General features: G+C 71.8%; 51 protein-coding genes, 1 tRNA gene and 4 pseudogenes (1 of these 56 running past the window's edge). 30 read left to right on the top strand and 26 right to left on the bottom strand.

The annotated features are described in order from the left end of the window. Window positions 1-298 carry the beginning of a DUF5131 family protein gene (locus tag ACGFIZ_RS25365; protein WP_393423128.1) on the bottom strand. 458 nt of this gene lie to the left of the window's left edge, so only the first 298 of its 756 coding nucleotides appear in the window; it begins with the start codon at window positions 296-298; the stop codon falls past the left edge of the window. Between the two features lie 58 nt (window positions 299-356). Here ACGFIZ_RS25365 and ACGFIZ_RS25360 point away from each other — a divergent pair, with 58 nt between their 5' ends. Then, window positions 357-497, top strand: a complete 141-nt coding sequence (locus tag ACGFIZ_RS25360; protein WP_393423126.1) for a hypothetical protein — start codon at window positions 357-359, stop codon at window positions 495-497. A 1,224-nt stretch (window positions 498-1,721) separates the two neighbouring features. On the opposite strand, the gene ACGFIZ_RS25355 is transcribed toward ACGFIZ_RS25360, so the two are convergent. Genes ACGFIZ_RS25355 through ACGFIZ_RS25345 form a run of 3 tightly spaced genes read right to left on the bottom strand, consistent with a single transcriptional unit; the run spans window position 1,722 to window position 3,087 of the window. Next, window positions 1,722-2,453 (bottom strand): GntR family transcriptional regulator, encoded by a 732-nt coding sequence (locus tag ACGFIZ_RS25355; RefSeq protein ID WP_393423124.1) that lies wholly within the window; start codon window positions 2,451-2,453, stop codon window positions 1,722-1,724. A 38-nt stretch (window positions 2,454-2,491) separates the two neighbouring features. Continuing rightward, window positions 2,492-2,788, bottom strand: coding sequence for a DivIVA domain-containing protein (locus tag ACGFIZ_RS25350; protein WP_393423122.1), 297 nt, complete (start codon window positions 2,786-2,788; stop codon window positions 2,492-2,494). A gap of 29 nt (window positions 2,789-2,817) precedes the next feature. Continuing rightward, on the bottom strand, window positions 2,818-3,087 hold the full coding sequence (locus ACGFIZ_RS25345) for a hypothetical protein (protein ID WP_393423121.1): 270 nt from the start codon (window positions 3,085-3,087) through the stop codon (window positions 2,818-2,820). Between the two features lie 672 nt (window positions 3,088-3,759). Here ACGFIZ_RS25345 and ACGFIZ_RS25340 point away from each other — a divergent pair. Both ACGFIZ_RS25340 and ACGFIZ_RS25335 read left to right on the top strand, forming a co-directional pair. After that, window positions 3,760-5,067 (top strand): hypothetical protein, encoded by a 1,308-nt coding sequence (locus ACGFIZ_RS25340; protein WP_393423119.1) that lies wholly within the window; start codon window positions 3,760-3,762, stop codon window positions 5,065-5,067. 15 nt (window positions 5,068-5,082) lie between these two features. Next, window positions 5,083-5,628: a GNAT family N-acetyltransferase gene (locus ACGFIZ_RS25335; RefSeq protein ID WP_393423117.1), complete on the top strand. Its 546-nt coding sequence runs from the start codon at window positions 5,083-5,085 to the stop codon at window positions 5,626-5,628. Window positions 5,629-6,232: 604 nt separating this feature from the next. Here the strand turns inward: ACGFIZ_RS25335 and ACGFIZ_RS25330 are convergent. The 3 genes from ACGFIZ_RS25330 to ACGFIZ_RS25320 all read right to left on the bottom strand — a co-directional run bounded on the left by ACGFIZ_RS25330 (window position 6,233) and on the right by ACGFIZ_RS25320 (window position 7,279). Next, window positions 6,233-6,379 (bottom strand): hypothetical protein, encoded by a 147-nt coding sequence (locus tag ACGFIZ_RS25330; RefSeq protein ID WP_393423115.1) that lies wholly within the window; start codon window positions 6,377-6,379, stop codon window positions 6,233-6,235. 299 nt (window positions 6,380-6,678) lie between these two features. Continuing rightward, entirely contained in the window at window positions 6,679-6,885 is a 207-nt protein-coding gene (locus ACGFIZ_RS25325; RefSeq protein ID WP_393423113.1) for a PIN domain-containing protein, read from the bottom strand. 193 nt (window positions 6,886-7,078) lie between these two features. Then, on the bottom strand, window positions 7,079-7,279 hold the full coding sequence (locus ACGFIZ_RS25320; RefSeq protein ID WP_282323625.1) for a hypothetical protein: 201 nt from the start codon (window positions 7,277-7,279) through the stop codon (window positions 7,079-7,081). A gap of 401 nt (window positions 7,280-7,680) precedes the next feature. Between ACGFIZ_RS25320 and ACGFIZ_RS25315 the strand changes: the two genes are divergently transcribed. The 3 genes from ACGFIZ_RS25315 to ACGFIZ_RS25305 all read left to right on the top strand — a co-directional run bounded on the left by ACGFIZ_RS25315 (window position 7,681) and on the right by ACGFIZ_RS25305 (window position 11,258). After that, window positions 7,681-8,610, top strand: coding sequence for a phosphotransferase family protein (locus tag ACGFIZ_RS25315; protein ID WP_393423111.1), 930 nt, complete (start codon window positions 7,681-7,683; stop codon window positions 8,608-8,610). A gap of 315 nt (window positions 8,611-8,925) precedes the next feature. Continuing rightward, complete coding sequence (gene ssd, locus ACGFIZ_RS25310) at window positions 8,926-9,981, top strand: septum site-determining protein Ssd (protein WP_393423184.1); 1,056 nt, start codon at window positions 8,926-8,928, stop codon at window positions 9,979-9,981. Next, window positions 9,978-11,258 carry a TadA family conjugal transfer-associated ATPase gene (locus ACGFIZ_RS25305; protein ID WP_393423109.1) on the top strand — a complete coding sequence of 427 codons (1,281 nt, stop codon included), beginning with the start codon at window positions 9,978-9,980 and terminating at the stop codon, window positions 11,256-11,258. The genes ssd and ACGFIZ_RS25305 overlap by 4 nt, the downstream gene beginning before the upstream one ends. Window position 11,259: 1 nt before the next feature. Here the strand turns inward: ACGFIZ_RS25305 and ACGFIZ_RS25300 are convergent, their stop codons facing one another. Next, window positions 11,260-11,457 carry a hypothetical protein gene (locus ACGFIZ_RS25300; RefSeq protein WP_393423107.1) on the bottom strand — a complete coding sequence of 66 codons (198 nt, stop codon included), beginning with the start codon at window positions 11,455-11,457 and terminating at the stop codon, window positions 11,260-11,262. Window positions 11,458-11,767: 310 nt separating this feature from the next. Between ACGFIZ_RS25300 and ACGFIZ_RS25295 the strand changes: the two genes are divergently transcribed. From ACGFIZ_RS25295 to ACGFIZ_RS25265, 7 genes are all read left to right on the top strand, one after another. Beyond that, entirely contained in the window at window positions 11,768-12,667 is a 900-nt protein-coding gene (locus ACGFIZ_RS25295; RefSeq protein ID WP_393423105.1) for a hypothetical protein, read from the top strand. Further along, window positions 12,667-13,404, top strand: a complete 738-nt coding sequence (locus ACGFIZ_RS25290; RefSeq protein ID WP_393423103.1) for a type II secretion system F family protein — start codon at window positions 12,667-12,669, stop codon at window positions 13,402-13,404. Before ACGFIZ_RS25295 ends, ACGFIZ_RS25290 begins: the two co-directional genes overlap by 1 nt. A 22-nt stretch (window positions 13,405-13,426) precedes the next feature. Then, window positions 13,427-13,594 carry a DUF4244 domain-containing protein gene (locus ACGFIZ_RS25285; RefSeq protein WP_013283643.1) on the top strand — a complete coding sequence of 56 codons (168 nt, stop codon included), beginning with the start codon at window positions 13,427-13,429 and terminating at the stop codon, window positions 13,592-13,594. Continuing rightward, the gene (locus ACGFIZ_RS25280; RefSeq protein WP_393423101.1) at window positions 13,591-13,959 is read left to right on the top strand and encodes a TadE family type IV pilus minor pilin; all 369 of its coding nucleotides are present in this window, start codon (window positions 13,591-13,593) and stop codon (window positions 13,957-13,959) included. The genes ACGFIZ_RS25285 and ACGFIZ_RS25280 overlap by 4 nt, the downstream gene beginning before the upstream one ends. Further along, window positions 13,956-14,456 carry an Rv3654c family TadE-like protein gene (locus tag ACGFIZ_RS25275; protein ID WP_393423099.1) on the top strand — a complete coding sequence of 167 codons (501 nt, stop codon included), beginning with the start codon at window positions 13,956-13,958 and terminating at the stop codon, window positions 14,454-14,456. The genes ACGFIZ_RS25280 and ACGFIZ_RS25275 overlap by 4 nt, the downstream gene beginning before the upstream one ends. Before the next feature lie 226 nt (window positions 14,457-14,682). Beyond that, window positions 14,683-14,994 (top strand): hypothetical protein, encoded by a 312-nt coding sequence (locus ACGFIZ_RS25270; RefSeq protein ID WP_347666700.1) that lies wholly within the window; start codon window positions 14,683-14,685, stop codon window positions 14,992-14,994. A 16-nt stretch (window positions 14,995-15,010) separates the two neighbouring features. Beyond that, entirely contained in the window at window positions 15,011-15,742 is a 732-nt protein-coding gene (locus ACGFIZ_RS25265) for a hypothetical protein (protein ID WP_393423097.1), read from the top strand. A 129-nt stretch (window positions 15,743-15,871) separates the two neighbouring features. On the opposite strand, the gene ACGFIZ_RS25260 is transcribed toward ACGFIZ_RS25265, so the two are convergent. Then, complete coding sequence (locus ACGFIZ_RS25260; protein ID WP_393423095.1) at window positions 15,872-16,297, bottom strand: YbaB/EbfC family nucleoid-associated protein; 426 nt, start codon at window positions 16,295-16,297, stop codon at window positions 15,872-15,874. 236 nt (window positions 16,298-16,533) lie between these two features. Here ACGFIZ_RS25260 and ACGFIZ_RS25255 point away from each other — a divergent pair, with 236 nt between their 5' ends. Then, the gene (locus ACGFIZ_RS25255) at window positions 16,534-17,142 is read left to right on the top strand and encodes a hypothetical protein (protein WP_393423093.1); all 609 of its coding nucleotides are present in this window, start codon (window positions 16,534-16,536) and stop codon (window positions 17,140-17,142) included. A 116-nt stretch (window positions 17,143-17,258) separates the two neighbouring features. Here ACGFIZ_RS25255 and ACGFIZ_RS25250 read toward each other — a convergent pair whose 3' ends face one another. Both ACGFIZ_RS25250 and ACGFIZ_RS25245 read right to left on the bottom strand, forming a co-directional pair. Beyond that, the gene (locus ACGFIZ_RS25250) at window positions 17,259-17,837 is read right to left on the bottom strand and encodes a hypothetical protein (protein ID WP_393423091.1); all 579 of its coding nucleotides are present in this window, start codon (window positions 17,835-17,837) and stop codon (window positions 17,259-17,261) included. A 47-nt stretch (window positions 17,838-17,884) separates the two neighbouring features. Further along, window positions 17,885-20,518 carry a DEAD/DEAH box helicase gene (locus tag ACGFIZ_RS25245; RefSeq protein WP_393423089.1) on the bottom strand — a complete coding sequence of 878 codons (2,634 nt, stop codon included), beginning with the start codon at window positions 20,516-20,518 and terminating at the stop codon, window positions 17,885-17,887. A 141-nt stretch (window positions 20,519-20,659) separates the two neighbouring features. Between ACGFIZ_RS25245 and ACGFIZ_RS25240 the strand changes: the two genes are divergently transcribed. From ACGFIZ_RS25240 to topA, 6 genes are all read left to right on the top strand, one after another. Further along, on the top strand, window positions 20,660-21,016 hold the full coding sequence (locus ACGFIZ_RS25240; RefSeq protein WP_347666706.1) for an STAS domain-containing protein: 357 nt from the start codon (window positions 20,660-20,662) through the stop codon (window positions 21,014-21,016). Then, the gene (locus ACGFIZ_RS25235) at window positions 21,016-21,450 is read left to right on the top strand and encodes an ATP-binding protein (protein WP_145774847.1); all 435 of its coding nucleotides are present in this window, start codon (window positions 21,016-21,018) and stop codon (window positions 21,448-21,450) included. Before ACGFIZ_RS25240 ends, ACGFIZ_RS25235 begins: the two co-directional genes overlap by 1 nt. 410 nt (window positions 21,451-21,860) lie before the next feature. Further along, window positions 21,861-24,209, top strand: coding sequence for a sodium-translocating pyrophosphatase (locus tag ACGFIZ_RS25230; protein WP_393423086.1), 2,349 nt, complete (start codon window positions 21,861-21,863; stop codon window positions 24,207-24,209). 187 nt (window positions 24,210-24,396) lie between these two features. Continuing rightward, on the top strand, window positions 24,397-24,939 hold the full coding sequence (locus tag ACGFIZ_RS25225; protein WP_347666708.1) for a hypothetical protein: 543 nt from the start codon (window positions 24,397-24,399) through the stop codon (window positions 24,937-24,939). Next, window positions 24,930-25,748: a hypothetical protein gene (locus ACGFIZ_RS25220; protein ID WP_393423084.1), complete on the top strand. Its 819-nt coding sequence runs from the start codon at window positions 24,930-24,932 to the stop codon at window positions 25,746-25,748. The genes ACGFIZ_RS25225 and ACGFIZ_RS25220 overlap by 10 nt, the downstream gene beginning before the upstream one ends. Window positions 25,749-26,191: 443 nt before the next feature. Then, window positions 26,192-29,005, top strand: coding sequence for a type I DNA topoisomerase (gene topA, locus ACGFIZ_RS25215; RefSeq protein WP_393423082.1), 2,814 nt, complete (start codon window positions 26,192-26,194; stop codon window positions 29,003-29,005). Between the two features lie 231 nt (window positions 29,006-29,236). Here topA and ACGFIZ_RS25210 read toward each other — a convergent pair. Together ACGFIZ_RS25210 and ACGFIZ_RS25205 are read right to left on the bottom strand one after the other, a co-directional pair. Beyond that, window positions 29,237-29,539: pseudogene (locus ACGFIZ_RS25210) on the bottom strand (hypothetical protein); the annotation flags it as partial. Between the two features lie 137 nt (window positions 29,540-29,676). Beyond that, window positions 29,677-30,990 (bottom strand): D-arabinono-1,4-lactone oxidase, encoded by a 1,314-nt coding sequence (locus tag ACGFIZ_RS25205; RefSeq protein ID WP_393423080.1) that lies wholly within the window; start codon window positions 30,988-30,990, stop codon window positions 29,677-29,679. A gap of 225 nt (window positions 30,991-31,215) precedes the next feature. On the opposite strand from ACGFIZ_RS25205, the gene ACGFIZ_RS25200 reads away from it, so the two are divergent. Then, window positions 31,216-31,785 carry a TetR family transcriptional regulator gene (locus ACGFIZ_RS25200; RefSeq protein ID WP_393423182.1) on the top strand — a complete coding sequence of 190 codons (570 nt, stop codon included), beginning with the start codon at window positions 31,216-31,218 and terminating at the stop codon, window positions 31,783-31,785. Between the two features lie 97 nt (window positions 31,786-31,882). Here ACGFIZ_RS25200 and ACGFIZ_RS25195 read toward each other — a convergent pair whose 3' ends face one another. Further along, entirely contained in the window at window positions 31,883-33,091 is a 1,209-nt protein-coding gene (locus tag ACGFIZ_RS25195) for an alanine racemase (protein ID WP_393423078.1), read from the bottom strand. Window positions 33,092-33,421: 330 nt separating this feature from the next. On the opposite strand from ACGFIZ_RS25195, the gene tmk reads away from it, so the two are divergent. From tmk to ACGFIZ_RS25165, 6 genes are all read left to right on the top strand, one after another. Then, complete coding sequence (gene tmk / locus ACGFIZ_RS25190) at window positions 33,422-35,485, top strand: dTMP kinase (RefSeq protein ID WP_393423180.1); 2,064 nt, start codon at window positions 33,422-33,424, stop codon at window positions 35,483-35,485. Then, window positions 35,485-36,774, top strand: a complete 1,290-nt coding sequence (locus ACGFIZ_RS25185; protein ID WP_393423076.1) for a DNA polymerase III subunit delta' — start codon at window positions 35,485-35,487, stop codon at window positions 36,772-36,774. The genes tmk and ACGFIZ_RS25185 overlap by 1 nt, the downstream gene beginning before the upstream one ends. Window positions 36,775-36,894: 120 nt before the next feature. Further along, window positions 36,895-37,221: a YbaB/EbfC family nucleoid-associated protein gene (locus tag ACGFIZ_RS25180; RefSeq protein ID WP_347666714.1), complete on the top strand. Its 327-nt coding sequence runs from the start codon at window positions 36,895-36,897 to the stop codon at window positions 37,219-37,221. Between the two features lies 1 nt (window position 37,222). Beyond that, window positions 37,223-37,564, top strand: a complete 342-nt coding sequence (locus tag ACGFIZ_RS25175; protein WP_393423074.1) for a hypothetical protein — start codon at window positions 37,223-37,225, stop codon at window positions 37,562-37,564. Further along, the gene (locus ACGFIZ_RS25170) at window positions 37,564-38,232 is read left to right on the top strand and encodes a hypothetical protein (RefSeq protein WP_393423072.1); all 669 of its coding nucleotides are present in this window, start codon (window positions 37,564-37,566) and stop codon (window positions 38,230-38,232) included. The genes ACGFIZ_RS25175 and ACGFIZ_RS25170 overlap by 1 nt, the downstream gene beginning before the upstream one ends. Window positions 38,233-38,556: 324 nt before the next feature. Continuing rightward, entirely contained in the window at window positions 38,557-39,396 is an 840-nt protein-coding gene (locus tag ACGFIZ_RS25165; protein WP_393423070.1) for a stage 0 sporulation family protein, read from the top strand. Between the two features lie 138 nt (window positions 39,397-39,534). On the opposite strand, the gene ACGFIZ_RS25160 is transcribed toward ACGFIZ_RS25165, so the two are convergent. Then, the gene (locus ACGFIZ_RS25160) at window positions 39,535-41,274 is read right to left on the bottom strand and encodes a metallophosphoesterase family protein (protein ID WP_393423068.1); all 1,740 of its coding nucleotides are present in this window, start codon (window positions 41,272-41,274) and stop codon (window positions 39,535-39,537) included. A gap of 138 nt (window positions 41,275-41,412) precedes the next feature. Between ACGFIZ_RS25160 and ACGFIZ_RS25155 the strand changes: the two genes are divergently transcribed. Further along, window positions 41,413-41,485: transfer RNA gene (locus ACGFIZ_RS25155), tRNA-Thr, on the top strand. A 138-nt stretch (window positions 41,486-41,623) separates the two neighbouring features. Here ACGFIZ_RS25155 and ACGFIZ_RS25150 read toward each other — a convergent pair. The 9 genes and pseudogenes from ACGFIZ_RS25150 to ACGFIZ_RS25110 all read right to left on the bottom strand — a co-directional run. After that, window positions 41,624-42,018, bottom strand: a pseudogene (locus ACGFIZ_RS25150) (tyrosine-type recombinase/integrase); the annotation flags it as partial. Between the two features lie 427 nt (window positions 42,019-42,445). Next, a complete protein-coding gene (locus tag ACGFIZ_RS25145; RefSeq protein ID WP_393423178.1) occupies window positions 42,446-43,165 on the bottom strand; it encodes a helix-turn-helix domain-containing protein in 720 nt (239 codons plus the stop codon). A gap of 5 nt (window positions 43,166-43,170) precedes the next feature. Next, window positions 43,171-43,590 (bottom strand): multiprotein-bridging factor 1 family protein, encoded by a 420-nt coding sequence (locus tag ACGFIZ_RS25140; protein ID WP_393423176.1) that lies wholly within the window; start codon window positions 43,588-43,590, stop codon window positions 43,171-43,173. Next, window positions 43,590-43,925 carry a hypothetical protein gene (locus ACGFIZ_RS25135; RefSeq protein WP_393423066.1) on the bottom strand — a complete coding sequence of 112 codons (336 nt, stop codon included), beginning with the start codon at window positions 43,923-43,925 and terminating at the stop codon, window positions 43,590-43,592. Before ACGFIZ_RS25135 ends, ACGFIZ_RS25140 begins: the two co-directional genes overlap by 1 nt. Window positions 43,926-44,385: 460 nt before the next feature. Further along, the gene (locus tag ACGFIZ_RS25130; RefSeq protein ID WP_393423065.1) at window positions 44,386-45,480 is read right to left on the bottom strand and encodes a hypothetical protein; all 1,095 of its coding nucleotides are present in this window, start codon (window positions 45,478-45,480) and stop codon (window positions 44,386-44,388) included. Window positions 45,481-45,615: 135 nt separating this feature from the next. Beyond that, window positions 45,616-47,700 carry a methyltransferase, FxLD system gene (fxlM, locus tag ACGFIZ_RS25125; protein WP_393423063.1) on the bottom strand — a complete coding sequence of 695 codons (2,085 nt, stop codon included), beginning with the start codon at window positions 47,698-47,700 and terminating at the stop codon, window positions 45,616-45,618. A gap of 15 nt (window positions 47,701-47,715) precedes the next feature. After that, window positions 47,716-48,978: a lanthionine synthetase C family protein gene (locus ACGFIZ_RS25120; protein WP_393423061.1), complete on the bottom strand. Its 1,263-nt coding sequence runs from the start codon at window positions 48,976-48,978 to the stop codon at window positions 47,716-47,718. Then, window positions 48,978-52,004 carry a lantibiotic dehydratase gene (locus ACGFIZ_RS25115; protein WP_393423059.1) on the bottom strand — a complete coding sequence of 1,009 codons (3,027 nt, stop codon included), beginning with the start codon at window positions 52,002-52,004 and terminating at the stop codon, window positions 48,978-48,980. The genes ACGFIZ_RS25120 and ACGFIZ_RS25115 overlap by 1 nt, the downstream gene beginning before the upstream one ends. Before the next feature lie 115 nt (window positions 52,005-52,119). Then, on the bottom strand, window positions 52,120-52,254 hold the full coding sequence (locus ACGFIZ_RS25110) for an FxLD family lanthipeptide (protein WP_016815038.1): 135 nt from the start codon (window positions 52,252-52,254) through the stop codon (window positions 52,120-52,122). 927 nt (window positions 52,255-53,181) lie between these two features. Between ACGFIZ_RS25110 and ACGFIZ_RS25105 the strand changes: the two are divergent. Beyond that, window positions 53,182-54,057 (top strand): annotated as a pseudogene (locus tag ACGFIZ_RS25105) (helix-turn-helix domain-containing protein). Next, on the top strand, window positions 54,054-54,263 hold the full coding sequence (locus tag ACGFIZ_RS25100) for a DUF397 domain-containing protein (RefSeq protein ID WP_393423057.1): 210 nt from the start codon (window positions 54,054-54,056) through the stop codon (window positions 54,261-54,263). The pseudogene ACGFIZ_RS25105 and the gene ACGFIZ_RS25100 overlap by 4 nt, the downstream one beginning before the upstream one ends. 201 nt (window positions 54,264-54,464) lie before the next feature. Here ACGFIZ_RS25100 and ACGFIZ_RS25095 read toward each other — a convergent pair whose 3' ends face one another. After that, window positions 54,465-54,839, bottom strand: coding sequence for a hypothetical protein (locus tag ACGFIZ_RS25095; protein ID WP_393423055.1), 375 nt, complete (start codon window positions 54,837-54,839; stop codon window positions 54,465-54,467). A gap of 22 nt (window positions 54,840-54,861) precedes the next feature. Further along, window positions 54,862-55,764, bottom strand: a pseudogene (locus tag ACGFIZ_RS25090) (transcriptional regulator); the annotation flags it as partial. Between the last annotated feature and the right edge of the window lie 95 nt (window positions 55,765-55,859).

Below are 55,859 nucleotides of genomic sequence, written 5' to 3'. Positions count from 1 at the left end.
GCACGTATTCGATCGGCACGCGAGCGTGAAACAGGTCGCTCATGGAGTTGACGAAGACTGTTCGCGGTTCGCGCCAGCGCGCAGGGATGCTCAGCGCGTCCTGGTGAAGCGTGACGCCGAAGCCAGGCCCGGAGGTGCGCGGGTCGCCGTCGTTCTGATACTTGGCAGACCCCATCGCCTTCAGGCGCTTCGCCAGGCTCAGGGCGTAGCAGTTGTCGCAACCCGCGGAGATCCGGTCACAGCCTGTCGTGGGATTCCAGGTCGCTTCGGTCCACTCGATGGCGCTCTTGTCTGCCATGACTACTCCCTGGGTTGGTTACGTCAATACTGTCGAACATGCGTACGGATTAAAAGACATGCAGACGATCTTTCTTGTCGATCAGCCGACGCATGCGGCAGGTACGCATACCCTGCTCGACCAACGGGCGGAGGGCGCGGTTCGACTCGGCCAGGCCGTCGCGGGCCGATCATTGTCGACCGACGACGACCATCGTTGACGACGTTTGCCCAGGTGGCGGAGCGTAGGCAGTCCGATCAACAGGCTGTAGGGAAGACTCTTACCTGTAGTTGGTGCACTGATGAGGCTCCCACGCGTCTCGTGCTGCTACTCATCCTGTCTGGTCCAGGCCAGGAACGCCGATCCTGTCGCGTTGCAGCCGATGGCGTAGACAGTGGCCAAGACGCCCGAGGCGATCTTGCGAGCTGCTTCACCCATGGTCACCCTCCTCTTCCTCGCCTGTTCCGCTGAACGAGTGCGGCTTCTGCGGCCACGTACCAGGTGCTTCAGCAGAGGAGCAACGAAGGTCAGGAAACCAACGACTACGAACGTGAGGCCCGATTCGAACAGGCCGCCGGACCCAGACCAGACAGGACGAGGGTCGACCAGCAGAGTATAAGCCGTCCCGTCACAGGCCCGGCTTCAGCAGACTGACTCGGGAGACAGGACTCGACCGGCACCGGCTGGCAGCTCCCCGGCAAGGTCTGTCCACCCCAGCGGTTGCCGGACGCCGGAGCGAGGCAGCAAAGAAGCAGCGCGAGCTTCGATGCGACTCGCCCCGGAACGTCAACCGACGACGCCGAGCACCTGCTCCTCGGCGCGGGTCACTACCAGTTGACAGCAGCTGACAGTCTGATGCCGGATCCCCCCGACGGGGGTCGTCCTTTTTCTGAGCGTCTTCCGGACCAGGTGAAGGCGCGTTGCCCGGCGCAGTTCGCATCGCAAGGACGGTCAGGCGGAACGGGCCCCGGGTTAGCCACCAGAACACCAGCAGCCAGCCCGGGGCCTGCCACGCGGAGCGCATAGGTTCATCCGCGCTACGGGGATCTTGTCCCCTGGGACGATTCAGAGGCGCAGGCCACTGCCCCGCTGCGGACGGGCCAGGGTGGCGGACGGGGCATCAGGGCCACCTCCCCAGCGAGCGGCGGTGGTATGAGGGGGTCGGGGCAGGGGCAGCTACGGTGGGCATCGCGCCCTCCTTTGCATGCGAGGGATGGGAGAGCGCGGGACGGGCCGGGACTCTTGGCGGGGAAACGACCCGCCCCGGGCGTACGGAACCGATCAGGCGGCCACCAAACGCGGCGTAAACGACGCCGATACCTGCAAGGTCATCGAAACCACGAGAGACCTCCAGATCTACAAGTCAACTCGACCAGTTGACCTGTTAAGTAGATCGAAGGTAATTTGCGTCAACTTGGCTTGTCAAGTGGCGAACCCGCTCTGCTCAGCCGAGCGCGTACACGTCTTCCAGGTCGTGCCGCGAGGCGGGCAGGAGGACGTCTACCGCGAGCAGCGGCTTAGCCGTGCGGTCGCAGATGGCGAGGAGGACTGTCAGCACTGGCTCGCCCTCACGAACGGCCAGCAACTCGGCTTCCTCCTTGCTCGGAAGCCGCGCCGAGATGCGTTCGGTTACGTGATCGAACCTGAGACGCTTGCGTGCGGCCAGGTGCCGAAGCAGTCCTTCGGGCAGAGCTTCGCCCGTGCCGACTTTGGTCCCTTCAGCGAGTTCGATGGGTACGAACGCTGTGCCCAGTTCGACCGGGCCCAGCTCGTCAACGGTGATCAGTCGGCGCCGTGCCACGACCGGCGTGCCTGGGTCCAGGTTCAGGGCGGCGGCGGCTCGTTTCGGAGCAGGCACGGTGCCGGCCGCCAACACTCTCGACCCGGCGCGTTCGTCCTCGTCCAGGAGGGCGTACCGGCGTTCACGTGATCGCTGCTCGGTGCCGCCGGGCCGGCCGAGGACGAAGCGTCCCTTGCCCTGCCGGCTCTCGATCCAGCCGCCCTGCCGCAGCAGGTCCAGGGCCCGGACCACGACCGGCCGAGACGCCCCGAATTCGCGGATAAGCTCGGTTTCGCTGGGCAGCATCGACCCCGGCGGGTAGGTGCCATCCTCGATGCGCTGCTGCACCGCGTTGACGATCACCACGTACTTAGGCGGCGCAACCTCGATCGGCACCCGTTTCACCCCAGACGACAACTCAGCTTGTCAACAGGCTATCCGCGCCGCTGATCCCCTGTCCACGCGCTGTCGGCTGCGTGACCAGGCTTCGGCGTGAACTGGGCTTGCCAATCACGCAGCGCGTTCTTCAACCGCGCGTTCTCTTCGCGGAGGTTGGCCTCAGCGGCGTCCCTGGCGACCAACTCGTCGACGACCCGGCGCATGAACGCGTAGACGTTTTCCTCGGCCAGGCCTCGCCGGCCGAAGCGCGTACGCCGGAACCGCACCTTCCGCACCTGCTCGGGCCGCAGCGGCGCCAGCCGTGAGACCGTTCGGACGACTCCCACTGCCATCGAAACCTCCTGTCGAAGAGCCACGCGTGTCACTGACGCACGGCGTTCCGCGTCGTTCGTGCTGGCGTTTTCCGGCTGGGCTGTCGGGCTGCGGCCAGCGGAGGAGCAGCCCGTATGAGCCCCGCCGCCTGGACGTAGATCTCCCGGCGGTCCCGGGCGTTGCCCGCCCGATCGAGCACATAGCCCGTAAGCCAAATCCAGCCGTGGTACGTCGGCTGCTCACAGACCTTGATGACGCGGAAGATCAACGCTCGGTCGCCACCGAACTGCACCGACGCCAGCCGGTCGACGTACAGCACGTCCCCCGGCTTTGGAACCACGAACGTCTCCCCTCCGAGAGGCTTGGATGGGCACCGGGACGGGCGGGCCTATGACCGCGACCGACATCGCGGTTCCACCAGCACCCGCCCCGGGCCCTGCCTGAGGACGCAGCGGCTGACCGCGTCGTGCATGTGGAGGGCGGCGGCCGTCACCTCGTTGAGACGACCGCCAGCCCTGCCCGCTGCCCCTCCGTCCCGGTACCGGCGCAGTCGGGGCAGTCGCGCCGCTGCAAACGGTTCGGGTCGCCGGGAGCCCGGAGGGAGCGCCGAGGGCTGGCCATCTTCCAGCCGCGCCCTTCGCACGCCGGACAAGCGGCCGGCGCAGATGGCGAGGACCTGTGCGGGCCCCGCTGCGGGCGCGACTCATCCACACATCGCACGACTCGAACTCCGGTTGCTCCGACGCCTCTCGGCGCTGAGCCGCTACCCCGGTGCCCGCGACGACGCGTCAGGCCATGTGCATCAGCCGAATGCACAATTGCGGTGGGTGAGCCGTCCATGGTGGAGAGATTGCCTGGAACCTGTGGGACCGATCGAGGACCCGTACCTACGCCTCTGGCGGACATCGAGTGGACACCACGAGGACCTGCATTGCCCGAAGGACCTCACCCGGGCGAGCGTGGAGACAGCCCATCAGGAAGGCAACGACGGATGGCACGAGAACGCCGCAAACCTCGCACCCTGCTGGAGTACCTGATCCAGCAGAGCGACCGCACGTACGAGGAACTGGCAGACGAGTTCTCCCGGATGGACCCCCGGGCAGCGATCAGCGCCCGGCACCTCGGGCGGCTGGCACGCGGCGAACGGGACTTGGCCTCATCCACCCCCGCCACCCGGCGGGCGTTGCAGGCCATGTTCGGCAAGTCAATCGACGAATTGCAGCGCCCCTGGGCTTCTCACCAGTTGACCCCTGCGCCGGATCGACACCTTGTCGCCCCGACCGGCGCCGGCCCGGAAAGGAACCTCCTCGCCATGGCCGCACAACGCGCCCGTCAGTACGCCATGCTCGCCGCCGAGTCCACCTCTCCGGCGGCCATCGAGCAGCTCGCCGAGGATGTGCAACGCCTCGCCCTGGCCTACCCACAGCGCCCGGTCAGCCACGTTCTTCCCGACTTGGTCGAGACACAGGACACCCTCTTCACCCTGCTCGAACGCCGCCAGGCGCCGAACCAGTCGAGGGACCTGCATTTCCTCGCCGGCATCACCAGCGGGCTACTCGCCAAGGTCTCCCACGACATGGCCGACCCCCACTCGGCCATGCTCCAGGCCCGCACCGCGGTTCTCTGCGCCGAGCAGGCCGGCCACCCCGGCCTGCAAGCGTGGCTGCGCGGCCTGCAATCCCTCGTCGCCTACTGGGCCGGCCGGTACGCCGAAGCGGTCCGCTACGCCGAAGCCGGTAGCGAGTACGCCACCCAGGCCGGCGGAACCTCCGCCGTCTGGCTGCCCGCCAGCGCCGCTCGCGCCTACGCCGCCCTCGGCAACGCCGAGCAGGCCAAGGTCGCCATCGCCCAGGCCGAGGACGCCTGGTCCCGGGTACGCCCCGACGAGATGGACGAGATGGGCGGCATCTGCACCTTCAACCAGCCCCGCACCCTCTACTACGCCAGCGACGCTCTCGCCTGGCTGCCCGGCGAGGCCACCACCACCGAGCGCTACGCCTTGCGCGCCGCCCAGGCATACGCGGACCCCAACGACCCAGCATGGGCGTTCGGCGACCAAGCCGGCTCCCACGCCAACCTCGCCATCGCACGTGTCGCCAGCGGCGACCTCGACGCAGCCGCCGACGCCCTGGCCCCGGTGCTCGACCTACCCGCCGACCAGCGCATCAACGGCATCATCCACTCCGTGCGCCGAGTCCACCAAGCCATCACCCGAGCCGGCCACGCCAACGACGCCCGCGACCTCATCGACGGCATCGAGCACTTCACCCACACCCCGGCGAACGCCCTACCCCGATAAGGCACCATCGGGGGCATGTACCCGATCACCATCCCCGGCCGCGTCATCATCCTGCGCGACATGCGCTCCGCTGACGCGGCCGACGCTTTGGCAATCGTCGGAGACGACCGGGTTACCCAGTGGCTCTCCTTCGACAGTCGGGACCAGGCCGCCGCCGTAGCGATGGTCGAAGGCACCATCCAACGGGCCCAGCTCACTCCGCGCACCGAGTACTACCTTGCCGTCGCCGACGCCTCAGACCGGATGATCGGGTTCGCACGGCTTGGCCTGACGGGCCACCAGGCCGCCAAGCTCGGGTACGCCATCGGAGCCGACCACTGGGGCCACGGCTACGCCACCGACGCGGCCCGCACCATCGTCAACTTCGGCTTTCAGGAGCTGGGGCTCCACCGCATCACCGCAGCCATCGGCCCCGACAACGCCGCCTCCATCGCCGTCGTCGAACGACTCGGCATGCAGTTCGAAGGCCGGCTACGCGACCACGTCTTCACCAACGGAGCTTGGCGCGACTCCCTGCTCTACTCCATCCTCGGCCCTGAATGGAGCGGCGCCGCTGCCTGAACGCTGCCCGCTTCCAGGCACGAGCCAACCCGATCATGGTGCCGGTACGATCGCCGGCATGCGCGACGCCGACACGCCGCCGCAGGAGCCCGCCCACCGCAAGCACACCCGCAGCGAACTCACACCGCAACAACGTGCCGCGCTCATCCGAGCCACCGCGGCTGAGGTGTACGAACGTGTATGGGAGTGGCGACAGAGCAGCAGTTGGCAGGAGACACCGACAAATGTCCATCGCTATCAAGCGACCATAAACGCAGTTGCGCCAGGTGGGCCGCGTGCCAGGCCGTCCCTCATCTCCGAAACACTCTCTGCCGAGCAAGATCCGGAACATTCGCGGAATGATCAAGGGGTTCGCTCGGGAGTCGTCGGGCATATGTACTGGTAGGGCGACGGGTGCCGCAGCGGGCGCTACCCCTTCCTAAACCGTGTGTCGATCCTCCCCGTTGGGCCGGCAGCAGGCATGCCACCTCAACCCCAGCACTGCCGAATCACTCTCAATAGGATCAAGGGGCCGCGCAAGCGCGGCCCGCCCGCCGCGCTCGGCCTGCTGGCGGCCTCCGGCCGGCATCGGCCGGCGCGGCGGGCAACTTGCCGGCTCGGATCGTCACGCCCGAGATTCGATGATCGCGGCCTCGATGCGTAGCCCGATCCCCGTGGCGACCAGGAAGCCCGCGAGGACATGCGGCTCTGTGGCCCCGGTGTCGGTCGACAGCGTGATGGCCGAGACCAGGAGACCGGCGACAAGGACCACGTTTCCGAGCGTGCGATTCTTGGATGCGCGCCTCGAAGCAGGGTTCACCTGGCGGACGGTACCGAAGATCGGGTGTCGGTGCTGTCGGGACTTGTGCCCGATCAGCGCCGTGACGATCGCGAGGGCGGTTGGCCGCCGCCGAGGTTGGGGCGATCGGCTGCCGCGCCGCTTCGCGGCTTGCCACCGGGTACGGAGACCAGGCCGCGGAATGCCGGCGCCACGCGAAGCCGCTCCCGGCCAGAGGGCCGGGGGCGGAAAGCCGTACGACGCCGGACAGCCGCGACCAGGGTTGCCGGAAGCTAGGAGACGTCGAAGAGGCGAAGGCCGTCGTACTCGGCGAAGTCGGCGTAGTCCTTGCCGTTGAACGTCGCCAGCGGTAGCCGGTCGACCAGGCAGCACGCCGCGATCCAGGAATCATTCGTCGGCCGGGGTCGCCCGCGATGCTGCGCCCGCGCCTGGAGTTGCCCCCAGGTTGTCGCCACCGCCTCGTCGAAGGGCAGCAACACGACCCCGGACCGCCACTGGCGAGATCAGCCAGCTTGCGTGGCCCCCAGCTCCGCAGCGCGGTCCACTTGGTCAGCTCCCCGAGCGTCACGAAGGTGATGCAGAGGGTCTTACCGGCCAGGCGAGCACGGAGACGGTCATGCAGCCGCCCCCGGAGGATTGCCGACGCTACGTCGGTGTCCAGGACGACCAGGCTCACGCGGCGCCAGCCCGCCGGGAGGCGTAAAGGTCGGCGAGGAAGTCATCCAACTCCTCGTCCGACTCGAACAGGCCAGGCCGCGCCAGGTCGTCGACGGAGGCGACTGGCCGGATCCCCTGACGACGCGCCAGCTCCTCAGCCGGTACGTGCTCAGCGGTCGGCCACTCGGGCATCTGCTCAGCGCTACTCGACGTCACAGCTCACCTCCTGCGTCTCGAATCATCGTTCATTCTCGCACCTCCGACGTCGAGGCGGCGCACGTCGTGAGTGCCTCCGGCCGTTTCCGGCGCGCGCAGCCCGTTACACGAGAGTCAGCGAATCGTCAGCGAACGCCGTACCGCGTGGTCCCACTCGATCATGTTCGACGGCACGACCGATGCGCCTGACCACGCGGTACGGCACTTGATCACACTCGCCGCTACGTCAGGTCACTTTCCCCCCCGACGGGGGTCGTCCTTATTTCCGCCGAGCAGCCCACCACGCGACCCGCCAGTACCCGTAGGAGCCCGTCACGTTCCACCCGTCGTGGCGCCGTGGCGTCAGCGGGCACACAGTGGGGCACAGGACACCGTCGAACGTCGGCAACGAGGAGGTGCACGTGGACGCCGTCGTGCTTGCCGAGGTTCTGGCCCTGGCCGGACGCGACGTGCCGGGCCTGGAGGCGGACGGGTGGACGCCTCCGGTGCAGGGCGCCGTCGGACACGTCGTCGGCGTACGGGACGCGTCGGGGTCTCCGCTGCTGTTGAAGATCTACCCGGTCGCCAGACCGCGGCGCCGCGACACCGAGGTGCTCGCGCAGCGCCTCCTCGCGGCCGTACCCGGTCCACGGGTACCCCGGCCCGTCGCGCAGGGGAACGTGGACCGCTTTCCGGGCGTCAGCTTCCTCGTGATGACCCGCCGCGGCGGGACGCGGTGGGCGGATCGGCGCGCGAGCATGGACGCGGCGGGGACGACCCGGCTCACCCGCGAGGTAGGCCGTGCGCTGTGGGGCCTGCACGCGGTGCGCGGCCGGTGGTTCGGCGACCTGGTCGACGGCGGGACCCGCTGGCCGTCCGCGTGGGCGAAGGCGGCCGCGCGTAGCGACGACCTGCTCGACCGGTACGTGCGGACGGACGGCCCACCGGAGTTGGCCGGACGGATCCGGCGCTTCGTGGCCGGCTGTCAGGCGGCACTGGCCTCGTGCCCGGGCCCCGTGCTGTGCCACAACGACGTCAACGACGGCAACCTGCTGATCTCCGCCACGCCGGACCCCCGGCTGTCCGGCATCGTGGACCTCGAACGCGCCAGCTGGGACGACCCGCTCAACGACCTGGCCAAGACCCGGCTGCACGTCCGCCACCACCGGCCGGTCGACACCCCCGCTCTCATTGAGGCGTACGGCGTCGACGGCGCCGACGCCCAGCGGCGCCTGGACGCGTACGAGGTGTTGCACGCGCTGGAGGAGCGGCTGTGGGTCGCGCAGGACCGCCCCGCCGGATGGCGTCACTCGATCGACGCTCTCGAGGCCTTCCTCGCCGCTCGCACCTGACGGTCAGGCGCTCGTACGTACTGGTTGGGCGCTCGCACCTGACGGTCAGGCGCTTGCACGCGCCGGCCAGGGCAGCGGGTCCGCAGGCCGAACAGGCGGGGTTCGCGGCGCTTCGCACCTAGCCGCACATAGCAGATCGACAGTGGTTTCGGGCGTTGTCCACAGGGCCTCCCGTTGTCCACAGGCGGGCGTGAACGGGCGGCGAACGACGGGCGGATGAGACCACGCTCTCCGGCAGCACCCCGAGCCCGACTGCTGGAGGCCGCGATGCCACCCCGTACCTCCGTCCCACCGCACCGGCGGCTGCCCCTGCTGGTGACCTCGGACGACGAACTGCTCGACGACCTGCTACGGCTCGCCGCCGCAGGCGGCACCGAGGTGGAGTTGGCGCGGGACCCGGCGGCCGCCCGGTCCCGCTGGACCCCGGCGCCGCTGGTGCTGCTCGGCAGCGACCAGGCGCAGGCGTGCCTACGGGCGCGGCTGCCCCGCCGGCCACGGATGGTCCTGGTCGGCCGCACCGGGCAGCTCGATCCCGGCTGGGAGATCGCCGAGCTGATCGGGGCGGAGCACGTCGCTACCCTGCCCGCCGCCGAGCCGTGGCTGGTGGACCGGTTCGCCGAGTGCGTTCCCGGCGGGGCCGGGGACGTGGCGGCGCGGGTGGTCGCGGTGCTGGGCGGCAGGGGCGGCGCGGGAGCGAGCGTGTTCGCCGGCGGGTTGGCGGTGACCGCCGCCCGGGCCCGGCTGCGGACCCTCCTCGTCGACGCTGACCCGCTCGGCGGCGGGCTGGACCTGGTGCTCGGGTGGGAGCAGTTGGAGGGCCTGCGTTGGCCGGCCTTGACCGACGCCGACGGACGGGTCGACCCGCCGGCGCTGGTCAGAGCTTTGCCCAGCCGAGGTGACCTGGTGGTCCTCTCCTGGGACCGGGGCGACCTGCTCACCCTGCCCGCCCCGGCGATGGCGGCCACCCTGGAGGCGGCCCGGCGGGGGCGGGACTTCGTGGTGGTCGACGTGCCCCGGCAGCTCGACGACCCGGCCGTGCTCGCGTTGCAGGCCGCCGACCAGGCGTACGTCGTGGTGCCGGCCGAGCTGCGCGCCACCGCCGCGGCGGCCCGGGTGGTCGCCGCGGCGGCACCGCACTGCACGCAGCTCTCGGTCATCGTGCGGGGTCCGGCCCCGGGCCGCCTCAAGGCCGTCGAGGTGGCCCGCGCCCTGGGCCTGCCGCTGGCCGGCACCCTCCGCCCCGAGCCGGGGCTGTGCCGGGGGCTCGAACGCGGCGAGGCGCCGACCGCCGACGGGCGCGGCCCGCTGGCCGCCCTCTGCCAGCGGATCGTCGGCGAGCTGACCGGCCTGCCCGTGCCGGGTGCGGCATGACCGGCGGCGCCGACGCCGGGCACCTGTCCAGTCGGGTACGCCAGCGTTTCGCCGCCGCGGCCACCCCCGTCACGCCGGCCGCCGTGGTCTCCGCCGTACGCGCCGAGCCCACCGCGGCCGTCCTCGGCGACACCGCCCTGCTGCGGATCGCCGGCCGGGTGCACGACGACCTGGTCGGCGCGGGCCCGCTGGCCCCCCTGCTCGCTGATCCCGAGGTGACCGACGTCCTGGTGAACGGCACCCGGGTGTGGGTGGACCGGGGGCAGGGCCTGCACCAGGTCGCGGTGCCGGTCGGATCCGTCGACGACGTACGGCGCCTGGCCCAGCGCCTCGCCGGCGGGGCCGGCCGCCGCCTCGACGACGGCTCCCCGTACGTGGACGCCCGGCTGCCCGACGGTACCCGGCTGCACGCGGTGCTGCCTCCGGTCGCCACCGACGGCCCGTACCTGTCCCTGCGCACGTTCCGCCAGCGCCCGTTCACGCTCGACGATCTCGTGCGGCAGGGCACCGTGCCGCGGCCGGTGGCCCCGCTGCTGGCCGCGGTGGTGGCCGCCCGGCTCGCGTACCTGGTCGTGGGCGGCACCGGCTCGGGCAAGACGACGCTGCTCAACACGCTGCTGGGGCTGGTCCCGGCGACCGAACGGATCGTCCTGGTCGAGGACGCCGCCGAGCTGCGCCCCATGCACCCGCACGTGGTCGGGCTGCAGGCGCGCACCTCCAACGTGGAGGGTTCCGGGGCGGTCGGGCTCAGCGACCTGGTCCGGCAGGCCCTGCGGATGCGGCCGGACCGGCTGGTGGTCGGGGAGTGTCGGGGCGCCGAGGTGGTCGACCTGCTCGCCGCGCTGAACACCGGCCACGACGGTGGGGCCGGGACGCTGCACGCCAACGCCCCCTCGGATGTGCCGGCCCGGCTGGAGGCGCTCGGAATGCTGGGCGGGCTGCCCCGGCTGGCGCTGCACGCCCAGGTCGCCGCCGCTCTCCAGGTTCTGCTGCAGGTCCGGCGTGGCGCCCGTGGGCGGGTGCTGGAGTCGGTCTGCCTGCTGCTCCCGTACGGCCCGGACCGCCTGGTCACCGTCGTGCCCGCCTGGGTACGCGGTCAGGGCTCGGGTCCCGCCGCGCGGGCCCTCGGCGCGCTGCTGCGCGAGCGGGACGTTCCCGTACCGCCGGTCCTGTCCGAGACGTACCCCGAGGGTGGCCGGCGCGCGGCGCCGGAGGCATCGGCTCCGGGGCGGGAGAGTCCCGTACGACCGGCACCGCGGCACGGGGAGGGCCGGTGAGTCAGGCGGGCCTCCTGGTGGCGGTGTTCCTCGTCGCCGCGGCGGCGGCCGTGGCGTGGCCGGTGCGCCGTAGCCGGGCCCGGCGCCGGGCGGTCCTCGGGGCGCGGCCGGCCCGGCCCCCGTCGGCCGGCAGCACGCCCGGCGCGGACGATGACCAGCGGCCCTTCTCCTCCGCCGCCCCGTCGGCTCCCGCCCCCACGGAAACGACCGCAGTCGAACGGCGGTCCGGTACCGGAGCGGACGCCCATGTCGCGCCGCATGTTGGGGGCCGTCCGCGGCAACGCCCGCACGACCGCCCTCCGGGCCTCGGGAGGCAACCCGGTCCACCCGGCCGTCGTGATCCGCGCCGTCCCGCCGGTGCCCTGGACCGGCCCGGGGTGGCGGCGCCGGGCGACTCCTATCAGGGCGGTGCGGGGGCCGGGAGGAACGACACCGGAAGCGGCTCGCGCTGGCCCCGCCTGCCGGACTGGTCGGGGGTGTCGCCGCGGCGCTCGCTGTTGCTCGCCGCGGTGACGAGCGCGGGGTTCGGCGGTCTCCTGGGCGGGCCGGTGGCCGCCGTGGTGGTCGGCGCGTACGGCGCGCTGGCTGCCCGCGCGGTCGTCCGGCGACACCGCAACCACCGAATCCGGCTCGCCCGGCGGCACAGCCTGGACCAGCTCTGCGCCCTCGCCGCGGACCTGCGCGCCGGTGTGCCGGTGCTGACCGCCGCGGCCACGATCGGCGTCGGCTCCGAGCCGGGCACCTGGACCGGAGCCCAACCGAACGGCGGCGCCGGCCTGCACGTGGGAGCCCGTTCGGCCGGCGGCGTCGGCCTGCTCACGGGTGCGCTTCCGAGCGGTGGCGCCAGTCCACTCGTGGGTGCCCTTGCGACCGGTGGCGCCAGTCCACTCACGGGTGCCCTTGCGACCGGTGGCGCCAGTCCACTCACGGGTGCCCTTGCGACCGGTGGCGCCAGTCCACTCGCGGGTGTCCTTACGGCCGGTGGCACCGGCCCGCTCCCGGCAGCGGGCGACGATGCACCCGCGTCCGGCGATCCTGACACGGGAGCCGACACGGGAGCGGACGTGGATCGGCTCGGGCGGCTGGCCCGGGCGGCCGTCCGGCTCGCCGACCGGACCGGCGCGCCCCTGGCCGACCTGGTGGAACGGATCGAGGCCGACGCCAGGGCCACCGACCGGGGACTGGCCGCGGCAGCCGCGCAGGCGGCCGGCGCCCGGGCCACCGCGTGGCTGCTCGCGGCGCTGCCACTCGGCGGCATCGGTCTCGGGTACGGCGTCGGCGTCGACCCGGTCGCGGTGCTGCTGCACACCACCGTCGGCGGAGCCTGCGCCGTCGCGGCGGTCGTCCTCCAGATCGTCGGGCTGTTCTGGGCTGAACGGCTCGGCGCGACGCCGGGCGGGAACCCCTGATGTCCCGCCAGGTGTTGGCCGCCTGTTGCCTGGTCGTCGCGGCGGTGCTCGCCGTGTCGACCGGCGCGCGGCCAGGCCCCACCCGCCGGCTGCGCGCGCTGCGGCGGCGGGGTGGCCCAGCAGGCCGGCCGCAGCCGGCGTGGTGGCCCGATCGGGTACGGCTCGGCTCCGGGCTGGCCGGGGTGGCGGTCCTGGTGGTGGCGGACAGTTGGCTCGGCGTTCTCGGTGGCGTGGTCGTCGCGGTCGTGGCCGACCGGGGCCTGCGCCGGATCGAGCCCCGAGCCGTCCGGGAACGCCGGCTGCGGGAATCCGCTGACCTGCCCCTCGCCGCCGACCTGCTGGCGGCCGCGATGCGGGCCGGGGCGCCGGTGGACCGTTCCGTGCTGGCGGTCGCCGAGGCGCTGGGCGGTCCGCTGGCCGAGCGGCTCGGTCGGGTCGGCCGGACCCTGCTGCTCGGTGGTGGCCCGGAGGAGGCCTGGGCACACCTGGGTCCGGTGCCCGGTGCCGACCGGCTGGCCGGTGCCGCCGTCCGCTCCGCCAACAGCGGCGCCGCGCTGGCCGGCGCCCTGACCAGGCTTGCCGACGACCTGCGCGCCGACCGGTCGACGGCCGCCGAGGCGTCCGCCCGCCGCGCGGGTGTGCTCATCGTGCTGCCGCTGGGGCTCTGCTTCCTGCCGGCCTTCATTCTCGCCGGCCTGGTGCCGGTGATCGTCGCCGTCCTCGGCGACGTGCTGTGACGACCATCGAGAAGGGAACGAGATGCGCAAACTCCTCACCCGCCTGCGCGGCGACGCCGGGATGAACACGGCCGAGTACGCGGTCGGCACGCTCGCCGCCGTCGCGTTCGCCGGCATCCTGCTCAAGGTGCTGACCTCCGGGAACGTGCAGTCGGCGTTGACCGCGGTCATCGACCGGGCGTTGAAGTGAGTTCGCGCCGGCCGGCCGGCCGCGACCGGGGTTCGTTCACCGCCGAGCTGGCGGCCGGCCTGCCGGCGTTGCTCCTGCTCCTGCTGGCCGGCCTGACCGCGGTGAACGCGGTCACCACGAAGGCGGCATGCCTGGACGCGGCCCGGGAGGCGGCGCTCGCCGCCTCCCGGGGCGAGGCGGGTACGGCGGCGGGGTCCCGGATCGCGCCCCCGGACGCCGTCGTCACGGTGTCGGTCGGCGGTGACCGGGTCACCGCCACGGTACGGGCTCCCGTCCGCGCCGTCGGCGCCCGGCTGCCCGGGATCAGCGTGACCGCCACCACGGTCGCCGCAGTCGAACCCGGTGCCCCGGCGGCGCAGCCGTGACCGCCGCGCCTCCCCGATCGCGGGGACGGGCCGCCCGTCCGACGGGCGGTGACCGGGGAGGGGCCGCCCGTTCGGCGACGGGCGGTGACCGGGGAGGGGCTGCCCGTTCGGCGACGGGCGGTGACCGGGGCGGGACCGCCCGCCCGACGACGGGCGGTGACCGGGGCGGGGCGACGGTCTGCCTGCTCGCCGCCGGGCTGGTCCTCGTGCTGGTCGGTGCCTTCGGGGCGGCCGTCGGGGCCGCCAGGGTCGCCCGCCACCAGGCCCGCGTCGGTGCCGACTTCGCCGCCCTCGCCGGGGCGGGTCAAGCGCTGGGCGGCGACGGGCCGGCCTGTGCGGCGGCGGACGAGCTGGCCCGCGCCAACCACGGCCGGCTGACCAGCTGCCGGCTCGACGGACTCGACGTGTTGGTGACGGTCGAGGTGGGAGTCGATCCGCTACCGGGGCTGAGGCGGTCCGCCACCGCCACCGCGCGGGCCGGTCCGCCGCGGGGTTGAGGGGCCGCACGGGCCGGTCCGCCGCGGGGTTGAGGGGTCGGTCGGGCCGGTCCGCCGCGGGGCTGAGGGGCCGCACGGGCCGGTCCGCCGCGGGGTTGAGGGGTCGGTCGGGCCGGTCCGCCGCGGGGCTGAGCGGTCAGTCAGGACGTGCCCCCTGCCCGAACAGCCCGGTCGATAGGCTCAGCTGCGGCACGGACAGCGGATCGACGGAAAGGTTTGACAGCGCGTGGGCATCCAACGACATGTGACGTCGGAGGCGATAACCGGACTGGCCGGCGATCTGGACAAGGACGTCAAGAGTCAGGTCACTCTGGCCAAGCAAAAGATCGAGACGACCCGGATCGATGCCTTCCCCGGGTTCGGCCTGGTGGGACTGCCCCTTCAGTTCGCCTACAACGGGATGGTCGACGACTTCCAGCAGTTCCTCGACAAGTACTCCGAGACGATGTCGGAGATCGCCGTGACGCTGCGTACGAAGATCGCGCCAGCCTGGCAGGACGCCGAGGACCACAACAAGGTCCTCTACGGCGACAAGTGACGAACGGGGAAGACAGATGACTGCACCGAATCCCGCGGCGATCGCCGCCATGAGTTTCGCCGTCGCCGAGGCGAGGGCCTCCTCCCTGACCCTGATCAACGGGCTCCGGCTCTCCCTGGTGCTCGGCGTGGCGGTCGCCAACGTGCCCGCTATGTGGGAGGCGGGTGTCACCTGGTCGACCGAGGTGGGCACCGAGCTGTCGGAGATCCAGGCCAAGCTGGACGACGCGATGGACAAGGCGAAGGAGGGCTGGACGGCCGACGACTTCGACGCCCTGGAGAACAAGCTCAAGGAGATCGGCAAGGAACTGGCGAACGTGCAGAGCAGCGCCGGCCTGATCGGCGGCGGCATGTTCGCCGTCGCCGGCGCGTACACCCTGTTCTGGGCGTACGCGGCGGTGGTGGCCGCGCTGACCCTGGCGCTCGCCATCATGGTCCTCGCCGCGCAGTTCACCCCGGCAGGCCCCGCCATGCGGATCTCCGCGGAATCGATCGTCGGCACGCTGGTCTCCGTGCTCGACCTCTGGCTGGCCAAGCTGGCTGCCGTCGGCGCGGCCTTCGGTGCCTTCGCGGGCGCCGCCGTGGTCGGCGCGCTGAGCGGGCCGGCGCTGCTCAACATCGACGACCGGACCGCGAAGCTGGAGCAGGTCAAGATCGAGTGGGCCCCGCCGAACAAGTTCATCTCCCCCAAGAAGGAGGAGCCGGTGCCCTACAACGAGGCGAACGGGGAGGACAAGCCCACGAAGTGACCGGGGCTGGTCGCCGGGGCGTCCGGGCCCCGGCGACCGGTGACCTCGTTCCGTCGTCGAGGTCGACCCCGATGAGGCCGGACGGCATTCAGCCGCACCGGTCCGGCGGCATGGGACGGGCCGACGAGGTCAGCTGAGCCGGCGGCGCAGCCGCTCGATCTCGTCCAGCGAGGCGTCGAGGCCGGCCTCGGCGGTCCGCCGCATGTCCCCGAACACCTCGTCCGGCGAGCGGCTCCCGTCCAGGATTCCGCTGAGCAGCTCGTCGCCGAACGCCTCGCGCTGGGCGTCCGCCATCCGGGCCTGCATGTCCTGCGTCGCCGCCGCGTGCGCCTGCTTGAACGCGTCCGCCAGGTCGTGCGAGGCGAACCGCATCGCCCGCGCGTCGACGTGCACGTCCGAGACGCTGCCGCCGAGACCGACCGACACCTGCACCAGGCCGCTGTCGTCGGACCCGTGGCCGGTGACCTCGGCCAGCCGGGACTGGAACGCCTCGGCCTTGCGCTGAAGATCCTGAGAGATCCGCAACGCGCGGTCGATCTCCTGGCTGTTGTCCATGAACAAGGGGTACCCCCGTCGGTTCGGACGGTCGGCCCGGACCGCCTGCCTTCGATTCCGCGCCAATCTACCGGTCGGCTCCTCCGCGGGAACCACCCACCGTCGGGGGCGGAGCCAGCCGGCGCACCCCGCGCCGCCGCCGGTAGCGGAGCTGACCGGAGCCCCGCCCCCACCGCCGGGCACCCGCCGGTGTGCGCCGATCGGCTAACGTCGGTCGTCGGACCGGAGGTGGGGACATGCACGAGTGTGACGGGTCGATCAGACTGCGCGAGTACCACGAGCCCGGACTGGGCCGATGGCTGGTGAAACTGCTGATCCCCGTGGCCATCGTGGCCGCCTTCTGGGTGGGCACCCTGTGGGCCTTCTCGAAGCGGCTCGACGGGTCGGAGATGCTGTGGCTCACCGCCGGGCTCGTCGTCATCTGCGCGGTGCCTGTGGCGCTGGCGGTGATCGGCGGTACGCTGCGCGGCCGGCTCGCCCAGGGTTCGCTGCGGCTGAGGCGGCCCGACGGTCCTGCCGCGCATCGCCCGACCGGTTACGCCACCCAGCTGTGCCCACACGGCATCGCCCTGCAGCACGCCGACGAGGTGGGCCGACTGCTGCCCTGGTCCGACGTCGCCGACATCCGGGTCTTTCCCGCGAGGTCCGGCCGCGGCGGGGTCGTCGCCGGGCGGCTGCGCTCGTTCACCGAGCCGACCGGGCTGCCCGCCGTCGCGCGCCTCGTGGAGGACGGCTCCGTGCCGGACGACCCGGCCTGGCTCTGGCTGGGCGGGGTCCGGGACGCCGCCGAGGCCGACCGGGTCGCGGCCCAGACCGGCCGTTGGCGAGAGACGGCCTCCCGGTAGCCGGGGGACGCGACCGGCGGCGGCGACGCCCCGCAGTGCAACCGGTCGGCGGCGGCCCGGAAGCGCAACCAGACCGGCGGGCCCGCAGCGGTTGACGCGGCGGGGCCCGGACGGCCTCAGCGGCTCTGGAGCGCGTCCAGGCCGATCGCCATGGCGATCACCAGTCGCCGGTCGATCTGCGGGTTCGGCACCTCGACGACGTACCGGTCGCGCAGCCCCCACTTCTTGACCACCGAGAACACCGGCTGCCCGCCGGCGGTGAAGTCGAAGTGGTACGGCAGCCAGGACAGCGAGTCGACGAACCGGCGCAGCAGCGCCACCGGCAGGCTCCGCTCCTGCCCGGTGATCTGGGGCAGCCCGGCCTGCTCGACGTGCCAGGTGGAGCGGAGCAGCGACTGGGCGAAGTCCTTGCGGAACAGCCCGATCGCGTTGCCCGCGTGGTCGGTGACGTCGTACGTGGCGCCGAGGTCGAGCCGCTGGCGGGCCTTGAAGCCGAGCAGCGGCTGCTGCCGGCTGTCGTCTGTGTAGATGGTCACCTGCTCCTTGAAGGCGAGCCGCTTCTGCTGCGCGAACGCCAGCAGCTCACCCTCCGACCCGTCGGGGGCGACGGCGTGGACCTCGTACTGGTTGACCATCATCCGGATCCGCTGCCGGATGTGGAACTGCTGCAGGTGCTGCAGGTGGTCGAGCTGCATGGGAGAACTCCTTCGGGTGTGCGCCGGAGTCTCGCACAGTCGTGCCCTCAGCGCCCGCCTTCCAGCCTCGCGTCGGGGGCGTCGGCGGGACCGGGTTGCTGGGGTGGCCGGTCGGACGGCAGGTTCGCCAGCACCACGTCCAGCACCCGGACCGCGTCCGGCTTGGAGAGTGGGTTGTTGCCGTTGCCGCACTTCGGGGACTGGACGCAGGACGGGCATCCCGCCTCGCAGCCGCACTCGGCGATCGCGTCCCGGGTGGCCCGCAGCCACTCGGCCGCCGTCCGGTACGCCCGCTCCGCGAACCCCGCCCCGCCCGGGTGCCCGTCGTAGACGAAGACCGTGGGGGCCTCGGTGTCCGGGTGCAGCGCCGTGGACAGCCCGCCGATGTCCCACCGGTCGCAGGTGGCCATCAGCGGCAGCAGGCCGATCGCGGCGTGCTCGGCGGCGTGCAGCGCGCCCGGGACGTCGGCGGGCTCCACGCCGGCGAGGGCCAGCGACTGCGGCGAGAGGGTGAACCAGACCGCGACGGTGCGCAGCTCCCGCGCCGGCAGGTCGAGCGGGCGGGTGTCGATCACCTCGCCGGACGCGATCCGTCGCCGCTGGTACGACACGACCTGGCTGGTCACGTCGACCTCGCCGAGGAACAGCCCGACCGGCCCGGCGTCGACGTACGAGCGCACGGAGACCACGGACAGCGAGGTGACGTCCCGCGCGTGGGTGGACCAGTCGGGCTCCTCGGCGTGCACCAGCGCGCAGCCGTCCGCCAGGTCGAGCTGGTCCACGATGTACGAGACGCCCTGGTGCAGGTACACGGCCCCGGGGTGGATGAGGAAGTGCGCCGAGCCGCCGTCGACGGTGCCGAGCAGCCGCCCGGTGGACGCCTCCACCACGCAGACCGGCGCACCGCCCTCGCCGCGCAGGTCGACCTCGGGCCGTTCCCGGTGCCGCCAGTACCAGCCGGTCGGCCGCTGTCGCAGCGCCCCCGCCGCCACCAGTTCGTCGACCGCCTCCTTCGCACCCTCCCCGAAGAGTTCCAGGTCGGGCGGGGTGAGCGGGGCCTCGGCGGCGGCGCAGGCGAGCTGCGGAGCGAGCACGTACGGGTTGGCCGGGTCGAGAACGGTGGCCTCGACGGGCCGGCCGAACAGCGCCTCCGGGTGGTGCACGAGGTAGGTGTCCAGGGGGTCGTCCCGGGCCACCAGCACGGCGAGCGCCTCGCCGCCGGAGCGCCCGGCCCGGCCGGCCTGCTGCCACAGCGAGGCGCGGGTGCCGGGCCAGCCGCAGATCAGCACCGCCTCCAGCCCGACGAGGTCGACGCCCAGCTCCAGCGCGCTGGTGGAGGCGAGCCCGAGCAGGTCGCCGTGCAGCAGCGCCCGCTCCAGCTCGCGCCGCTCCTCGCGCAGGTAGCCGGCCCGGTACGCGGCGACCCGCCCGCCGAGCCCGGGGACCGCCTCGTCCAGCGCCCGCCGGGCGGCGGTGGCCACCACCTCCGCCCCCTTGCGGGACCGGACGAAGGCGAGGGTGCGCACCCCGGCGGCGACCGTGTCGGCCAGCAGGTCGGCGGTCTCGCGCAGCGCCGACCGGCGGACCTGGGTGAGGTCGGCGACCCCCGGCGGCAGGGCGGAAGGCGAGGCGGGCGCCGAGACCGAGGGCGACGCCGGGACCGAGACCGAGGACGCCGGGGCTGAGGTCGAGGACGACGCCGGGGCTGAGGTCGAGGGCGACACCGGGGCTGAGGTCGAGGGCGGCACCGGGGCTGAGGTCGAGGACGACACCGCGGACGAGGCCGAGGACAGCGGTGGGACCGACGACGGGCCCGCGGACGAGGTCGGCTCGGCGGGCAGCAGGGGCGGCTCCCAGAGGGCGAAGGTCACCCCGCCGCGCGGCGACGCGTCCTCGGTGACGGCGGTCACCGGCAGCCCGGTGAGCCGCCCGGCCGCCGTGGCCGGGTCGCCCGAGGTGGCGGAGGCCAGCACGAACGTCGGCCCGCCGGGGGTACGCCCGTACTTCGCGCACTGGCGGCGCAGCCGGCGCAGCACGTGTGCGACGTGGGAGCCGAACACCCCGCGGTAGGTGTGGCACTCGTCCACGATCACGTACGCCAGCCGGCGCAGGAAGCCGGACCAGTGCGCGTGGCCGGGCAGGATGCCGTGGTGCAGCATGTCCGGGTTGGTCAGCACGAACCGGGAGTGTTGGCGGATCCAGTCCCGCTCGGCGCGCGGGGTGTCGCCGTCGTGGCAGGCGGGGCGTACCCCATCGAGCTCCAGGCCGGCGACGGCGCGGAGCTGGTCGGCGGCGAGCGCCTTGGTCGGCGCCAGGTAGAGCACGGTGGCCCGGGGGTCGGCGAGCAGGGTGGCCAGCGCCGGCAACTGGTACGCCAGCGACTTGCCGGACGCCGTCCCGGTGGCGACGACGACGTGCCGGCCGGCGTACGCCAGCTCGGCGGCCTCGGCCTGGTGCCGCCACGGCGCGACCACGCCGCGCCGGCCGAGCGCGGCCCGCAGCTCCTCGGGAACCCACTCCGGCCACGGCGCCGGAATCCCGGCCCGGGCGGGCACCCGCTCGACGTGGGTGACCGGGTCGACGGCGTGGCGCGTGCGCAGCCGGCGCAGCAGCTCCGCCGGCGCCGCCGCGGGCGCGCGGCCGGGGCCGTGGCCTGCGGGTACGGCGGCTGCGGGGGTCACGTCCTGCACTTTCGCACGGGTGTCGGAGTTGACGGAGGGGGGTCTGGGTAAGGGGGAGCCGCCGCGGGTGACCGGTACGGGTGGTTCCGGCGGGGATGGTTAGATGCCCAGGAGAGTTTACGACTCTTGCGAGGAGGACCGATGGAGCTGTCGCTGGCGACGCGCACCGTGGGGGAGCACACGGTGCTCGAGGTCGGCGGTGAGGTGGACGTCTACACCGCCCCCCGGCTGCGGGAACGGCTCCTCGAACTGATCGACGGCGGGGCCCGCCACGTCGTGGTGGACCTGGGCCGGGTCGACTTCCTCGACTCGACCGGCCTCGGCGTGCTCGTCGGGGCGCTCAAGCGGCTGCGCTCGTCCGGCGGCACGTTCGCGCTGGTCTGCGCCAAGGAGCCGCTGCTGAAGATCTTCCGGATCACGGCGCTCGATCAGGTCTTCCCCCTGTATCCGACGGTCGACGCGGCGATCGGTGCCGACCCGACCGGCACCCGCGCCTGATGGCCACGGTCAAGCTCTCGTTCTCGCCCGCCCCGGTGCACGTCCGCACCGCCCGGCTGGTCGGCGTGGCGGTGGCCCGCCGTGCCGGCGTACGCGAGGATCTGCTCGACGAGGTGCGCCTGGCCATCGGCGAGGCGTGCACCCGGGCGGTCGCGCTGCACCGGCAGTATCATCTGTCCGATCCGGTGCTCGTGGAGATGTCCGACACCGGGGCGTACGCCGTGCGGGTGGTGGACCGGGCGCCGATCGAGGCCGGGATCGGCCTGGCCGCGCTGGACGCCGACCAGCTCGCCAACGAGTCGCTCAACGAGGACGACCTCACCACGGGCGTCGGTTTCGCCCTGCTCGCGGGCTTCGTCGAGGACCTCCAGGTGCGTCCCGTCGACGAGGGTGTCGGCACCGAGGTCCGGATGGTGTGGCCGGTGGGCCGCTGACCCTCCGCTCAGCCACTTGATCCGTCACTCAGGCAACCGATCCGCTACTCAGCCAACTGATCCGCCACTTAGCCAACTGATCCGCCACTTAGCCAACTGATCCGCCACTCAGGCCGCGTCCGTCGTTCGGGACGCGGCCTGTTCGTCTTGGTCGGGCCCCTATATCAGATTCTTTCATGTAACACAGCGACGAAGATCATTAAGACACGGCAGCCCCTCCGTGTGACCTCTGACACTGCCGAGGGCTACAGTACCCGGGTTGTCAGCAAGTGACCTTTCCCGCACCCAGCGGGTATGGGTGTTCATCGCTGGTCCGCTGGGGTGGGTTGGCGCGCTTGCTCGTCCGCATCCAGGCGCCGGTCGGTGCGTTTCCACCGGCTGGCGCGAGTGTTCGGTACAGGAGGACACAGATGTCCGGGACCTTGGCCGCTGACGGCGGCGCACTGTCCCTTTCCGGAGCCAACGTGACGTACGTCGTCATCGCCGCGGTCCTCGCGCTGGTGGCGCTCGTCTTCGCCGCCGCCTTGACCAAGGCGGTGCTGGCAGCCGGTAAGGGCACCACCAACATGCAGGAGATCTCCGGAGCGGTACAGGAGGGGGCCTCGGCCTACCTGCTCCGGCAGTTCAGGACCCTCGCGATCTTCGTCGTGATCGCCGTGGTGCTGCTGTTCCTGCTGCCGGTGCACGACACCGACGGCAGCGAGACCGCGGTGAAGATCGGTCGGTCCGCCTTCTTCGTGGTGGGCGCCCTGTTCAGCGCGTTCATCGGCGGTGCCGGCATGTGGCTGGCCACCCGCGCGAACCTGCGGGTCGCCGCCGCCGCGCGGGAGCGGGAAGGCGGGCGCGAGGCCGCGATGCGGATCGCCTTCCGCACCGGCGGTGTGGTCGGCTTCCTCACCGTCGGTCTCGGCCTGTTCGGCGCGGCGCTGGTCGTCCTGCTCTTCAAGGGCGACGCCCCGACCGTGCTGGAGGGCTTCGGCTTCGGCGCCGCCCTGCTGGCCATGTTCATGCGGGTCGGCGGCGGCATCTTCACCAAGGCCGCCGACGTCGGCGCCGACCTGGTCGGCAAGGTCGAGCAGGGCATCCCGGAGGACGACCCGCGCAACGCCGCCACCATCGCCGACAACGTGGGTGACAACGTCGGCGACTGCGCCGGCATGGCCGCCGACCTCTTCGAGTCGTACGCGGTCACCCTGGTCGCCGCGCTGATCCTCGGCCGGGCCGCGTTCGGCGAGGAGGGCCTGGTCTTCCCGCTGATCGTCTCCGGCATCGGTGCGGTCATCGCGATCATCGGCGTCTTCATCACCCGGCTGCGCGCCTCGGACCGCTCCGGCCTGACCGCCATCAACCGGGCGTTCTACGCCTCCGCCATCATCTCGGCGGTGCTGGTGGCCGTCGCCACGTACGCGTACCTGCCGGCGACCTTCGCCGAGCTGGAGGGCGGGCTGACCGACGTCAGCGAGAACCCGCGGGTGGTGGCCATCGGCGCGGTGATCATCGGCATCGTGCTGGCCGCCGCGATCCAGGCGCTGACCGGGTACTTCACCGAGACCAACCGGCGCCCGGTGCAGGACATCGGCAAGAGCTCGCAGACCGGCCCCGCGACCGTCATCCTCGCCGGCATCAGCGTCGGCCTGGAGTCGGCCGTCTACTCGGCGCTGCTGATCGGCGCGGGCGTCTTCGGCGCCTTCCTGCTCGGCGGCAGCTCCATCACGCTGTCGCTGTTCGCCGTGGCGCTGGCCGGCACCGGCCTGCTGACCACCGTCGGCGTGATCGTCGCCATGGACACCTTCGGCCCGATCTCGGACAACGCGCAGGGCGTGGCCGAGATGTCCGGCGACATCGACGAGCACGGCGCCCGGACGCTCACCGAGCTGGACGCGGTCGGCAACACCACCAAGGCGATCACCAAGGGCATCGCCATCGCCACCGCCGTCCTCGCGGCGACCGCGCTGTTCGGCTCGTACACCGACACGCTGCAGGCGGCGTACGCCGACGCGGGCGTCGCCGACGTGGGTCGGGAGATCCTCAACTCGCTCAACGTGGCGAACCCGCGCAACCTGGTCGGCCTGATCATCGGCGCGGCCGTGGTCTTCCTCTTCTCCGGCCTGGCCATCAACGCGGTCTCCCGCTCGGCCGGCGCCGTCGTGATGGAGGTCCGCCGGCAGTTCCGCGAGCTGCCCGGGATCATGGACCGCACCCAGCGCCCCGAGTACGGCAAGGTCGTCGACATCTGCACCCGGGACGCGCAGCGCGAGCTGATGACCCCCGGCCTGCTGGCCATCCTCGCCCCGATCGCGGTCGGCTTCGGCCTCGGCCCGGGCGCGCTGGCGGCGTACCTGGCCGGCGCGATCGGTGCGGGCACCCTGATGGCGGTGTTCCTGGCCAACTCCGGTGGCGCCTGGGACAACGGCAAGAAGCTCGTCGAGGACGGCGCGTACGGCGGCAAGGGCTCCGACTCGCACGCCGCCACGGTCATCGGCGACACCGTCGGCGACCCGTTCAAGGACACCGCCGGCCCGGCGATCAACCCGCTGATCAAGGTGATGAACCTGGTCTCGCTGCTGATCGCGCCGGCCGTCGTGGCCTGGAGCGTGGGCGACGACAAGAACACCGGCCTGCGGGTGACGATCGCGGTGGTGGCCGCGCTGGTCATCGTCGCGGCGGTGGTGTTCAGCAAGCGCAAGGAGGTTGCGATGGGCGACTCCGACGGCACCGGCACCAGCGCCGACAAGTCCGCGGAGACGGTCAGCGCCTGAGTGGTGGAACAGCGGGCTCCCGGTCGGCGCGCGACGCCGGCCGGGAGCCCGCCGCGCGCCTGGCCCCCGCCGGTGCCGGCGGAACCCCAGCTCATGGGCCGGAGGGCCGCCGTCGTGGCGGCCGGCGGACCGGGAGCCGGCAAACCGACCGGTGGCGCATCCGCACAAAGGCCGTACGCTGCATCGCATGCGCACGTGCCGGGCGGCGACCGCCGGAAGACTCACGGTGGTTCTCGCGACGCTCGTCCTCACGCTGGCCGGCTGCGGCGGCGGCCCCAGCCCGCGGGCCTGGGCGGCGTCGGTCTGCGAGGCGCTCACCCCCTGGCGGGCCGAGATCAACAAGCTGACCAGCAGCACCCAGCAGCAGATGACCGCGCAGACCACGCCCGCGCAGGCGAAGGAGAACCTGGTGCGGCTCTTCGCCGGGGCGGAGCAGGCAAGCGAGACGGCCCGGCGCAAGGTCGACGAGGCGGGGATTCCCGAGACCGACCGCGGCGAGGAGATCTCCCAGGGCTTCCAGACGTCGCTCGGCAAGGTCCGCGACGCGTACGGGCGGGCGCGGGCCACCATCAGCGGGCTGAGCATCCGCGAGCCCGGCGCCTTCTACGACGGCGTGCGCGCCGCCGTGGAGACCCTCAACAAGGAGTACGACGCCAGCGCCCTGGACACCAGCCGGCTCAGCTCCGAAGAACTCAAGCAGGCCTTCGACGAGGTCCCGGAGTGCCGCTGACGCCCCCCGACAGGCTTCCCGACCCGGTCCGGCAGTTGTCGCTGTTCGGGGCCGAGGCGGCGGACCCGTCCGTCGCCGACCTGGCCGGCCTGCTCGCCGGCCCCGGGGAGGTGGTCCGGATGGGCGGCACCGCGCGGCTGACGGTCGCGGTGGACGCCGGGTGGCGGGTGCATGTGCTCGTCGCCGAACTGGCCCGGCGTGGCCTGGCCGCGACGTGGGAGGCCACGGCGGACCAGCGGCACGTGGTCCGCACCTCGTACGCCAGCACCCTGGCCCCACTGGCGCTGGCCTGGCTGAGCCCGCACGCCGCCAGCACCGAACCGGCCGTCGCCAAACCGACCGTCGTCGAACCGGCCGGCGCCGAACCGCCTGTCGCCGAACCGGGCGGCGCCGAACCGGGCGGCGGGCCGCCTGTCGCCGAACCGGGCGGCGGGCCGCCTGTCGCCGAACCGGGCGGCGGGCCGCCTGTCGCCGAACCGGCCGGCGGTGGGCCGGGCGGCGGCGGGCCGGTGAAGCGGCCACCCGCCGGGTTCCACCTCAACGGGCGGCGGCTGCGGCTCTGGCTGGCCGCCGCCGGGGCGGCCGACCCGCCCGGGTTCCTGCTCCGCCTCGGCGCGGCCGACGAGGCCTGCTGGGAGCCGGTCGGCGTCGCGCTGGCCGCCGTCGGCCTGCCGGCGGTCCTGCTCGACTCCGACGAGCGCGGCCCCGCGTACCGGATCACCGGCCGCCGCCGGCTGGCCCGCCTCGCCGACCTCATCGGCGACCGCCCACCCGCCGCGCCCCCGGCGGACTGGCCCACCCGTGCCTGACCGGTTCGGCTCCCCGGCGCGCCTGACCGGCCTGCCTCCCCGGCGTGCCTGACCGATGCGCCCGACCGGCGCGGCGCTGGCCGCACGCCCCCGTCGGCGGCGGGCCGCTCGGCGGCCGACCTGGCTCCGGCTGTCCGATGCGGGACACTCGGGCGGTCGGTTTCCGTCGAGAATCGGGCCGGTCGACCATCGGTCGAGGGGACGGCATCGTCACGGTGGCCTGCTTGAGACCCTACCCACGGTGTACGGTGGCGCCGTCCGGCAAGACCATCACCGGTGCGGCGTGGGGTGGGCGTCGCACTTGGGTGGTTTGCCGCCCGCGAAACCCGAAACGCGGGCGGCGCGTTACGTTGGACATCCGGACCGCCGGCGGTTCCGGCGGACCGAGGGTGGTCCGCGCCCGGAACCGGCCGGCCACGAGCAGGAGTGAGGTCGCAGGAGACGTGCCGAGCAACCCCAGGACCACCCGTCTGGTCATCGTCGAGTCACCGGCGAAGGCCAAGACGATCTCGGGCTACCTCGGCCCGGGATACGTCGTGGAGGCCAGCTTCGGGCACGTCCGCGACCTGCCGCGCAACGCCGCCGACGTGCCCGCCAAGTACAAGGGCGAGCCGTGGGCCCGGCTCGGGGTGGACGTCGACAACGGCTTCCACGCCCTCTACGTGGTCTCGCCCGACCGTAAGCAGCAGATCAGCAAGCTGACGAAGCTGGCCAAGGAGGTCGACGAGATCCTCCTCGCCACGGACGAGGACCGCGAGGGCGAGGCGATCGCCTGGCACCTGGTCGAGACGTTGAAGCCCAAGGTGCCGGTCAAGCGGATGGTCTTCCACGAGATCACCAAGCCGGCGATCCAGGCGGCGGTGGCCAACCCGCGGGAGATCGACCGGGACCTGGTCGACGCCCAGGAGGCCCGGCGCATCCTCGACCGGCTCTACGGCTACGAGGTCTCCCCGGTGCTGTGGAAGAAGGTCATGCCGAAGCTGTCGGCGGGCCGGGTGCAGTCCGTGGCGACCCGGATCGTGGTCGAGCGGGAGCGCCAGCGGATGGCGTTCCGCACCGCCGAGTACTGGGACATCCTGGCCACGCTGTCCGTGCGGAACCCGGGCGAGGGGCCGCGCAGCTTCAACGCCACCCTGGTGGCCCTGAACGGCGACCGGATCGCCACCGGCAAGGACTTCGAGCCGACCACGGGCCGGGTGAAGGCCGGCGCCGGGGTGGTGCACCTCGACGAGGGCGGGGCGCGCGGCCTCGCCGCCCGGTTGCAGGGGCGGCCGTTCGCCGTCACCCGGGTCGAGGAGAAGCCCTACCGCCGGCGCCCGTACGCGCCGTTCATCACCTCCACCCTCCAGCAGGAGGCGGCCCGCAAGCTGCGGCTCTCGTCGCAGCAGACGATGCGCACCGCGCAGCGGCTGTACGAGAACGGCTACATCACCTACATGCGTACCGACTCGGTGAACCTGTCGGAGACCGCCATCGCGGCGGCCCGCCGGCAGATCGTCGAGCTGTACGGCGAGCGCAGCGTGCCGCCGGAGCCGCGCCGCTACACCGGCAAGGTGAAGAACGCCCAGGAGGCGCACGAGGCGATCCGGCCGGCGGGGGACAACTTCCGCACCCCGGGTGAGGTGGCCAAGGAGCTGTCCGAGGAGGAGTACCGGCTCTACGAGCTGATCTGGCGGCGGACCATCGCCTCACAGATGACCGACGCGGTCGGCTCCAGCGTCTCGGTGCGCATCCGCGCGGTCTCCTCCTCGGGCGAGGAGGCCGACTTCGGCGCGACCGGCAAGACGATCACCGACCCGGGCTTCCTGCGCGCGTACGTCGAGTCCAGTGACGACGAGAACGCCGAGGCCGAGGACGCCGAGCGCCGGCTGCCCAACCTGGTCAAGGACCAGCCGCTGACCGCCGACGAGCTGGCCGCGCAGGGCCACCACACCCAGCCGCCGTCGCGGTACACCGAGGCGTCGCTGGTCAAGGCCCTGGAGGAGCTGGGCATCGGCCGCCCGTCCACGTACGCGTCGATCATGCAGACCATCCAGGACCGCGGGTACGTCTCCAAGCGCGGCCAGGCGCTGATCCCGTCCTTCCTGGCGTTCGCGGTGATCGGCCTGCTGGAGCGGCACTACCCGCGGCTGGTCGACTACAATTTCACGGCCAGCATGGAGAACGAGCTGGACGAGATCGCTGGGGGCGGCCACGCCGCCGTCGACTTCCTCACCGCGTTCTACTTCGGCAGCACCAACGGCGCCGGCGACCAGGACATCGCCCGCTCCGGGGGGCTGAAGAAGCTGGTCACCGAGAACCTCAGCGAGATCGACGCGCGCAGCGTCAACTCGATCCCGCTGTTCACCGACTCCGACGGGCGTGAGGTCGTCGTCCGGGTCGGGCGCTACGGGCCGTACCTCCAGCGGAGCGTGCCCGGCGAGGAGCCGGCGGCGCACGCCGAGGGCGAGGAGGGCGGCACCCCCGGCGACCGGGCGCCGATCCCCGAGGGGCTGGCTCCGGACGAGCTGACCCCGGAGAAGGTGCACGAGCTGTTCCTCGGCGGGGGCGGCGAGCGCAAGCTCGGCGACGACCCGGCGACGGGAGAGCCGATCGTGCTCAAGTCCGGCCGGTTCGGCCCGTACGTGGCCAGCGGCGAGCGGAAGTCCTCGCTGCTGCGCTCGCAGTCGCCGGACACGCTCACCCTGGACCAGGCGCTGCGGCTGCTCAGCCTGCCCCGGCTGGTCGGGGTGGCCCCGGACGGCGTCGAGATCTTCGCGAACAACGGCCGGTACGGCCCGTACGTCAAGCGCGGTGACGAGTTCCGGTCGCTGGACTCGGAAGAGAAGATGTTCACCGTCACGCTGGACGAGGCGCTGGCCCTGCTGGCCGCCCCGAAGACCCGCCAGCGGCGGGCCGCCGCGCCGCCGTTGCGGGAGTTGGGCGTCGACCCGCTGACCCATCAGCCCTTGGTGATCAAGGACGGCCGGTTCGGCCCGTACGTGACCGACGGGGAGACCAACGCGTCGCTGCGCCGGGGGCAGACGCCGGAGGCGCTGAGCATCGAGGAGGCTTCCGAGATGCTCGCCGAGAAGCGCGCGAAGGGGCCGGCCCCGCGGAAGAAGGCGACGGCGAAGAAGGCGGCGGCCAAGAAGACGACGGCGGCGAAGAAGACGACCGCCGCGAAGTCCACGGCCGCGAAGTCCACTGCGACGAAGGCGGCCGCGACGAAGGCGACCAAATCGGCGCCGAAGAAGGCTGCCCGGGCCAGCGAGTAGCGGCGCTACAGCGAATCTTGGTACGGATCGGTCCCTCCGGGGGCGGAACCGTACCAAGATTGGATACCCGGCCAGCCGGACGTCGACGTAGCGGCGGCGGCCGGCCGCGTCGCGCCGGACTGTCTGCCTTGACGAAACCACGACCGGCTCGCCCCAGGTTTGAACCACACGCCGCCGGCCGGCACCCCGTGGTCTGGGGTGCCGGCCGGCGGCTGTTCGTTTGTGTGTGGGTCAGCTGTTCCAGTGCTGGGCGACGAGGTCGGCGGCCTGCTGCTCCCACTGCGCGTACGCGTCTGGGTACGCCGAGACCTGCACGGTCTGCGCGGCCTGGGTCAGGGGCATGTCCTGCCACCCGTCGACCTGCTTGAGGCCCTTGAGGAATGCGGTGGTGGAGTACTCGGGGTCGGTGATCTGCTCCGGGGTGCCCCAACCCGAGGACGGCCGCTGCTGGAACAGACCCAGCGAGTCATGGTCGTTGGCGTCGCCCAGGTGGCCCAGGTTCTCCAGCTTCGACTCCTGCAGGCTGGTGGTCATACCCGGTCACGCCACCGAACCGGACATCCGAGGCGAATCAGTGCGCCTGGGGCAGTTGATCCACTCCATGCCGCCGACATGGCGGCATCCCGCACGCTGGACACCCCAATGTCACCGACATGGCGGGATCATCCAAGTCAGGGGCCGAGAATCTTGTTCAGGTGGTCCGTCGCGAAGATCCGGTTCGGGTCCAGGCGGTCGCGGATCGCCTGGAAGTCGGCGAACCTCGGGTACGCCGATGCCAGCGACTCCGCGTCGCGCCAGTGGACCTTGCCCCAGTGGGGCCGGCCGCCGAGGCCCGCCGCCACCCGCTCGAACGCCCGGAAGTACGGCTCGTACGGCATGCCCGCGTACTGGTGCAGGGCGACGTACGCGGACTCGCGCCCGTACCCGTGGGACAGCCAGATGTCGTCGGGGGCGGTGAAGCGCACCTCGACCGGGAACCCGACCTTGACCGGGAGCCCGTCGACGATCCGGCGCAGCGCGTCCAGCGCCTCGGGCAGGGCTTCGCGCGGCAGCGCGTACTCCATCTCCACGAAGCGGACCCGGCGCGGGGTGCAGAAGACCCGGTCGGACCGGGCGGTGTAGCTGCGCTCGGTGAGCACCCGGGAGGCGACGCCGCTGATCGTGGGCACCAGGGCGGGTACGGCCCGGCCGACCCGGCAGACGCCGCCGAAGAAGGTGTTGGCCAGGAACTCGTCGTCGAGCCAGCCGCGCCACCGCGGCAGCGGCCGCTCGTCGACCGGCGCCCGGTCGTTGGTCTTGACCTGGACCCGGGGCGTGTACGGGAACCAGAAGAACTCGAAGTGCTCGTGGGCGGCGACCAGGTCCGGCAGGTCGGCGAGGACGGCGTCCAGCAGGGCGGGGCGCTCGTGCGCGCGCAGCCCGAACGCGTCCACGCACTGCAGGGTCACGTCGGTCAGCACCCCGAGGGCGCCGAGCGAGACCCGGGCGGCGGCGAAGACGTCCGGGTGCTCGTCGGCGGAGCACCGCAGCACCTCACCGGTGCCGGTGACCAGGGTCAGCGCCGCGACGAACGTGGACAGGCAGCCGAGCGTGGCCCCGGTGCCGTGGGTGCCCGTGGAGATCGCCCCGGCGACGGTCTGCGCGTCGATGTCCCCGAGGTTGGGCATGGCCAGGCCGTTCGCGGCGAGCAGGTCGTTGAGCCGGTGCAGGGGCATCCCGGCCGGTACGGTGACCAGGCGCCGCTCGCGGTCGACCCGGACGCCGACGTCCAGCCCGGCGAGTTCCATGCGCCGGCCCTGGCTGCGGGCGACGGGGCTGAAGGAGTGGCCGCTGCCGACCGGCCGGATCCGTTCCCCGGCCGAGGCGGCGGCGTGGACGGCGTCGGCGACGTCGGCGACGCTCCGCGGGCGGAGGACCTCGGTTGCGGTGCTGCGCTGGTTGCCGGCCCAGTTGGTCCAGGCGGCGAGGGGTCGGGTGCTGGCCATGCGCGCTCCTCGACATCAACGTGAGCTGACTTCCTATCAGGAACGTTGTGCCTGGTAAATACCGCAATCGAGGTCCGCTCGTTGTACCGGTAGTCACACATTCGTGACGTGCAGATATGTTCATCCGTCGAAGGGGGGTGGCGCCGAGTGTCCACACCAGCCGCCACGACCGGGCCGCTGCGCCGGGTACCGGTCCAGGGTCGAAGCGTCGCACGGGTCCAGCGGATGCTGGACGCCTGCGCCGAACTCGTCGACGAGGTGGGGTACGAGGGGCTGACCACGACCCTGCTCGCCGAGCGTGCCGGGGTGGCGATCGGGTCGGTCTACCAGTTCTTTCCGGACAAGCGGGCGATCGTGCAGGCCCTGACCCTGCGCACCATGGAGTCCTACCTCCAGCGGCTCGACGAGCGCTTCTCCTCGAACGACCTGACCCACTGGTGGGACGGGGTCGACGCGGGAATCGACGAGTACATCACCATGCACCGCACCGTCCCGGGCTTCCGCACCCTGCACTTCGGCGACGTGGTCGACCTGCACCTGCTGGATGAGCAGCGGGACAACAACGGCGTGATCGCCGACCAGTTGGCCCGGGTGCTCACCGAGCGGTTCGGCATGCTCGACGAGCCGCGCCTACGGTTCTGCCTGGAGGTCGCCGTCGAGGCGGCCGACGCGCTGATCAAGCTGGCCTTCCGTCGTAAGCCCGAGGGCGACGAGGAGGTGCTCGCCGAGGCCAAGGCGCTCATCCGCGAGTACCTGCACCGGTACGTCGAAGCCCAAGCCGACAGCGCCTCCTGAGCCGCGCGAGGGCGGCCCGCCTCCGCGAACCGACCGGGCCGCCACGCGCGCCACGACCACGCGGGCCCGCGTCGGGTGACGCGACGGTGGGTGACGCCTACAGGAAGGCGTGCCCCTCGCCCCGGTAGGTCGGGACGCTGGCCACCACCCGGTCCTCCTCGACCAGGTGCAGCTCGTTGACGTGTTCGCACAGCTCGCCGGCCTTCGCGTGCCGGAACCAGACCCGGTCGCCGACCCGCAGGCCGGCCGCCGCCGCGCCGGCCAGCGGGGTCTGCACCTCGCCCGCCCCCTCCGCGCCGAGCAGCCGCAGCCCGGCGGGCAGCCAGGGCACGGGCAGCCGGGTCCCGCCGGCCTGACCGGAGGCGATCCAGCCGCCGCCGAGCACCGTGGCCAGCCCGCGCGCCGGGCGGCGGACCACCGCGCAGGCGAAGAACGCCGCCGGGGTGGGGCGCCAGGCGCGGTACGCGTCGAACAGCTTCGGCCCGTACAGGCCCGATCCCGCGGTGACCTCGGTGACCGCGGGATCGGCGCTGGTCGCCGCCACGCTGCCGGTCCCGCCGCCGTTGACGAACTCGAGGTCGGCGTGCTCGCGTACCGCCGCTGCCGCCGCGCCGCGCCGGGCCAGCAGCTCGCGGTACGAGCCGCGCTGGACGAGCCGGATCGCGGTGGCCAGCGCCGCCCGGCCGGGCGGCGCGTCGCCCAGCCCGGCGATCTGCGCCTCGTACGACATGAGGCCGACCAGCCGGAAGCCGGGCCGGGCCGCGACGGCGGCGGCGAACGCGCCCGCCGCCCGGGCGCTGTGCACCGGCGAGCGGCGGACCCCGACGTGCACCCGCCCGCCCAGCGGCCGCCAGGAGGCGTCCAGGTCGAGGCAGAGCCGCAGCTCGGGCCGGCGGTCCGGCGGGCGCACCGCGTCTACCAGGTCGAGCTGCTCGGTGTCGTCGACCATCAGGGTGACGGCGCGGGCGAGCGTCTCGTCGGTGGCCAGCTCGGCGAGCGCCCGCCGGTCGGCCGTCGGGTACGCCACCAGCACGTCGTCGCTCACGCCGGAACGGGCCAGCCAGATCGCCTCGGGCAGGGTGAACGCCATCACCCCCCGCCAGCCGGGCCGGCTCAGCACCCGGCGGAGCAACTCGCGAACCCGGACGGACTTGCTGGCCACCCGCAGCGGCTTGCCGCCGGCGCGCGCGGGCAGCGCCGCCGCGTTGGCGTCGAACGCCGCCAGGTCGACCACCGCGTACGGCGGGTCGAGGTGGGCGGTCGCCCGATCCAGGCGTTCGCGCAGTCGGTCGCGTTCCGTGGTCACGTGTGCACGCTAACTGTCGGACGATTGATGCGAAACACCCTCGCGTACGCCGGCTGCCGGCGGGGGCGCCGGCGGCCTAGGCTCGGCGAGCAGGCAATGTCGCGGACGGGGCGTTCCCCGCCCGGGGACTAGAGTGTTGCACCGGGACTGCCCAACGTTGGGCCGGCACGTGGAGGTACGGCCATCGAAAGCCAGAACAACGGCGAGTCGCCCGGCGTGTCGTCGTCCGCGAGTCAGCCGGCCGCCCCGGGCGCCGCCGCGGCCGACCGCTCCGGGGCCGCCGCGATCCGTTCCGTGCTGCGCATCCGGCCGTTCCGCCGGCTGTGGATCGTGCTCGGCGCCGCCTCCTTCGGCGACTGGCTGGGCCTGCTCGCCACGTCGGTCTTCGCCGCGTCCCAGGTGCAGGGCAACACCGCCAAGGGCGCCGCCTTCGGCACACTGATCGCCATCCGGCTGCTGCCCGCGCTGCTGCTCGGCCCGGTGGCCGGCGTCCTCGCCGACCGGTTCGACCGGCGCTGGACGATGGTCATCTGCGACGTGCTGCGCTTCGTGCTCTTCGCCTCCATCCCGCTGTTCGCCCTCACCAACGCCGGCGGTGGGCTGGTCGTCGGCTGGGCGGCGGTCGCCACCTTCCTGATCGAGACGATCACCCTGCTGTGGATCCCGGCCAAGGAGGCCGCGGTCCCCAACCTGATCCCGCGCGCCCGCCTGGAGGCGGCCAACCAGCTCACCCTCATCACCACGTACGGCCTCACCCCCATCGCCGCCGCGGTCGGCCTCGCGGTCCTCGACCGCAGCATCCGGGCGGCCACCGGCGGCGAGATCCCGGCCTGGGCCGAGCCGGCCCAGCTCGCGCTCTGGTTCAACGCGTTCTCCCGGCTGGCCACCGCGCTGGTGGTCGCCCTCGGCATCAAGGAGATCAGCCGGACGGGGCGGGGCGCGGGGGAACGCGCCGAGCAGGGGATGACGCGCCAGTTCACCGAGGGCTGGCGGTACATCAGCCAGACCCCGCTGGTCCGCGGCCTGGTGCTCGGCATCTTCGGCGCCTTCGCCGGCGGCGGCATCGTGATCGGCACGGCGAAGTTCTTCGCCGCCTCGCTCGGCGCCGGCGACGCCGCGTTCTACCTGCTCTTCGGCGCGATCTTCGTCGGCCTGGCGCTCGGCATCGGGCTCGGCCCGATGATCGTCCGGGACATGTCCCGGCGGCGCTGGTTCGGCGCGAGCATCGTGCTGGCCAGCGCGTCCGTGCTGGTGCTCGCGTTCGCCATCCACCTGTCGATGGCGATGCTCGGCGCGGTCCTGGTCGGCGCGGGCGCCGGGATGGCCTTCCTCGCCGGCACCACCCTGCTCGGCGGCGAGGTCGCCGACGAGGTGCGCGGCCGGGTCTTCGCCGTGGTGCAGATCGGCACCCGGTTGGTGCTGATCCTGGCCATCGCGCTGAGCAGCCTGCTGGTCGGCGTCGGCGGCTCGCGCCGGCTGACCGTCGCCGACCTGGGCATCTCCGTCTCCTCCACCCGGCTGCTGCTGCTCGCCGCGGGCGTCGCCGGCATCTTCGCCGGGATCAGCGCCTTCGGCCAGATGGACGACAAGAAGGGCGTGCCGGTCCTGGCCGACCTGTGGGGGTCGGTCCGGGGCCGCCCGCTGATGCCGGCCGAGCAGTTCGTCCCCAACGGGCTCTTCGTGGTCTTCGAGGGCGGTGAGGGCGCCGGCAAGTCCACCCAGCTCGTCCTGCTCGCCGAGCGGCTGCGCGGGCAGGGCCGCGAGGTGGTGGTGACCCGCGAGCCGGGGGCCACCCCGATCGGCGAGCGGATCCGCTCCCTCCTGCTCGACAGGTCCGGCGCCGAGCCCCCCTCCCCGCGCGCCGAGGCGCTGCTCTACGCGGCCGACCGGGCGCACCACGTCGCGACCGTGGTCCGGCCCGCGCTGGTCCGCGGCGCGGTGGTGATCAGCGACCGGTACGTGGACTCCTCGCTGGCGTACCAGGGGGCCGGGCGGACCCTGCCGGTCGACGAGGTCTCCTGGCTCTCCTCCTGGGCCACGGGCGGCCTCAAGCCCGACCTGGTCGTGCTGCTGGACGTCGACCCGCGCACCGGCCTGTCCCGGGTCGCCGCCCGCAGCGCGGACGCCGACCGGCTGGAGGCCGAGTCCGTCGCCTTCCACGAGCGGGTCCGGTACGCCTTCCTCGACCTCGCCGCCAACGACCCGAAGCGCTACCTGGTGCTCGACGCGGCCAAGCCGGTCGACGAGATCGCCGGGCTGGTCGCCCGCCGGGTGGAGGCGTTCCTGGTCGACCCGGCCAAGATCGTCCACCCCCGTCCCGCGCAGGGGCCGGACACCTCGGTGCAGCCGGAGTTATCCGACGCGGAGCTGGTGACGATGGAGCGCCGGACCTGATGCCGGACGTCTTCGCCGACCTGGTCGGGCAGGACGACGCGGTCGACACGCTGCGCCGGGCCGCCGCGTCGGCCGCGGCCGTGCTGCGCCACGCCGCCGCCGTCCACGCGGCGGCCACGGCCGGCCCGGTCGACGACGACCTCGACGCCCTCGCCGCCGAGGTTGAGGCCGAGGCCGAGGACGCCGGGAACCCCGTCGACCCGGGCGCCGGGATGACCCACGCCTGGATCTTCACCGGGCCGCCCGGCTCGGGCCGGTCGGTCGCCGCCCGCGCGTTCGCCGCCGCCCTGCAGTGCGTACGCGGCACCGGCTGCGGCGAGTGCCCGGGCTGCCACACCACGCTGGCCGGCACCCACGCCGACGTCCGGCTGGTGGTACCCGAGGGGCTGTCCATCGGGGTCGGGGAGATGCGCGCCCTGGTGCTCCGGGCGGCCAGCACCCCGTCCGGCGGCCGGTGGCAGGTGGTGATCATCGAGGACGCCGACCGGCTCACCGAGGCGGCCGGCAACGCGCTGCTCAAGGCGGTCGAGGAGCCGCCGCCGCGGACGGTCTTCCTGCTCTGCGCCCCGTCCACCCACCCCGACGACATCTCGGTGACCATCCGGTCGCGGTGCCGGGTCGTACCGCTGCGGCAGCCCCCGGCCGCCGCCGTGGCCGAGGTGCTGGCGCGCCGCGACGGCGTCGCCCCCGACGTGGCGGCGTGGGCGGCGGCGGCCGCGCAGGGCCACGTGGGCTGGGCCCGGCGGCTCGCCCGCGACCCGGAGGCCCGCCAGCGCCGGGACGCGGTGCTCGCGGTGCCGCGCCGGCTGACCGGCGTGGGCGCGGCCTTCGACGCGGCGTCCGCGCTGATCGAGGCGGCCGAGGCGGAGGCCGCGGCGTCGGTCGCAGAGATCGACGAGGCCGAGCGGGCCGCGTTGCAGACCGCGCTCGGCGCGGGCGGCACCGGCCGGGGGGCGGCCGGCGCGATGCGTGGGGCCGCCGGCCAGCTCAAGGACCTGGAGAAGCGGCAGAAGTCGCGGGCCACCCGGGCCCAGCGCGACGCCCTCGACCGGGCCCTGGTCGACCTGGCCGGCTTCTACCGGGACGCCGTCACCGCGGCGCTGGGCGCGCCGGTCGCCCCGGTGCACGCCGACACCGCCGCGCTGGCCGAGGCGGGGGCGCGGAAGTGGCACGCCGAGGGGGCGCTGCGCCGGCTGGAGGCCGTACTGGAGTGTCGGGCCGCCATCGAGGCGAACGTCAAGCAGCGGATCGCGGTGGAGGCGATGATGCTCACCCTCTGGAAGGGTTGACGGCCTCCCGCGTCGTCCACAGGGCATCGACACGCGCGATTGGTGTGCGGTACGGTCCATTGGCATGCCGCGTGACGGTCGTGGCACGGACGGTGAGCGCACTGCCGGGAGGAGTCCACGATGCCTCGGGAGATCGACGAGGCCTGGATCGAGGAGGCGGTGCGGCGCTACCGCCACATCGAGTCCTTGCAGGCCGAGTTCGACCAGGCGGTGGCGACCGTCGAGGTCACGGTGCGCTCCCCGGACGGGCTGGTCGAGGTCGTGGTCACCGCCGAGGGGCGGATCACCGACGTGCGCTTCCTCGGCCCCCTGCACACCCGTCACCCGCGGGACGTCGCCGGGTCCGTGCGGGCCGCGGTGACCGCCGCCGCCGACGCGGCCGAGTGGGCCCGGGAGAAGCTGCACAACGAGACGTTCGCGGCGTACCGACCGCTGGCGGGGGCCTGACATGGATGAGATGCGCGCCCTGGCCGCCCGGCTGGACGAGGCGAGCGAGACCCTCGACGGCCTGGCCCGCGCCGTGACCGCCACCGACCCGCCGCACCCGGCGTTCGGCGTCCACGCCCCCGGCCGCCCCGGCGAGATCGGCCGGGCGCTGCACCGCCGGTGGACGGCCGCCACCGGCGACCGGGCCCGGGAGGCGAGCGCCGCCGCGGCCCGGCTGACCGCCGCCGCGTCCGCCGTCCGCAGCGCCGCCGACCGGTACGCGGGCGTCGACGACTCCGCCCGGCTGCGGCTGGGCCGGGCCGAGCGGTTCCGGTCCGGCGGCTTCGGGGCGCGGGACCTGTGATGGACCCCCTCGACCGCCTCGCCGAGCCGGGGCTGGACCTGCTCGACCGGGTCGACACGCTGCTCGCCTCCGGGGCCCCGGAGGGGCACCCGCTCTGGCCGCTGCTGCGCCGCATGCAGGCGCTCCCCGGCGAGGCCGTGCGGGCCTTCCTCGACCTGCACCCGGCTCCGCTGGCCGAGGCCGGCCACGCGGTGCGCGCGCTCGTCGGGGCGTACGACGAGGTGAGCCGCACCCTCGCCGACCCCGTCGCCTGGTCCGGGGCCGCCGCCTCCGCGTACGACGGGTCGCGCGCCGCGCTGCTGCGCCACCTCGACGAGGGCCCGGACAGCCTGGTCGGCCGGCTGGAGTCCACCGCCGGGTACGCGGACGCGCTCGCCGACTGGGTGGAGGGCAGCCGCCTGGCGTTGGCCCGGGCGCTGGCCCATGTGCTCTGCTCCACCGAGGCGGTGCGGGTGCGGGCCGCCACCGCCCCGGGCGCCGAGCCGCGGGCCACCGGCCTGGTCGCGGCGGCCGACGTCGCGTACCGGGTGCTCTCGGTCCTCGGCGTGGCGTACGACGGGGCGGAGACGCTGCTGCGCCAGTGGTCGCCGAGCCTGACTGAGTCCGTGTGGCGCGCTCCCGTGGGCGGTCCGGCCCACTACGACACCGCCACCCGCATCGGCCGCTGACCCGGCCGCCCTTTCCCCGCGCCGGGGGATCCGGCCGACGGCAGGGCCACGGCGCCGCGCGCCTGAGCCGGTCCGTGGACGCGCGCTCCGGCGGCGACGCCGTGGCCTTCCCCTGCACCCCCCGCAGGTCTGCCTCCACTCAACGCCCTCGCCGCCGGTTTGTCCTCCGGCTCGCCTCGGAATCAGCCGTCCGGGCGAGGAGCATCGAGACGACCGGGGCAGCCGGGGATCGTATGAAATGATGTTCGTAAATCACTGCGCGGGGTGACCGCGCGGCGACTCCCGGGTAGGTGGCGGGGGTCACCGCGTCGTAGGGTGAGAGGCATGGGCATGCTCTGCGCGGTCAGCTTCAACCGGTACGGGCGCCTCTACTACCTCGACCCGGGGGAGTTCCGCCCGCAGGTGGGCGACCGGGTGCTGGTGCCCACCGACGAGGGGCCCGAGGTGGCGGAGTGCGTGTGGGCCGCGCAGTGGGTCGGCGAGGACACCGACGGCTTCCCCAAGCTGGCCGGCCTCGCCGGTGACGAGGATCTGCGCCGTGACGAGCTGCTGCGGCGGCGCAAGGCCGAGGTGAAGGTGGCCGCGAAGCGGCTGATCCGGGAGCACGGTCTGCCGATGAAGGTGGTCGCCGTCGACCACGTCCTCGGCAACGCCGAGGGCGGCGGCGACCGGACCACGGTCTACTTCACCGCGCCGCACCGGGTCGACTTCCGCTCCCTCGTCCGGGACCTCGGCGCGACCCTGCACTGCCGGGTCGAGCTGCGCCAGCTCTCCGCCCGGGACTCCGCCCGCGTGCAGGGCGGCATCGGCTCCTGCGGCCGGGACCTGTGCTGCGCCACGTTCCTGACCGACTTCGAGCCGGTGACCATCCGGATGGCCAAGGAACAGGACCTGCCGCTGAACCCGCTGCGCATCTCCGGCGCGTGCGGCCGGCTGATGTGCTGCCTCAAGTACGAGCACCCGCTCTACCAGAGGTTCCACGAGTCCGCCCCGCCCGTCGGGAGCCGGGTCACCACGGATCAGGGCCCCGGCCGGGTGATCGGCCACAGCGTCCCCCGGGACTCGGTGACCGTGCGGCTGGACGCCGACGGCTCCCGCTGCGCCTGCTCCCGCGCCTCGGTCTGCGGCCCCCGCCAGGCCCACGACCAGCACTACAACGCCTGACGCCGCCGCCCTCCTCCCCGGCCCGTGCCGGCGCACGCGCCCCGGCATGCCGGCCCCGCCGGGTGATCAAGAGGCTTGCGTCATCCGCCGGATGGATTCCGACGCAAATCTCTTGATCAGCGAATCGGGGCCCAGCCGTCAGCGGATCGTGATCGGGGGTTCCGCCAGGCGGGGGGTCAGCGGGGTGCCGGGGACCAGCCAGGACGACTCCGGCGACCGGTCCGGGTTCAGCTTCCAGTCGCGGGCCACGCGGTCGACCGCGACCGGGTAGACGGTGAGGGTGCCGTCGGGGTCGATGCGCATCCGCAGGAACGCCTTGGCGTCCTCGATGCCCTGCCCGGCGAACAGTTCGTTGAGGTTGACCCCGAACGCCCCCGCCAGCAGCAGGTACGCCGCCACCAGCTCGCTGGCCAGGAAGCCGATCACCGGCCCGTAGAGCACGACGGCGGCGACCGCCGGCAGCGGCCAGGACCAGTGGTGGAACGGCAGCGACAGCCAGGCCCAGGTGCCGGCGGCTGCCAGCCCGACGTGGGCCAGCCCGTGCCCGACGCCGAGGATCCAGTGCCGGGCGTGTCGCTTCCCGCTCGCGCTGGGCGGCTTCGCGAAGAGGGCAGCCCCGAGCATCGTCACCGCCAGCATCGCCACCAGTGGCACGCTGAACAGCCGCTGCTCGGTGCCGCCGGCCCGGTTCGCCGCCACCCCGGCCATCGCGAGCATGAACAGGGTGTGCACGATCCCCAGCAGGGTGCCGAAGCCCGGGTTGCGCCACGGCAGCCGGGCGAAGACGCCCCAGCCGTACCGCCGGGAGCGGGCCTTGTCGGGAAAACGGGCCGCCAGGTCGTACGGGCGGCTGGGGCTGGCCCGCCGGGCCAGGGTGTCCCGCGGCGGCACCTCGATCCGCTCGGGCAGGTGGTGGGTGGGATACAGGTACGCCCCGCCGCTGCCGCAGGTGATGAGCTGCCGGTCCGGGCCGGCGTACCGGGCGTAGTGGTGCAGGTCGCCGGAGATCAGCAGGCGTACCCGCGCCCCGGTGGGCGCGACGATCGTACGGATGAAGTAGTCGATCGAGTCGTACGCCGTGGGGTCGTCGACGGCCTTGACCCAGGTCGGCGCCGGCACGGCCAGGATCACCCGGCTCTGCGGCCCCAGCCTGCGGGCCACCGCGTCGAAGTAGGTGAGCTGCGGGTCGTCCAGGTACGAGCCGGACTGGTCGTCGAGGCCGAGCAGCCACCAGTCGGCGGGCAGCTCGACGGCGAAGTACGAGCGGGACTGGCCGGTGCCCCAGCCGCCGAAGTGCCGGTCCCGGGACCGCACGAACAGCCGCAGGAACGCGGTGAGGCCGTCGTACCAGTCGTGGTTGCCGGGGACGGCGAACAGGGTGGGCCGCTCGGGCGGCGTGGCCGGCAGCGCGGCCTGGTACGGCCCCTTGCACCGGTCCTCGTACGCCCCGTAGGACGCCGTCGGGTACACCTGGTCCCCACCCATCACCAGGGTCTGCGCCCGCGGCAGCCGGTGCCCGTCGACCGTCAGCTCCGGCTGCGCGAGCAGGTACGCGACCGAGTACGTGGCGTTGAAGCCGTCGCCCAGGTCGGCGACGTAGTCCAGCCACAGCCCGCCGTCCGGCCCGACCTGGCGCTCGATGCGGGCCTCCAGCGAGTTCTGCAGCTCCCGCTTGTCCAGGTACGCCCCGAACAGCAGCGCCAGCAGCGTACGCAGGCCGGTGCTGATCAGCAGGAGGGGCGCGAGCCACGGGACCGGCTTGCGCGGGGTGAAGCCCAGCTCCAGCGGATCGGTGCTGCGCGGCCGGCGGGCCGGCCCGATGCCGTCTTCCGGGACTTCGCCCTGCGGGCCGTCGACGGGGGTGCGGTCGTCGGTCACCCACCGCAGCGTAGTCCCGACCGGTCCGCAGCGCTGTCGGGTACGGGCGCCGGAAGCACGGGATGGTCGGGGCCCGGCGGTCGACGGGGGATCCGGTTGGGTCCAGGGGCGGGGCGTGCCGTACACTTGACGATCGTTGCCGCCTTAGCTCAGTCGGCAGAGCGACGCACTCGTAATGCGTAGGTCGACGGTTCGATTCCGTCAGGCGGCTCCGAGTGAGGCCCTGACCAGTATAAGCGCTGGTCAGGGCCTCATTTTCATCGATGTAGTTTTGAATCGCCCCCCGAAAACCCCCCAGAAACGCCTACCGGCGATCAGGTTCAGCGCACCTGCCAGCGGGATGCAGGGTCTACTTGGCCCGGCGCTTCCCGCGATCTTGAGGTATGGGTCCAGTAATGTCCTGACCTGCACCAAACTGTTCTAGAATGTCGGAGCTGTCCGGGGCGAGGGCGGGCTTGACGATGTAGTGCTTGTTGGTGACCTGCTCGGTGGCGTGCCCAAGCTGGGCTGCGGCGCTTCTGGCGTCGGCCTCCTTGTCGATCAGGGTGGCGACAGTCTTGCGGAAGGTGTGCGGGGTGACCCATTCGAGGCCGGCGTCGGCGCGGGCTTGACGCCACTGGCGGCGCACGTTCTGCGGTGACAACCAGGTGCCGCGCCGGGAGAAGAAGGTGAGCGGCGTCTCCCAGGGGCCGTCGAAGCGGCGTCGTGGGGATTGTCGGCGGCGTTGAGTTTGCGACCCATCACGTCGATCCCTATGGGGCCAGCTCTCGCGGCTGGTTGGGTTCCGGCCGTGGTACTTGCCGCATAGCGATACCGATCAGTTGGCGCGGGCGGCGCAGGATGCTGCCGTGACGCGTGACGACGGGATCAGTCGCCGTCACGCTCGTACATGAGGGCATCGTCATCGATGGGACGGCCGCGTCCGCCGACTCGGAAGCCGGTGTGTCCCGGCGGTGGAACGTCCTCGAATCGCTGCGGCTCAGCGCCTGCGGTCGCTATGACGAGTTCGGCGTGAAGCCGAACCGGACACGATGCCCCCCGCCCACACGCCTTGCAGACCCTGGGCTGGCCTTCGACGACATGCCGTCGGTTGAGGGTCACCGCCACGTCGAACATGACCGACTGGCGCAGTCCCGGGATGACTGTCAACGGCCTGCCCATCGTTGTCCCTTCACCGCGCGGCCTGTGATCCCTCGCTCCGGTGAAGCGGGGTCACCGTCGCGGGACGACCGGTTCGAGGCGCACCGGCATAATCGGTGGACCTCATCGGCGGCATCTGGAGAATCTGTGCGAAGCGGGTCCGGGCGTCCTGGTCGGTGAGTTTGAGGAGGTCGTCGAGGGCTGCCTGCATCGCCAGACTCGGCGGTTCAGGCTGTCTACGGTCCTCCCACGCGACGACGATCGAGGGAGGCACGCGAAGCCGTTCGGCGAACGCCCCAAGGCTGAGCCGCAGTGCCTCCCGCAACGCAAGGACTTCCCGCTCCCTCCAACGAGCGATCGCGACCGTGCATCCGCAGCCGGGAGCCGCGATCATCAGGCTGGATGGTGGGTTCGGCGGTACGGCTGCCTGATGGCGTAGCAGTCGTTCGTGTTCGGCTACCCACGCTTTATGGGTCCGCAGCATGGTGATCAGTTCCTGGAGCGTGTCGAACGCGTCCACCAGCGTTCCTTGCGCCCGGAGTTCGCGGTCGGCGCGCTCCCAGAAGCCACGGGTGATGGTGTTTCGCCCGATCTCCACGTTTGCGACCGAACTGCGGGAGTAGGCCGTCCGTTTGGCGAGGGCGGTCTGGGTCATGCCGGCTGCCCTGCGCCAGTGGGCCAACTGCCGCCCCAGCGCCCTCTGCAGGTCGCGAATCTGTTCAGGAGTGACGGGACCCGGGACGGTATCCATTCCGATCATCCGCCCCGTCCGCCGCGAAGTGCGTACAAGCGCGACCGGCCGCCACTGTTCACGAGGGGAGCGGCGTCCGGGTCGACTGGCCCGACAGGCAGGATCTCCATGACCACCATGAACCGTGTCGGCATCGTCGCCGACGCATCCGTTCGTGGCTGCGCTGCCGATTGGTGGTCCACGAAGCGCCGCAAGCGGGCCAGCGCTCCGCCCGTCGCCAACGCCTCGTCACAGCGACTCATGACATCCAGGCTGGCCGTACGCTCGGCCTTTTCGATCTTACCGAGCAGGTCCGGGCTCACGTACACCAGCGCCGCGAGCCGTGCCAGCGACAGCCCGCGCTGCTGCCGCCAACAGCGCAGCTCCGCGCCGAGGAAATGCCGGGCGGACACGTGGGGCCTCAACTCGGCCGGCTGCTGCCCCATCACGCTCGCCTGCGCCGATCGGCGAGTGAGTACACCCGCGCCCCACCACTGGCAGCCAGCGGTAGCGCCGAGAGTTCGGAACAGTCCTCGGGCATCGTGGTCAGTACGACGCGGACCGGCCCGTCAGGCCCACTGTCGACCGTGATCACAACCGCCGTGCCCGCCGCGACGCCGAGATGAACAGTGGGCGTCACATCCGCATGATCGTTCCGCGACGTGAGCGGTGTGGGCTCCGGCTCCCTCTCCCATGCCGGAGCTGGCACTGTCTTCGCGGCCTCGGCCGGTCGTCCGGAGCCGTAGATGACGTGCAGCCCGATTGAGGCATCGTTGTCCACGCCGAAGACCCCGCGTAGCCCCGCCCGGATGTGCGATCCCGGCCAGCGGGACTCACCGCGCTCCAGCCGGCCGACGTACCTGCTGTCAAGGCATGTACGTCGTCTCTGGTGCTCCCAGATCCACGCGTTGACCGCCTCGGCAACCTCCTGCCGCGACATCACTCGACCTGACCCCGTCGGCGACCGCCTCGCCAGTCGTGCGCGCCGCAGCAAGTCGTTAGGACTGCGTGGAGCCCTCGTTCGAGCGCCCGGTACGCCGTTCACTATCAATGCCCTCTCAAATTAGGCCACCGCGAAGGATAAAGGTCTGCTGGCGGACTTCAGCTTCCGTAGTCGCGGAGCTCCGTCACCCCTGCCTCCACGACGACTTCTGTGCTAGCTACACTTTCCGACGAATAGGTCGGCTCGTTTTGTCGCAGCATTGACCGGGGTTGTCGTGTCGTGCCCTGGATCGGTGCCGCTAGCAGGGGCGGATGCCGTGATCTATGGCGATTCCAGCCATATCAAGCGCTGAGGTAAGCTGATCAATCGTTGCTGCTGGCAGGTGGCCCTGGCCTAAACCGCTTGCCTTGATCAAAGCCCGCAGCGTCCCTTGGCGTTCGGAGGTGACGGCCGGATGATTGATGAGGTCGCGCGCCGCGTTGGCGTCCTCGTCGTGGATAGCATCCGCAACCAACTGTTTGGTCAGGCTGTCTACGACATCGGTTGGCAAGCTCACCGCGAGGTCCAGGGCCGTCAGTCCGATGCGAACGCGGAATACGGTGAGACCGGTGTTTCGTGGTATTGCTGACACTCGATCGATGAGGTCAGCGTGGTCGACGGGGATGCGACCCGCAGCCAGTTCCAGCCAGGTCATGAGGAGTCCATGCACCGCTTGCTCCCACGGCGTCTCGATCTTGGTGGCCGTGAGGAGAACCGCTGCTGACGGCCCTTCATCCTGCAGGAGATGGGTAACGACCGCGACCTGTCGTCCATCAAGGAGGGTAGGTCCGATCCCGTCGTATCGGCGCACATGGGTCACAACGTCGTCCCACCGCCCGGCAAGGGTGAGGGCGCGGATTCCGTCCGAGAGCAGGGTGCCGTGCAGCCAACTGATGATCTGGTGGAGTTCTTCGGGATCGGCGGGAAGTTGTCGAGGGTGTATCTCCAGGTCCTCCAGAAGAGCGGGACTGCCGCCGACGATTGCCGTGTACAGGTGGGTGAGTAGGCGGTACGCGCCGTCGCCGTCGCCTTCACGAATGCGCAGGCGAGCGAGGTTGACGACTGGTTCGAGAGCGAAGCGGGCCGTGTAGCCGTTCAGCGGGGCTTGGTTGAGGTAGAGGCTTGCGTGGCGGCGGCACCAGGCGCGGGCAAGGTTGGGGTCTCCGCAGTCGGAGGCGATGAGGGCGGCCCCGTTGAACACCATGGACGCCTTGTCCGGGTCGCATTCGCGGTGTGCGGTTTCGGCGAGCCTGACGAGCCGGTCTATTCGAGCATCCAGTGGTTTGGCGGGCGGTCGTTTGCGGGCGACGAGAGGGAAGCGGGCGGCGATGGTGGCGGCAAGAGACGGAGTCATGGTGTCCTCATCTGCTGCGGAAGGGCCGCATGGTGGCAACGAGGTGCGTCCCGGTCGTGCGTGACGTCTCAGCTGCGCTCGTCCCTGGGGCGCCGGGGCGGGACAGGACAGGGCACCGCCCCGGCGTGGATTCGGTCAGAAGGAGATCGTGAGGATGGTGTCGGATCGGCTGATGTCGTCGCGTCCGGCGGGCCGGGTTCCTGCGCGGTGGGCGGTGACGGTGGGCTGGTTGGGGCGGCCTGCCTCGTCCCATTGGTCGAGCAGGTTGGTCAGGTCGGTGACGAGCGCGTTGGCGTCCGGTCCGTGGGCGATCGCACCGAGTTCGTGGTGGCCGTCGCCGGTCTCCTGGAAGGCGAGGTAGGCGATGGTGCCGCCGTGGTAGATGGCGGCACCGGCCCATCGGTAGGCGGGGGTGACCAGTCCGCTGGTGCGGGCGGTGTCGCCGACGCCGAGGCGGCCGAACGGCGTGTTGGCGTGGACGAGGAGCCACAGGTCGAGGTGGCCGATGGGATCGGCGTCGCTGACCTGGATGCCGGTCCAGCGTTCGAGCCGAGGGTGGCTTAAGGCGCTGGCGAGGGCGGCGCGGTCGGGCTGATCGGTGGCGTCGAGTTTGAGGACCACGTCGGCGTCGAGGCGTACGTGGTGGTCGGTGTGTTCGGCGCTGCCGCGCATGGGGACGAATCCGCAGACCAGCGGCGTCGTGGTGCTCACCAACTGGTGGGGGCCGGTGCGGTCGAAGGTGAAGCACCGGGTCAGGCCGCTCTCGTGCACGCGCAGGGGCACGACGATGCGGCCGTGGTCGGCGAGTTGTTCCCACCAGGCGGCGGAGATGTCCCAGGCTCCGGCGGTGACGATGATCCGGTCGTAGGGCGCGTGATCGGGGTCGCCGAGGGCTCCGTCGCCGCAGACCACTGCGACGGTGTCGTAGCCGGCGCGGTCGAGGCCGGCGCGGGCGCCGTCGGCGAGGTCCTGGTCGAGTTCGATGGTGACGACCTTGCCGCCGGGGCTGGTCAGCTCGGCGAGCAGGGCGGCGTTGATGCCGGTGGCCGCGCCGATCTCCAGGACACGGTGGCCGGGTTGGGGGGCGAGTTGTTCGAGCATGTCCGCGACGAGGCTGGGGCTCGACGCTGATGACAACGCTGCACCGCTGGGGTCCCGTTTGGTGACGATCTGGCGGCGGGTGTAGACGGTTTCCAAGTCGACACCGGGAAGGAACTGCTCGCGGGGGACCGTACGGAACGCGTGCGCGACGGGGGCGGAGCGGATGTGGTCGCGCTGTTCGAGTGTGCTGACGAGTTGTTCGCGGAGCGTCGCGGCACTCGACGTTCCCGGTGCGGTGGGGGAAGTGTTCACTGCGTTGACCCTACTGTCGATCTTGGTGGCGGGTTGATAGCCGGATGGGGTGTCGAACGGGTGGTGGAAGGTGACGTTCACGGCCGCCGTCGCGAGCAGCCAGGTGTCAGCGGCGGAGATGCCGAGCCGGTTGAACAGGAACAGAAGGTGGTGGGTCAGCACCTCGCGTAGGTCGCGGGTCAGCGCGCCGTGCCGGTCGAGGAAGCCGAGGTCCGCGCCCGCCTGCTCGTGGGCTTGTGGCCATCGCGGGGTGGCGACCAGAGGGCTTTCGGCCGTGTCGTCGGCTGCGGTGATCAGGCGCTGCACGGCCGCGATGAGCCTGGGGCTCGGCGCGGGGGCGTTCGGCTGGTGCCGGCGCGAGGCGAGAAGCCGCCAGACGTCGCCCTGCTCGGAGAACTCCAGTCCGGCGGCGCGCATGAGGCGAGTGGCGAGCAGGACGCCGAGTTCACGCCGATGGGTGCCGCCAGCGGTGGCGAGATGGCCGAGGATGTGGCGGCTGTCCGCGTGGAAGAGGGTGTGGGCGATCGTCATTGCCTGGTCCCCGCCGAAGGCGTACGCCTCGGGCCGGTAGACGGGCTCGGTGACACCGCGGATGCGGTCGTCGTCGGTGATGGAGGCGAAGAGGGCGTAGACCTGGGCGAGCCGGTCGCCGGGCAGTAGCCGCAGCCGCCACGTCTCGCTCTTACGGATGAACCAGAAGGCGGTGATCGCCCGGTGGTCTTCCGCAGTGGTGAGCTCAGGGGCGAGCCGCGTTGCGGCGAAATCCTCAGCGGTCTGCCAGTCCGAGAGGGTCAGGTTGATCTGGCGCCATCGGCTCGCCGGCGCCACGCCTGGTGGCTCGGTGTCGGGTTCGGAATCGAGATCCACGAACGTTCTCCTCGTCTAGTTGATCAGCAGGCTGGTGGCCCAGCGGACGTCGGTGCCGGTCGCGATGGTGTGCAGGGTGAGGGCGATTCCGGCGGGTCCTGTGATCAAGCCGGATCGTGCCGGGGTGGTGTCCGTGGCGTGCTGGATCAGCAGGCACACGATCTGGGGCAGCTGTTTCTGGAGGCTGGTGGTGCGGGCGTCGTCGGCGGCGTACCAGGCTGTAGCGGCAAGCCCTGCCCAGCCGTGGCACAGCGACGGATCGACGATCCGGCTGAGTTGGAGGTGGTCGGCCAGGCAGCGGATCAGGGCCTCTTCTGCCGCCTCTTGCCGGGCGTCGTCGTCGAGAGCGATCCCGGCTAGCTGCTGGGCGCGGGCGACTCCGGGGGTGCCGTAGCACCAGGACGGCCGCGCCGGTCCGCTCATGGAGGGTTTCCCGGCGTGCAACTCCGCGACGGTGATCTTCTCTGGCCACCACGGTCCCGCAGGGCTTGTCTGCTGCCAGCGGTCGAGCCACGTGCAGATCCGGCGGATCGCCTCCGCGTGCCCCGGCACCCGGATGTTCTGCCGCATGGCCAGGGCCAGGAGAGCCAAAGGGCCGGCGATGCCGTGCGCCATGCCGAAGTTGGCATGTCCGCCCTGCTCCGGACCTTCGCGGTCGGCGGGGTCTGTGCTCCACCAACCCGGCGCGAGTCGGCCCGCCTCATCGTCGGTGTGCACCGGCTCGGTGAGTTGGACCAGGTACGCCAGCACCCGCCGGAGCAGATGTCCGTGCGGGGCGCGGCGCAGCAGGTGGGCTCCCAGGCCCGTCAGCCCGCGTACGAGGTCAAACTCCGACAGCGAGGGCCGGGCACCCGCCGCGAGGCGTGCAGTGGCAACGGCCAGGCGGCGTTCCACCAGGTCATCGAGAGCATGATCAAGCGCGTCCAGGGCTGCCGGGCGGGAGTGCGGCATGGCCATGGTCAGCGCGTGGGTGACAGCGGGTGCGCCGAACCAGAGCCCGGCTCCGCTGCCGCTGTTCAGCGCGTCAGCGGTCGCGCGTCGCAGCCAGGCATGGACCGGTTCCCACCCACCGTGTCCTGTCTGCGCTCGCACCCCGTGCAGGAGTGCCACCCCGGCGGCACCCCGGGACAGCGACTGGGCGTACCAGCGGGTACTGCGTGGCCCGTAGTCGTCCGCTGCGAAATCCGGGGGCGGCGGCTCGGTCAGGGTGGTGGTGATGCACGCGGCCATCGCCTCGGCCGCCCGTAGCAACGGTGTCCTCAGCGGTGCTCCGGTCATCAGGACGCTCCTACGGCACGAACCCGGCGACGCACCGCTGCCAGCGCGACATGGCGAGCCAACCGATACGTGAGCTGCTCGGCGTCTTCGTCGGGACCGAGAGCGCGAACGACGTGCAGGTGCATCAGCGACGCGAGCACCGAGGCGGGGGTGAGCGGGCCGGCGACGGCGGACAGTTCGGCTGCGTACCGGGTTGCGGCCCTGGAGCGTTCCTGCCATGCATGCTGGATGGGCTCGGGAAGTTCGCTCGGGTCGAGGGTGACCGCTTGACGCAGCACGTCCCGCTGGACCGGTGCCTGCCCGGTCTGCTCGGGGCGCGCCACCAGCCACTCGCATCCGTCGGTGCGGCTGCCGAGCATCGAGGCGGCCAGGTCGACCATGCTCAGGGCGGTCAGTGCCTGCCGATCGATCCCAGACGAGGGCTGCGCTACCAGCTGCGCCAGGGCTGCGGTGGAGTCAGCGGCGAATAACCTCTCGGCTGCTGCCAGCGCGGTGCCGCAGCCGTACCGACCGGACTCGGGACGGTAGCTGTCCAGGCTCCAATCGCCGGTAAGGCGCTGCTGTCGGAGCCCGGCGACCCACCGCCCGACCCGTACCGCCGCGTCGCCGTAGTCATCGGTGTGCAGTCGTAGTCGAAGATGCGGGGTGGGGCGTTGCATGCGCACGAACCACCACAGCGGCGGCTCGGGCCAGTCGGCGAACAGTGCTGGCAGCCCTCGCATCAAAACCAGCTCCATCGTCGAAGGCTCGACGGCCACCGAAGCGGACAGCAGGCGACTGGCACCCGGTATGAGCGGCTCGGGGGGAGCGGGTGGGGGCCACGCGTCCCGCGCGGTAACCGCAGCCGGAGCGGCAGCGGGCGTAGCCGTCGAGGCGACTGGCACGACGATCTCGTGGGCGCGGCCGGAGAGCCAACCGAAGTCCTCCGGGCTCGCTGCGTCCACCACGGTTATCGGGCCGGTGTTGGCGTCCAGGTGGGCACGTAACAGGGCACGATCCATGGACTGATCGAGGTTGAGTCGAAGCCTCTGGTCGCCGTTGCCGATCTGCACCCATGCCGGTAGCCGCAGCCTGGTCCGCAGCGCCTCCCAGGCGGTCAACCATTCTTCATCGCTTGCGTCCGCACCAGGCAGGGCAGTCGGATTGACGCGCCACCGGGCCGCCGCCAGGAGGGCGCGGCCATACTTCAGCGCGGGTCGGAACGGCAAGCAGGAAGCCGCACCCCAGTCGAACGGTTTCAGCCGGGCATCCGTGGCTCGCGGCAGCTCCAGGAGAAACCGGCCGAGCAGCGGCATCGTGTGTACGGCGGCGGCGTGCGCCACTGTCGGCTCCACCACCCGCCGCCGCGACATCGACACCAGCACCAGCCGATCACGGCCGGCGGTCACACCGAGGTCGTCGAGGCCAATCACATTCTCGGCCACGGGCCGGTGCTCGGCCAGGCTGACCAGCCACGGAAGTACCTGCCGGGAGTTGAGCACGTTCTGGGTGTGTAGCTTGCGCGGCGGGAAGCTCAGCTGCGCCCGCATGGCCCCGGCCACCGCGACAGGAAGGCGTGCGAACTCCCGGCACATCAACTCCCGGTCGGCGTAGGGCAGCCCGTCGAGGAAGCGCCCGCTCGTCGCCATCGCCGAGCGGCCCATGCCGGTCAGCGCGACAGTGAACCGTCCTTGTGCCAGTGCCTCCAGCGAGACCGCGCGGACCTCTGCCGAGATGTCGACGTGAGGGCTGGCAGGTCCGGTGGCTCTGCCAGTGCCGGCGAGCCATTCGACGGCCGTGTCATCGAGAACCACCTCACGAGCACCGTCGACCAACGCCTCCTGAGCCATCGCGAGCAGGCGCTCGTCACGGCCGGACAGCAGAGCCGCAGGCGCGTCGGCCACGGTGCCGAAGTGTTCTGGGTAGCCCATCCCGACGAGCGGATCTACCAGCTGAGCGAGCGGCACCACTGCCGTCATCCCGTAGCGGTCGACGAACCGGGCACGGTACGCACGCCACTCTGGCCGCCCCGCCGGATCTGGCGTCAGCCGTCGTAGCACCTCCACCGATGCGGCGATCTCGGCGGCGACCTGCTTCGGCAGGGCGACCTGATCCGCGAGCTGAAGATCCACCGCGAGCGGCTGGGTGGCCGGTGCCACGCTGCGCATGTGGTCGGCGAGGCCACGAAGGTACGTCGCGTTCCCCGCGCTGGTACCTCCGAGACGACGATGCAGCGAGCGCAGTTCGGCCCGAAGGGCTCGCTGTCCCTCAGGATCACCGTCGAACGCCGCATCGAGTGTGTCCAGGACATGCCTGATCGGGTCCGTGCAAGTCGATGGGGGTCGGAGAGCGGAGATCAACACGCCGTGATCCACCAGACCGGCAACCATCGCATCAGCGGACGCGCGCGGGAAACCTGGAAACGCAGCAGCGACCCTGTCGACCAGCTCAGCCCACGGCAAGGGGGCAGAGGCGAGCGACACCGCCAGCCGTACCGCTGCGGTGTTCCTCACCGAGGTCGACTCCGCACTTGCAGAGGCGTGCGGCCGGCGCGCCACGACGATCCGAGGCCCGTTCACCAGCGCCAGGTTGTTCGCCTGCAAGGGCAGACGGCGGCGCATGTCGGGCTCAGCTTCAAGGCGCGCAATCAGGGATGCGAGCCAACTCGCGTCCGGCCGTACCCGGATCGCGGGCCGCACTGCCGGCACCACCGCAGCCACCGTGTCGACCCGCAGGGTCGCCACCCCCGAGAACAACCCGAAGGGCGTCGCACGCCGCTGCGCACGGACCAGATACCGCGCCAGCGCCAACGCCATCCGCCACCCTCGGTCCGGAGTAGCGCCCCCTGTGGCGAGCACCGCTTCTACGCGAGCAGCGAACTCAGGGCTGGCGGCCCAGACAGATTCGGCCAGGCCGACCTTCCGCCACGTCGCTTGCAACCAGTCCGCGATACCGGAGGCGTCGCTCCGGTCCGGCCAAGGCGCCGGGCCGTCGGGCCATGAGTGAGCGGCAATGCGGATCGTCGCGGCATCGACCGACCGAAACATGAATCCTCCTCCTTTCGTCACGAGGTGCTCCTCCGGGGACGTAGCTGGATGTGGGTGTGCTGGTTCCGGCAGGCATCGGGGGGATCGCCTGCCGGAACCAGCGGGGGGTGTTCGATCAGCAGTCGCTGCCCTTCACGGTGTCGCAGCCGTCGTCCGTGTCGGCCAGCAGGGCGGCGGCGACCGGACCCTCCGTGACGATCTGCACGTCGAGCTCGAACGGGTCGTTGCTGACGGCGAGCAGGCTGTTCATGGCAACCTCCAATGGGGCTGGGATGATGTGGGCAGGTAGCCCCCGCAGCTACCGGCACGTTGCTGGCGGATCGATTCGCCTTTTCTGGAACGGCGTCCAAGGAGAACTCGCGACGTTCGGCCTGCCCGCCGCCACGCCCTCCCCGGCAGTGACAGCGGGCAGGAGCCTCAGGTACGCCGGACGAGCACCAGATCTTCCGGTGCAGCGCCGACACGGACGTAGGCCAACACTCGGGCGAAGAGTGCACCCGCCGTCCATCTGCGGATTCCAGCGGACAAAGTGGCAGGCCGCACCCCTTACAGACCAGCAATCCCCACAATGGGTAGAGATGGTCGGGCAGACTCGTGCCCCCCACCATCGCGGCGAAGATCTTCATGGCGTGTAGCCGGGATCGACATTCCGGTCGGCCGCACCCGCACCCTTGCGGCACCGCCGGATGCGTCCGGTAAACGTCGATAGCAAGGTTGACCATGCGCGAGCTATTCAGACTCGACACGAGCACGCCCGCCGTGGCACCTGCGCTTTGACCATCGCCTGGAGCCGGCCGCACCCCTCCGCTACCGCCGCAAGCCCCGGTAGCGTTGATGGCGATCAGCGTTGCGCTTGTGGCGTCCATGCCGCTCCTCCCGCACCCTCAGACGTGGGGAGTCCGTCGCGAACCTGGCGCCGCATGACCCCACTCGAAGCCGTAGACACATCGCTTGTGGTGCTTCCACGATCGCGGTTCTTGCGTAGCCCCGGGAACACCGATCAATGGGGAAAGTTTGGGGGAGACTTACCGGTCGCCGCGCGATTGACCAGGGGTTTCCTTGCGGAAAGCATGATCGGCGCTGGCGGTGATCGGCAAAACAGGCGTTACGCTCTCGTCGCCGGGGTCCAGGCGGGATGGATCGCCGGGGCTATTCGCGTCTCTCGCCGGGAGTGTCGTTGATCAGTCCATATGTGCGTCGTCGCCGGCTCGCTACCGAACTCGTGCGGCTACGGGAGGAACACGGCTACTCCGCTGAGCGGCTTTGCAAAGAGACAAAGATCGCCAAGCAGAAGCTGAGCCGTTTGGAAAACGCGAGAGTCTGACCAGATCAAGACGAGATCATGCGAATCCTCGACCACTTTCGGGTTGACGAGCAGCGGTGGGAAGAGATCATGGCCATCGCTCGCGAGTCCCAGGAGAACGGCTGGTGGGAGAAGTTCCGCGTCGAGATGGGACCACGCCAGGCCCTCTACGCGGACCTGGAAGCCGGTGCAGAGCACATCGCCGAGTACCACATCACCCTGCTGCCGGGCCTGTTGCAAATCCCGGCGTACACCGAGGTTCGCGCGGTGGCAGATCGCGCTGCCTACCCACGCAGGTTCACCGTTGCGCGAGCGCTAGAAGCTCGAGCTGCCCGACAACGGGTCCTTGACAGACCCGGCGGACCCGCCTACGAGGTGATCATCGATGAGCTCGCAATCCGGCGGCACGCCGCACCGCCGGAGGTCGTCCGCGCGCAGCTTGACCACCTGATCAACGTCGGTCACGAGAAGCAGAAGATAACGATCCGGGTACTGCGGCTGACCGCGCGAATCGCTGGCAACGTGGTACCCCGGTCGTCGTACTTCAGCTACCGATACCCCGACCCGAGCGATCCGGTGGTCGTCGCGGTCGACACCATCACCAGCGACCTCGTCCTCACCGACCCGGACGAGGTTGCCAACTACGCCTCCCTGTACGAGCGCCTGCGTTCCGCGGCCCTCAGCCCCGCCGACAGCCTCGACTTCCTCGCCAGCGTGGCGGAGGAACTGCCCGACTACACCAGGAGATGACCATGCACCCCGAGAAGTTCACCAACTGGCGGAAGTCCAGCCGCTCCGGCGGTGGCGACAACTGCATCGAGGTCGCCTTCGCGTTCGACGGCACCGTGGGGATGCGGGATTCGAAGGACCGGACGGGACCAGTGCTGGGGTTCACCCGGGGTGAGTGGACGGCGTTCACTGACGGCATCCGCGACGGTGAGTTTGACGCACACTGAGCTGCTGTGTCGTCGGCGCGCCCGGGAAGCCGGGCGCGCCGCGCTGACCTCGGCCGACCTGAGTGTCACCGCTTGGCAGGCGCAGTTCATGCTGGCCGGCGTAGTGCCCTGCACGCCAATCTCGCGCCGGCTCGGAAGAAGCCGGACCCTGGTGCGAGCATGAAGGTGAAGGTTGCGTGCTCCTGTCGACTTGTTCTCAGCTCAGCGCATCGAGACTAACGTCTGCTCGATGTGTTCGAAGATGTCCGAGTCCGTCTCCCGCTGCCACTCCGGCATGTCTGACCAGTCGGCCACGTAGGAAGCCTTCGGGCTGGGAAAGTGTTTGAAGATCTGCGCAATCCAGCACAGGGCGACGAAGCGTCCTTTCTGTTCACGGGTCAGCTTCGCGGTTGCGCCGTCGGCTGCCTCGATGAACTGGCGGACCTGCTCATACACTGCGACGGCACTCTCCCGTTCCCAGTCGGGCGTATCCTCCCAGGGCGTGACGTAGCCCGGTTTCGGTTCGCCCGGGTAGTGCTTACGGACTCCCGCGATCCATGCCTCGCGGAACACGCGCCCCGGTTCTTCGACCTGCACGCTGGTCCTCCCTCTGGTCGTGTCAGTTCCGTGCCCTTATCAGGGCATTGATCTGGCTGTTGAGATGCCGCACGTGAGTGTCGGCAAGGAACGGCTGCAAGTGGTGGTGTAGTTGGTTAAGTTTGGAACCGACCACGCCCGAGCCGCTTTGGCGGGCAGTATCGAGGGCGGCGCTGCCGTAGAGCACGATCTGGTGAACGTCGCTACGGTGAACTCCGACCAAGGCGAGGTCCGTCAGAACGGTTCCGCGTCGTCGCGTGGAGAGGCTTTGCGACAGAGCACCGGACAGCACCGGCTCGGCCAGGTCTGGGCGCCTCAACTCGACGTAGCAGGCTCCGCGTTCCTCGGCGAGCCGGGAGCCGTCGAAGCGCAACCATCCGCCGTTGTGCACCTGGCCGGGCAGGTGGTTGACCTCTTCGGCTTGGTCGAGCGCCCGCCGGCATCCGCTGAGGTCGCCGAGGCCCGCGAGAGCCTGTGCCCGCACAGTGTGCGCCCAGTGCCGGGTCGACAGCGCGCTGTCCCCGTTCTGAGCCAGGCCGGTGGCAACGTCCAGCATCGGTGCCGCGTGCCGGAAGTCGCGCTCGTAGACGCTGATGAAGGCGTGGCGGATCATCGCGCACGCCCAGAGGTCGTAGGCAGCGGCTTCTCGGGCGGCGGTCGCTGCCAGGGTGTAGCAGTGTGCGGCCTCGCTGTACGCGTTCGCGTCGAACGCGACCTCGCCGGCGAGCTGGAGCAGGTCGGCGGTGACCCCGCAGAGCCGACGGTGCACGAGTGTCGTGTGGGAGCGACGTAGGTTCGCCGTGAGCGTCGTCAGCTGACGGTTGACCAGCGGTGATACTGCTGCCTTGGACTCGGCCGCGCCGAACGCCGCCCACAGCTGGGCGTTCAGCCCCTCGTACTCGTCGAGGGTCGCTGGGTCTAGTCGCAACGCCGCTCGGTTAAGGTCCGGCGGGTGTTTCGCAATGGTTTGTGATGATGTCGATCGCGATGGTGGCTTTGTAGCTATGCCGGTCTACGTTG

Origin of the sequence: Micromonospora sp. NPDC048830, assembly GCF_043198215.1 — a bacterium.
Lineage (GTDB): Bacteria > Actinomycetota > Actinomycetes > Mycobacteriales > Micromonosporaceae > Micromonospora.
The sequence above is the reverse complement of the archived record's forward strand: the minus strand, read 5'-3'. Positions and strand labels throughout refer to the sequence as shown.

What these genes read in the sequence shown, in the direction of transcription:
- ACGFIZ_RS25185 (WP_393423076.1), top strand. Translation starts at nt 35,485, where the DNA reads ATGCCGGACGTCTTCGCCGACCTGGTCGGGCAGGACGACGCGGTCGAC.
- ACGFIZ_RS25360 (WP_393423126.1), top strand. Translation starts at nt 357, where the DNA reads ATGCAGACGATCTTTCTTGTCGATCAGCCGACGCATGCGGCAGGTACG.
- ACGFIZ_RS25285 (WP_013283643.1), top strand. Translation starts at nt 13,427, where the DNA reads ATGCGCAAACTCCTCACCCGCCTGCGCGGCGACGCCGGGATGAACACG.
- ACGFIZ_RS25205 (WP_393423080.1), bottom strand. Translation starts at nt 30,990, where the DNA reads ATGGCCAGCACCCGACCCCTCGCCGCCTGGACCAACTGGGCCGGCAAC.
- ACGFIZ_RS25145 (WP_393423178.1), bottom strand. Translation starts at nt 43,165, where the DNA reads ATGGATACCGTCCCGGGTCCCGTCACTCCTGAACAGATTCGCGACCTG.
- ACGFIZ_RS25235 (WP_145774847.1), top strand. Translation starts at nt 21,016, where the DNA reads ATGGCCACGGTCAAGCTCTCGTTCTCGCCCGCCCCGGTGCACGTCCGC.
- ACGFIZ_RS25225 (WP_347666708.1), top strand. Translation starts at nt 24,397, where the DNA reads ATGCGCACGTGCCGGGCGGCGACCGCCGGAAGACTCACGGTGGTTCTC.
- ACGFIZ_RS25165 (WP_393423070.1), top strand. Translation starts at nt 38,557, where the DNA reads ATGGGCATGCTCTGCGCGGTCAGCTTCAACCGGTACGGGCGCCTCTAC.
- ACGFIZ_RS25305 (WP_393423109.1), top strand. Translation starts at nt 9,978, where the DNA reads ATGACCGGCGGCGCCGACGCCGGGCACCTGTCCAGTCGGGTACGCCAG.
- ACGFIZ_RS25290 (WP_393423103.1), top strand. Translation starts at nt 12,667, where the DNA reads ATGTCCCGCCAGGTGTTGGCCGCCTGTTGCCTGGTCGTCGCGGCGGTG.
- ACGFIZ_RS25180 (WP_347666714.1), top strand. Translation starts at nt 36,895, where the DNA reads ATGCCTCGGGAGATCGACGAGGCCTGGATCGAGGAGGCGGTGCGGCGC.
- ACGFIZ_RS25130 (WP_393423065.1), bottom strand. Translation starts at nt 45,480, where the DNA reads ATGACTCCGTCTCTTGCCGCCACCATCGCCGCCCGCTTCCCTCTCGTC.
- ACGFIZ_RS25100 (WP_393423057.1), top strand. Translation starts at nt 54,054, where the DNA reads ATGACCATGCACCCCGAGAAGTTCACCAACTGGCGGAAGTCCAGCCGC.
- ACGFIZ_RS25265 (WP_393423097.1), top strand. Translation starts at nt 15,011, where the DNA reads ATGACTGCACCGAATCCCGCGGCGATCGCCGCCATGAGTTTCGCCGTC.
- ACGFIZ_RS25250 (WP_393423091.1), bottom strand. Translation starts at nt 17,837, where the DNA reads ATGCAGCTCGACCACCTGCAGCACCTGCAGCAGTTCCACATCCGGCAG.
- ACGFIZ_RS25260 (WP_393423095.1), bottom strand. Translation starts at nt 16,297, where the DNA reads ATGGACAACAGCCAGGAGATCGACCGCGCGTTGCGGATCTCTCAGGAT.
- ACGFIZ_RS25230 (WP_393423086.1), top strand. Translation starts at nt 21,861, where the DNA reads ATGTCCGGGACCTTGGCCGCTGACGGCGGCGCACTGTCCCTTTCCGGA.
- ACGFIZ_RS25170 (WP_393423072.1), top strand. Translation starts at nt 37,564, where the DNA reads ATGGACCCCCTCGACCGCCTCGCCGAGCCGGGGCTGGACCTGCTCGAC.
- ACGFIZ_RS25120 (WP_393423061.1), bottom strand. Translation starts at nt 48,978, where the DNA reads ATGACCGGAGCACCGCTGAGGACACCGTTGCTACGGGCGGCCGAGGCG.
- ACGFIZ_RS25335 (WP_393423117.1), top strand. Translation starts at nt 5,083, where the DNA reads ATGTACCCGATCACCATCCCCGGCCGCGTCATCATCCTGCGCGACATG.
- ACGFIZ_RS25110 (WP_016815038.1), bottom strand. Translation starts at nt 52,254, where the DNA reads ATGAACAGCCTGCTCGCCGTCAGCAACGACCCGTTCGAGCTCGACGTG.
- ACGFIZ_RS25140 (WP_393423176.1), bottom strand. Translation starts at nt 43,590, where the DNA reads ATGGGGCAGCAGCCGGCCGAGTTGAGGCCCCACGTGTCCGCCCGGCAT.
- ACGFIZ_RS25255 (WP_393423093.1), top strand. Translation starts at nt 16,534, where the DNA reads ATGCACGAGTGTGACGGGTCGATCAGACTGCGCGAGTACCACGAGCCC.
- ACGFIZ_RS25115 (WP_393423059.1), bottom strand. Translation starts at nt 52,004, where the DNA reads ATGTTTCGGTCGGTCGATGCCGCGACGATCCGCATTGCCGCTCACTCA.
- ACGFIZ_RS25340 (WP_393423119.1), top strand. Translation starts at nt 3,760, where the DNA reads ATGGCACGAGAACGCCGCAAACCTCGCACCCTGCTGGAGTACCTGATC.
- ACGFIZ_RS25175 (WP_393423074.1), top strand. Translation starts at nt 37,223, where the DNA reads ATGGATGAGATGCGCGCCCTGGCCGCCCGGCTGGACGAGGCGAGCGAG.
- ACGFIZ_RS25200 (WP_393423182.1), top strand. Translation starts at nt 31,216, where the DNA reads ATGCTGGACGCCTGCGCCGAACTCGTCGACGAGGTGGGGTACGAGGGG.
- ACGFIZ_RS25240 (WP_347666706.1), top strand. Translation starts at nt 20,660, where the DNA reads ATGGAGCTGTCGCTGGCGACGCGCACCGTGGGGGAGCACACGGTGCTC.
- ACGFIZ_RS25350 (WP_393423122.1), bottom strand. Translation starts at nt 2,788, where the DNA reads ATGGCAGTGGGAGTCGTCCGAACGGTCTCACGGCTGGCGCCGCTGCGG.